Annotated in this window: 50 protein-coding genes and 3 pseudogenes (2 of these 53 cut by a window edge); 25 read left to right on the top strand and 28 right to left on the bottom strand. The window is 70.8% G+C overall.

The annotated features are described in order from the left end of the window. The 3 genes from AQI94_RS29865 to AQI94_RS29855 form a co-directional block, all read left to right on the top strand. On the top strand, positions 1-199 hold the 3' end of the coding sequence (locus AQI94_RS29865) for an HAD family hydrolase (protein WP_031040525.1). Its footprint begins 449 nt before the window's first position; 199 of the gene's 648 nt are visible here — the last part of the coding sequence; its start codon lies beyond the left edge, outside the window; the stop codon is at positions 197-199. Between the two features lie 67 nt (positions 200-266). Then, positions 267-1,178 carry an NAD-dependent protein deacetylase gene (locus AQI94_RS29860; protein ID WP_031040528.1) on the top strand — a complete coding sequence of 304 codons (912 nt, stop codon included), beginning with the start codon at positions 267-269 and terminating at the stop codon, positions 1,176-1,178. Positions 1,179-1,268: 90 nt separating this feature from the next. Beyond that, positions 1,269-1,964 (top strand): phosphotransferase, encoded by a 696-nt coding sequence (locus tag AQI94_RS29855; RefSeq protein ID WP_031040531.1) that lies wholly within the window; start codon positions 1,269-1,271, stop codon positions 1,962-1,964. A gap of 121 nt (positions 1,965-2,085) precedes the next feature. On the opposite strand, the gene AQI94_RS29850 is transcribed toward AQI94_RS29855, so the two are convergent. Further along, positions 2,086-3,540: an amino acid permease gene (locus AQI94_RS29850; protein WP_031040533.1), complete on the bottom strand. Its 1,455-nt coding sequence runs from the start codon at positions 3,538-3,540 to the stop codon at positions 2,086-2,088. 627 nt (positions 3,541-4,167) lie between these two features. On the opposite strand from AQI94_RS29850, the gene AQI94_RS29845 reads away from it, so the two are divergent. Then, a complete protein-coding gene (locus AQI94_RS29845; RefSeq protein WP_031040536.1) occupies positions 4,168-4,902 on the top strand; it encodes a FadR/GntR family transcriptional regulator in 735 nt (244 codons plus the stop codon). A gap of 75 nt (positions 4,903-4,977) precedes the next feature. Next, complete coding sequence (locus tag AQI94_RS29840) at positions 4,978-6,444, top strand: APC family permease (RefSeq protein WP_031040539.1); 1,467 nt, start codon at positions 4,978-4,980, stop codon at positions 6,442-6,444. Between the two features lie 28 nt (positions 6,445-6,472). On the opposite strand, the gene AQI94_RS45160 is transcribed toward AQI94_RS29840, so the two are convergent. From AQI94_RS45160 to AQI94_RS29775, 14 genes are all read right to left on the bottom strand, one after another. After that, positions 6,473-6,646, bottom strand: coding sequence for a hypothetical protein (locus AQI94_RS45160; RefSeq protein WP_167364527.1), 174 nt, complete (start codon positions 6,644-6,646; stop codon positions 6,473-6,475). A 105-nt stretch (positions 6,647-6,751) separates the two neighbouring features. Next, positions 6,752-7,423, bottom strand: coding sequence for a hypothetical protein (locus tag AQI94_RS29835; RefSeq protein WP_031040540.1), 672 nt, complete (start codon positions 7,421-7,423; stop codon positions 6,752-6,754). Next, on the bottom strand, positions 7,420-8,043 hold the full coding sequence (locus AQI94_RS29830; protein ID WP_031040542.1) for an RNA polymerase sigma factor: 624 nt from the start codon (positions 8,041-8,043) through the stop codon (positions 7,420-7,422). The genes AQI94_RS29835 and AQI94_RS29830 overlap by 4 nt, the downstream gene beginning before the upstream one ends. A gap of 641 nt (positions 8,044-8,684) precedes the next feature. Beyond that, positions 8,685-9,476 carry an ABC transporter permease gene (locus AQI94_RS29825; protein WP_031040546.1) on the bottom strand — a complete coding sequence of 264 codons (792 nt, stop codon included), beginning with the start codon at positions 9,474-9,476 and terminating at the stop codon, positions 8,685-8,687. After that, positions 9,473-10,468, bottom strand: a complete 996-nt coding sequence (locus AQI94_RS29820; protein WP_107119436.1) for an ATP-binding cassette domain-containing protein — start codon at positions 10,466-10,468, stop codon at positions 9,473-9,475. The genes AQI94_RS29825 and AQI94_RS29820 overlap by 4 nt, the downstream gene beginning before the upstream one ends. A 61-nt stretch (positions 10,469-10,529) precedes the next feature. Next, positions 10,530-11,372: a DUF4097 family beta strand repeat-containing protein gene (locus AQI94_RS29815; protein WP_031048246.1), complete on the bottom strand. Its 843-nt coding sequence runs from the start codon at positions 11,370-11,372 to the stop codon at positions 10,530-10,532. Between the two features lie 87 nt (positions 11,373-11,459). After that, positions 11,460-11,972, bottom strand: a complete 513-nt coding sequence (locus AQI94_RS29810; RefSeq protein ID WP_031048243.1) for a toxin-antitoxin system HicB family antitoxin — start codon at positions 11,970-11,972, stop codon at positions 11,460-11,462. Positions 11,973-12,380: 408 nt separating this feature from the next. Continuing rightward, positions 12,381-14,924 carry a sensor histidine kinase gene (locus AQI94_RS29805; RefSeq protein ID WP_031048241.1) on the bottom strand — a complete coding sequence of 848 codons (2,544 nt, stop codon included), beginning with the start codon at positions 14,922-14,924 and terminating at the stop codon, positions 12,381-12,383. Positions 14,925-14,942: 18 nt separating this feature from the next. After that, positions 14,943-15,626 carry a response regulator gene (locus AQI94_RS29800; RefSeq protein WP_031048239.1) on the bottom strand — a complete coding sequence of 228 codons (684 nt, stop codon included), beginning with the start codon at positions 15,624-15,626 and terminating at the stop codon, positions 14,943-14,945. Between the two features lie 113 nt (positions 15,627-15,739). After that, positions 15,740-16,372, bottom strand: coding sequence for a potassium-transporting ATPase subunit C (locus AQI94_RS29795; protein WP_031048236.1), 633 nt, complete (start codon positions 16,370-16,372; stop codon positions 15,740-15,742). Between the two features lie 5 nt (positions 16,373-16,377). Then, positions 16,378-18,477, bottom strand: coding sequence for a potassium-transporting ATPase subunit KdpB (gene kdpB, locus AQI94_RS29790; protein ID WP_031048233.1), 2,100 nt, complete (start codon positions 18,475-18,477; stop codon positions 16,378-16,380). 23 nt (positions 18,478-18,500) lie between these two features. Further along, positions 18,501-20,165, bottom strand: a complete 1,665-nt coding sequence (gene kdpA / locus AQI94_RS29785) for a potassium-transporting ATPase subunit KdpA (RefSeq protein ID WP_031048231.1) — start codon at positions 20,163-20,165, stop codon at positions 18,501-18,503. Between the two features lie 7 nt (positions 20,166-20,172). Continuing rightward, entirely contained in the window at positions 20,173-20,262 is a 90-nt protein-coding gene (gene kdpF / locus AQI94_RS29780) for a K(+)-transporting ATPase subunit F (protein WP_037659531.1), read from the bottom strand. A 225-nt stretch (positions 20,263-20,487) separates the two neighbouring features. Further along, positions 20,488-22,353 (bottom strand): APC family permease, encoded by a 1,866-nt coding sequence (locus AQI94_RS29775; RefSeq protein ID WP_031048227.1) that lies wholly within the window; start codon positions 22,351-22,353, stop codon positions 20,488-20,490. Between the two features lie 227 nt (positions 22,354-22,580). Here AQI94_RS29775 and AQI94_RS29770 point away from each other — a divergent pair, with 227 nt between their 5' ends. Both AQI94_RS29770 and AQI94_RS29765 read left to right on the top strand, forming a co-directional pair. After that, complete coding sequence (locus AQI94_RS29770) at positions 22,581-23,111, top strand: hypothetical protein (protein ID WP_031048224.1); 531 nt, start codon at positions 22,581-22,583, stop codon at positions 23,109-23,111. A 240-nt stretch (positions 23,112-23,351) separates the two neighbouring features. Continuing rightward, positions 23,352-24,917 (top strand): Na+/H+ antiporter, encoded by a 1,566-nt coding sequence (locus tag AQI94_RS29765; protein WP_062230029.1) that lies wholly within the window; start codon positions 23,352-23,354, stop codon positions 24,915-24,917. Between the two features lie 90 nt (positions 24,918-25,007). Here the strand turns inward: AQI94_RS29765 and AQI94_RS44710 are convergent, their stop codons facing one another. After that, on the bottom strand, positions 25,008-25,463 hold the full coding sequence (locus AQI94_RS44710) for a hypothetical protein (RefSeq protein WP_037945179.1): 456 nt from the start codon (positions 25,461-25,463) through the stop codon (positions 25,008-25,010). A gap of 326 nt (positions 25,464-25,789) precedes the next feature. Between AQI94_RS44710 and AQI94_RS29755 the strand changes: the two genes are divergently transcribed. Both AQI94_RS29755 and AQI94_RS29750 read left to right on the top strand, forming a co-directional pair. Then, a complete protein-coding gene (locus AQI94_RS29755; RefSeq protein ID WP_031058021.1) occupies positions 25,790-26,311 on the top strand; it encodes a hypothetical protein in 522 nt (173 codons plus the stop codon). A 63-nt stretch (positions 26,312-26,374) separates the two neighbouring features. After that, a complete protein-coding gene (locus AQI94_RS29750) occupies positions 26,375-26,719 on the top strand; it encodes a hypothetical protein (RefSeq protein ID WP_199814395.1) in 345 nt (114 codons plus the stop codon). 65 nt (positions 26,720-26,784) lie between these two features. On the opposite strand, the gene AQI94_RS29745 is transcribed toward AQI94_RS29750, so the two are convergent. Beyond that, complete coding sequence (locus tag AQI94_RS29745; RefSeq protein ID WP_078902936.1) at positions 26,785-27,696, bottom strand: alpha/beta fold hydrolase; 912 nt, start codon at positions 27,694-27,696, stop codon at positions 26,785-26,787. A gap of 117 nt (positions 27,697-27,813) precedes the next feature. On the opposite strand from AQI94_RS29745, the gene AQI94_RS29740 reads away from it, so the two are divergent. The 4 genes from AQI94_RS29740 to AQI94_RS29725 all read left to right on the top strand — a co-directional run bounded on the left by AQI94_RS29740 (position 27,814) and on the right by AQI94_RS29725 (position 31,866). Then, a complete protein-coding gene (locus AQI94_RS29740) occupies positions 27,814-28,413 on the top strand; it encodes a TetR/AcrR family transcriptional regulator (RefSeq protein WP_031058029.1) in 600 nt (199 codons plus the stop codon). An 80-nt stretch (positions 28,414-28,493) separates the two neighbouring features. Next, the gene (locus AQI94_RS29735; RefSeq protein WP_031058031.1) at positions 28,494-29,684 is read left to right on the top strand and encodes an NAD(P)/FAD-dependent oxidoreductase; all 1,191 of its coding nucleotides are present in this window, start codon (positions 28,494-28,496) and stop codon (positions 29,682-29,684) included. 10 nt (positions 29,685-29,694) lie between these two features. Then, positions 29,695-30,633, top strand: a complete 939-nt coding sequence (locus AQI94_RS29730; RefSeq protein ID WP_031058034.1) for a sigma-70 family RNA polymerase sigma factor — start codon at positions 29,695-29,697, stop codon at positions 30,631-30,633. Between the two features lie 399 nt (positions 30,634-31,032). Further along, positions 31,033-31,866: a PIG-L family deacetylase gene (locus AQI94_RS29725; protein ID WP_031058038.1), complete on the top strand. Its 834-nt coding sequence runs from the start codon at positions 31,033-31,035 to the stop codon at positions 31,864-31,866. A gap of 87 nt (positions 31,867-31,953) precedes the next feature. On the opposite strand, the gene AQI94_RS29720 is transcribed toward AQI94_RS29725, so the two are convergent. The 3 genes and pseudogenes from AQI94_RS29720 to AQI94_RS29710 form a co-directional block, all read right to left on the bottom strand. After that, positions 31,954-32,955 carry a VOC family protein gene (locus AQI94_RS29720; protein ID WP_031058042.1) on the bottom strand — a complete coding sequence of 334 codons (1,002 nt, stop codon included), beginning with the start codon at positions 32,953-32,955 and terminating at the stop codon, positions 31,954-31,956. After that, a pseudogene (locus AQI94_RS29715) lies at positions 32,952-33,458 on the bottom strand (alpha/beta fold hydrolase); the annotation flags it as partial. The pseudogene AQI94_RS29715 and the gene AQI94_RS29720, both read right to left, overlap by 4 nt. 40 nt (positions 33,459-33,498) lie before the next feature. Further along, positions 33,499-35,088 (bottom strand): annotated as a pseudogene (locus tag AQI94_RS29710) (bifunctional 3-(3-hydroxy-phenyl)propionate/3-hydroxycinnamic acid hydroxylase). A 558-nt stretch (positions 35,089-35,646) separates the two neighbouring features. Between AQI94_RS29710 and AQI94_RS29705 the strand changes: the two are divergent. Next, complete coding sequence (locus AQI94_RS29705; RefSeq protein ID WP_031058048.1) at positions 35,647-36,681, top strand: amidohydrolase family protein; 1,035 nt, start codon at positions 35,647-35,649, stop codon at positions 36,679-36,681. 75 nt (positions 36,682-36,756) lie between these two features. Here AQI94_RS29705 and AQI94_RS29700 read toward each other — a convergent pair whose 3' ends face one another. Then, positions 36,757-37,479, bottom strand: coding sequence for an IclR family transcriptional regulator (locus AQI94_RS29700; protein ID WP_031058050.1), 723 nt, complete (start codon positions 37,477-37,479; stop codon positions 36,757-36,759). Positions 37,480-37,585: 106 nt separating this feature from the next. Here AQI94_RS29700 and AQI94_RS29695 point away from each other — a divergent pair, with 106 nt between their 5' ends. From AQI94_RS29695 to dmpG, 3 genes and pseudogenes are all read left to right on the top strand, one after another. Continuing rightward, complete coding sequence (locus tag AQI94_RS29695) at positions 37,586-38,422, top strand: 2-keto-4-pentenoate hydratase (protein ID WP_225890288.1); 837 nt, start codon at positions 37,586-37,588, stop codon at positions 38,420-38,422. A 31-nt stretch (positions 38,423-38,453) separates the two neighbouring features. Next, a complete protein-coding gene (locus AQI94_RS29690; RefSeq protein WP_031058056.1) occupies positions 38,454-39,392 on the top strand; it encodes an acetaldehyde dehydrogenase (acetylating) in 939 nt (312 codons plus the stop codon). Further along, positions 39,389-40,407, top strand: a pseudogene (dmpG, locus tag AQI94_RS29685) (4-hydroxy-2-oxovalerate aldolase). Before AQI94_RS29690 ends, dmpG begins: the two are co-directional and overlap by 4 nt. 158 nt (positions 40,408-40,565) lie before the next feature. On the opposite strand, the gene AQI94_RS29680 reads toward dmpG, so the two are convergent. Continuing rightward, on the bottom strand, positions 40,566-41,195 hold the full coding sequence (locus AQI94_RS29680; protein WP_031058058.1) for a TetR/AcrR family transcriptional regulator: 630 nt from the start codon (positions 41,193-41,195) through the stop codon (positions 40,566-40,568). 293 nt (positions 41,196-41,488) lie between these two features. On the opposite strand from AQI94_RS29680, the gene AQI94_RS29675 reads away from it, so the two are divergent. The 3 genes from AQI94_RS29675 (at position 41,489) to AQI94_RS29665 (ending at position 45,859) form a co-directional block, all read left to right on the top strand. Then, positions 41,489-43,063 carry an FAD-dependent oxidoreductase gene (locus AQI94_RS29675; protein WP_031058061.1) on the top strand — a complete coding sequence of 525 codons (1,575 nt, stop codon included), beginning with the start codon at positions 41,489-41,491 and terminating at the stop codon, positions 43,061-43,063. A 143-nt stretch (positions 43,064-43,206) separates the two neighbouring features. Next, positions 43,207-43,587: a winged helix-turn-helix transcriptional regulator gene (locus AQI94_RS29670; RefSeq protein WP_031058064.1), complete on the top strand. Its 381-nt coding sequence runs from the start codon at positions 43,207-43,209 to the stop codon at positions 43,585-43,587. Between the two features lie 139 nt (positions 43,588-43,726). Further along, positions 43,727-45,859: a SpoIIE family protein phosphatase gene (locus tag AQI94_RS29665; RefSeq protein WP_031058067.1), complete on the top strand. Its 2,133-nt coding sequence runs from the start codon at positions 43,727-43,729 to the stop codon at positions 45,857-45,859. 29 nt (positions 45,860-45,888) lie between these two features. Here AQI94_RS29665 and AQI94_RS29660 read toward each other — a convergent pair whose 3' ends face one another. Next, positions 45,889-46,740 (bottom strand): LysR family transcriptional regulator, encoded by an 852-nt coding sequence (locus tag AQI94_RS29660; protein ID WP_225890287.1) that lies wholly within the window; start codon positions 46,738-46,740, stop codon positions 45,889-45,891. A gap of 81 nt (positions 46,741-46,821) precedes the next feature. On the opposite strand from AQI94_RS29660, the gene AQI94_RS29655 reads away from it, so the two are divergent. Both AQI94_RS29655 and AQI94_RS29650 read left to right on the top strand, forming a co-directional pair. Further along, on the top strand, positions 46,822-47,181 hold the full coding sequence (locus AQI94_RS29655) for a DoxX family protein (protein WP_031058072.1): 360 nt from the start codon (positions 46,822-46,824) through the stop codon (positions 47,179-47,181). A gap of 180 nt (positions 47,182-47,361) precedes the next feature. Then, positions 47,362-48,861: an FG-GAP and VCBS repeat-containing protein gene (locus tag AQI94_RS29650; RefSeq protein WP_031058075.1), complete on the top strand. Its 1,500-nt coding sequence runs from the start codon at positions 47,362-47,364 to the stop codon at positions 48,859-48,861. 119 nt (positions 48,862-48,980) lie between these two features. Here AQI94_RS29650 and AQI94_RS29645 read toward each other — a convergent pair whose 3' ends face one another. The 5 genes from AQI94_RS29645 to AQI94_RS45345 all read right to left on the bottom strand — a co-directional run bounded on the left by AQI94_RS29645 (position 48,981) and on the right by AQI94_RS45345 (position 53,942). After that, positions 48,981-49,343, bottom strand: coding sequence for a nuclear transport factor 2 family protein (locus AQI94_RS29645; protein WP_031058078.1), 363 nt, complete (start codon positions 49,341-49,343; stop codon positions 48,981-48,983). A 185-nt stretch (positions 49,344-49,528) separates the two neighbouring features. Then, the gene (locus tag AQI94_RS29640) at positions 49,529-49,981 is read right to left on the bottom strand and encodes a MarR family winged helix-turn-helix transcriptional regulator (RefSeq protein ID WP_051832861.1); all 453 of its coding nucleotides are present in this window, start codon (positions 49,979-49,981) and stop codon (positions 49,529-49,531) included. 176 nt (positions 49,982-50,157) lie between these two features. Next, positions 50,158-50,709 (bottom strand): class I SAM-dependent methyltransferase, encoded by a 552-nt coding sequence (locus AQI94_RS29635; RefSeq protein WP_031058091.1) that lies wholly within the window; start codon positions 50,707-50,709, stop codon positions 50,158-50,160. A 414-nt stretch (positions 50,710-51,123) separates the two neighbouring features. Further along, complete coding sequence (locus tag AQI94_RS29630) at positions 51,124-52,365, bottom strand: 3-deoxy-7-phosphoheptulonate synthase (RefSeq protein WP_062230028.1); 1,242 nt, start codon at positions 52,363-52,365, stop codon at positions 51,124-51,126. 71 nt (positions 52,366-52,436) lie between these two features. Continuing rightward, complete coding sequence (locus tag AQI94_RS45345) at positions 52,437-53,942, bottom strand: class I adenylate-forming enzyme family protein (protein ID WP_031051748.1); 1,506 nt, start codon at positions 53,940-53,942, stop codon at positions 52,437-52,439. Between the two features lie 218 nt (positions 53,943-54,160). Between AQI94_RS45345 and AQI94_RS29620 the strand changes: the two genes are divergently transcribed. From AQI94_RS29620 to AQI94_RS29610, 3 genes are all read left to right on the top strand, one after another. Then, positions 54,161-55,072 carry an AurF N-oxygenase family protein gene (locus AQI94_RS29620; protein ID WP_051832511.1) on the top strand — a complete coding sequence of 304 codons (912 nt, stop codon included), beginning with the start codon at positions 54,161-54,163 and terminating at the stop codon, positions 55,070-55,072. 90 nt (positions 55,073-55,162) lie between these two features. Beyond that, positions 55,163-57,307, top strand: a complete 2,145-nt coding sequence (pabB, locus tag AQI94_RS29615; protein ID WP_051832534.1) for an aminodeoxychorismate synthase component I — start codon at positions 55,163-55,165, stop codon at positions 57,305-57,307. Between the two features lie 68 nt (positions 57,308-57,375). Beyond that, positions 57,376-57,388, top strand: partial view of a hypothetical protein gene (locus AQI94_RS29610; RefSeq protein ID WP_158806321.1) — the 5' portion only. 695 nt of this gene lie beyond the right edge of the window; 13 of the gene's 708 nt are visible here — the first part of the coding sequence; it begins with the start codon at positions 57,376-57,378; its stop codon lies beyond the right edge, outside the window.

The following is a 57,388-nucleotide window of genomic DNA, read 5'->3' as shown; positions in this document are numbered from 1 at the left end:
GTGCGGAACGCAGCTCACGCGCGGGGACTGGATGACCGGCGACAACCCCGAGACCGACATCGTCGGCGGCCACGACGCCGGACTGCGCACCATCTGGGTCACCGGCCGCCCCTGGCCCGAGGGACTGGTGACACCGCACCACACGGTCGATGACGTCGTCGAGGCAGTCGGCTATCTGCTCGACCAGGACGCGGCATGACACTGGCGGCGGGCTCCGGCGATCCACCCGACGGGCGAGGCGGGCCGGGTTTCGTACCCTGGCACGCATGCGGACCCGTCCCACACTTCACTGGACTCCTCCCCCGGACCTGCCGCCGGGCACCACCGACCTCCGGCCGGTGGTCGACGCGCTGAGCGCCGGCGGTGTGCTGGTGCTGACCGGGGCGGGCATCTCCACGGAGTCGGGCATCCCCGCCTACCGGGGCGAGGGCGGAAGTCTGACTCGGCACACCCCGATGACGTACCAGGACTTCACCGCCGGCCCGCAGGCGCGGCGCCGGTACTGGGCACGCAGCCATCTCGGATGGCGCACCTTCGGCCGCGCGCGCCCCAATGCCGGACACCGAGCCGTCGCGACGTTCGCCCGGCACGGTCTGCTCTCGGGCGTGATCACCCAGAACGTCGACGGCCTGCACCAGGCCGGCGGAGCCGAGGGGGTCGTGGAACTGCACGGGAGTCTGGCGAGAGTGCGGTGTCTGGCCTGCGGCGCCCTCACTTCACGCCGTGACCTCGCCGTACGGCTGGAGGAGGCCAATGCGGCCTTCGCACCGGTGGCCGCGGGCATCAACCCCGACGGTGACGCCGACCTCTCCGACGAACAGGTCGCCGACTTCCGTGTGCTGCCCTGCGTGGACTGCGGCGGCGTCCTCAAGCCCGACGTGGTGTTCTTCGGCGAGACAGTGCCCGCGGCACGCATCGAGCACTGCCGCCAACTGGTCCGTACGGCGAGATCCGTGCTGGTGCTGGGGTCCTCGCTCACGGTGATGTCCGGACTCAGGTTCGTCCGCCAGGCGGCTCAGGCGGACAAGCAGGTCCTCATCGTCAACCGGGACCCCACCCGAGGTGACCAGCTCGCCCACACCCGCGTCAGCCTGCCGCTGGGTCCCGCCCTGTCCGCTGTCGCAGACGCGTTGAACCTTCCCGCCGACGGGCAGATGACCCCCTGGCCCGGGACGTGACAATGCGCGTGCGACGGCAGCAACGTCGGCTGGTGCGCATACGGGCCGTCCTCGACCCGTCCAGTCCTTCTCGACCATTGGAGTCCGGTCATGCAGACGGGTGAGTTACTCGGTTCCGGCCGCACCGCCGACGTGTTCGCCATCGATGACCAGTGGGTCCTTCGCCGGTACCGGGACGGCGGCGACGCCACCGCCGAAGCCGCCGTACTGACCTACCTCGCGGAGCGCGGCTACCCCGTGCCACGAGCCCGGGACCCCATGGGCACGGTGCCCCGCACCGACCTCGTGATGCAGCGGCTGCACGGCCCGTCCATGCTGCGGGCACTCCTGCTGGGCACGATCACGGCCGAGGAAGCAGGATCGGTGCTCGCCGGCCTGCTGCACCGCCTGCACTCCGTACCCGCACGGGCCTCCGCCGAGCCCACCCACCGGATCCTCCACCTCGACCTGCACCCGGACAACGTGATGCTCACAGCGGGCGGTCCCATGGTGATCGACTGGTGCAACAGCGAGGAAGGGGCACCCGGACTGGACTGGGCAATGTCGTCCCTGATCCTGGCCCAGGTCGCCGTCGACACCACCGCCCTGGCCGCACCGGCCCGCGCGGTGCTCGCCTCGCTGCTCACCCACCGCGGTCCCGCGGTCGCCGTACGGAACACCGGTCGCGGACCCCTCACGGAAGCCAGGAAGAGGCGGGCAGCCGATCCGTCCATGAGCGAGAGCGAGACCTCTCTCCTCGATGAGGCCACGAGACTGGTGCTCGAACTGACGCCCGGCCGGCCTTGACCGGCCGAACCCCGTGGCAGCTCCCCCCCGCCGACGACGTAGCGCAGCCACAAAGCCGGTGACGCGGCGGGAGAGCCGCGTCACCGGCGAGCAGGAGACGGCCGTGGAACGGCCCTGGCTGCTACGAGGGGATGACCTCGTCCTGCCGGACCTTCCGTTCCAGGCGTCCTCGGACCAGCGCGAAGGCCACCACGGCCAGAGCCACCAGGGTGGACAGGACCACCTGGTCACGGCCGCCGCCGTCGGCGGTGTCGGTCAGCATGTAGCCCAGTACGAACGTGATCAGGGCGATGGTGGCCCAGGTCAGGTAGGGGTACAGCCACATCCTGACGACCAGCTTCTCCGGCGACTCCCGCTGGATGATCTTGCGCATCCGCAGCTGGGAGAAGCAGATCACCAGCCAGACGAACAGAGCGATCGCGCCGGAGGCGTTGAGCAGGAACTGGAAGACTGTGTCCGGCCACAGGTAGTTGAAGGCGACCGCGACGAAGCCGAAGACCACGGAGGCGAGGATGGCCGACTGCGGCACTCCGCGGGATGTGGTCCTGCCGAACGCGGCCGGCGCGTCGCTGCGGCGGCCCAGCGAGAAGGCCATGCGGGACGCCGTGTACAGACCGGAGTTGAGGCAGGACAACACGGAGGTCAGCACGATGGCGTTCATGATCTGGGCGGCGTGCGGGATGCCGACGGAGCTCAGTGCGGCAACGTACGAGCCGTCCTTGAGGATCGCCGGGTCGTCCCAGCGCAGCAGCGACACCACGATCAGGATCGAGCCCAGGTAGAACACCGCGATCCGCCAGATCACGCTGTTGGTGGCCTTGGTGACCGCGGCCCGCGGGTTCGCGGTCTCACCGGCCGCCAGGGTGACGATCTCGCTGCCCATGAAGGAGAAGACCACCATCAGCACACCCGTGAGGATCGCTCCGGGGCCGTTCGGCAGGAAGCCGCCGTGAGCGGTCAGGTTGGAGAAGCCGGATGCCGGGTGGTCCGAGCCGGGGAGCAGACCGAAGATGGCGAGCGCGCCGATCACGATGAACGCGGCAATGGCGACGACCTTGATGCCCGCGAACCAGAACTCGAACTCGCCGTAGGAGCTGACCGAGACCAGGTTGGTGGCGGTCAGGACGACCATGACGATCAGGGCCCAGCCCCACTGCGGGACCGCCGGGATCCATCCGGCCAGGATCTTGGCCCCGGCGGTCGCCTCCACGGCGAGCACCACGACCCAGAAGAACCAGTACAGCCAGCCGATGGTGAAGCCCGCCCAGCGGCCAAGGGCACGGTCGGCGTAGGCGGAGAACGAGCCGGAGGTCGGGTTGGCCGCGGCCATCTCGCCGAGCATCCGCATCACGAGGACGACGAGGACGCCGACGAGGGCGTAGGAGACGAGAATGCCGGGGCCGGCGGCGGCGATGCCGGATCCGGAGCCGACGAACAGCCCGGCACCGATGACACCGCCGATGGCGATCATCGACAGGTGACGGTTCTTCAGGCCGGCCTGCAGGCCTGAACCTTCCGGGTCGTTCTTGGTGGTGGTGACCGGATCGGGGGTGGAGACAGGGGGACGTGTGGTCATCTCGACATCCAAGGACAGGTGGGGACGAGGGACGGGGCCTGCGGGCTCCGGCGGCTGGGTGGCCGCGTGGATCGCGCAGGAGGGAGCATCGGGGTGCCGGAGCAGGGGTGGGTGGCGATCACGGTCACGGAGCGGGCATGGTGGACCGCGGCCTCCGAGCGGGTCCGGTGGGACCGGTCCTGCCGGTGGCGCTCAGGAAAATAGTTCAAGGCGATCTAAAAAAACAAGGGGTCCGGCGGGTCGCCCACCGCCCCGCACCTCCCGGCCCACGCCTCGCGCGCCCTCTGCCGCAGCCCACCGCCGGGACCTCGCCGGCGGCGCTACGGAGATGCGAATCCCCTGCTCAGAGCCGTGTCGGAGGACTGTAGCCCCGGCGCCCACCCGCTGCCCGCGAACCGGTAGAGGCGAGGTCTTGTTTAACTGTTCACCTTGCTCTAATTTTTCCTGCATCCCGACATGCCCCTCCCCCTGGGAGCCCCGATGCACCACCCCGAGACCTCGTCGCGGGAACCGCCTGCCGCCCTGGGCACCCGCTACGAGCCCGCCCTCGGCGCGGAGCACGGCGGAAGGCCGACGCGCTCGCAGCGAGGGCCACGACCGCGAACAGCAGGCCGTTAAGGTGACGTCGTGGTGAATGCAGCGGGCAAGTTCGGGCCTTACAACCAGCCGGGCTCGGCTCCCACGACCTCGGTCATCGGCGTGGGTCACGCCCGCGCGCTGCCGCTGGGCGGCCAGAGCGGATCCGATCTCGTCCGATCACGGATCGCCCTGCGGGTACGCCTGCAGTCCGTGCGGCCGGGGGACCGACTGCCGGACGCCGGTGTCCTCGCGGAGGAGCTGGGGATCGGTGAGATCACCGTGCGCCGCGCGCTGGAAGGCATGTGTCAGGACGGCCTGCTCGACCGCCGACGCGGCCGGGCCGGCGGAACCTTCGTCGCGCAGGGCTGGGACACCGTCGTGGCCCTGATGCACGACGCGGAGGAGGCCGCGTCCCTGGACGCCTTCCATCTGCTGCTCGAATGCGGTCTCGTGGCGCACAGTGCGGGAGAGGTCCCGGCCGAGCGACTGGACCAACTGCGCGCCCTGGTCGAGGACCTGGAGCGAACCGACGACCCGGCACACATGGCGGAGCTGGAGACCCGCTTCCACCTGGCCCTCGCCGAGGCGCTCGGCGGCGCCGGAATCCGCGAGTTCGCCGCCGATCTGCTCGGCCGGCTGTGCCTGCTGCTGCCCGCACCGCGGCCCGAGGCGCTACGGGCACAGAACCGCTGTCACGCCGAACTGCTCACCGAGCTGGGGCGGGGTGCGACCGAACCGGCCGTGCGGGCGGTCAAGGCACACCAGAGTTCCCGGCACCGCTGACGCCGGGCCCGCCCCGCCGACCCCCGACAGCCCGCGCACCCACCACGCCGCCACCCCGCACGAGGAGTTGCCGCCATGCCCCATCCCGGAGCAGATCCGCTGTCGCCCCCGGGCCCCGTCGGCGCGCCGCAGCGGCTGCGCGGTGGCGTCCTCGGCATGGCGGACATCGCCGCCGCCACGATGGCCAACGTCGGGCCGGCCATGAGCTTCTTCTTCGGTTTCGCCTTCCTCGCCACCACCGCGGGTGTCGCCTCGCCCCTGACCATCGCGGCCGCGGGTGTCGCGGTGGCGCTCCTCGGCAACACGCTCGCCGAGTTCTCCCGGGCCCACCCCTCGGCGGGCAGCTTCATCACCTTCGTCGGCAAGACGTTCGGACCGGTCAGCGCGGTGACCACGGCGCTGTTGGCGGCCCTGGGCTACATCATCGCGATGGCCGGCGTCATCTCGATCTCCGGCGGCTTCGTGCAGATCACCCTGGAGCACTACACCGGCATCGACCTGCCGTGGATCATCTGGACGCTGCTGCTCACCGGGCTGGCCGTCGTACTGATGCTGCGCGGGGTGGTCGTCTCCACCAAATGGGCCGGCTACTTCTTCGGCGCGGAGATGCTGGTGCTGATCGTGGTCTCGGTCGCCGCACTGGTGGAACACCACGGCCGGTTGTCCTTCGACCCGTTCCTGCCCGACCACATCAGCGGCGGCTTCAAGGGACTGGCGGCCGGCTTCCCGCTGGCGGTGTACCTGTTCATCGGATGGGAGAACTCGGCGGCACTCGCCGAGGAGACGGAGAATCCGCGCCGCAACGTCGGCCGCGCCGTGTTCTCCTCCATCGCGATCATGACGGTGAGCTACATCCTCTTCGCGTACGCCACGGTGACCGGCTTCGGCTACGACGTGGACAGACTCGGGGCCACCCGGATCCCCTTCATCGAGGTGGCCCAGGACACTCTCGGCGTGCTGGCGTTCCTCGCCTACCTCGGCGGCCTCACCTCCACCCTCGGCGTGCTGATCGCCGGCATCAACTCACAGGCACGTCTGGTCTTCAACGCCGGACGCGAGGGTCTGCTGCCCGCCTTCTTCGGCTACGTCCACCCCGTCCGCCGCACCCCGAACAACGCGATCGTCACCTTCACGGCCATCGCCCTGCTGATCATCGGCGGCTGGGGCCTGGGCCACCTGCTGGGCTCCGACGGCGGCCGGATGAACCCGGTGGTCTTCTTCACCGAGTCCTCGACCCTCGGCGCCATCCTGATCCTGCTGGTCTACCTCGCCTCCAACATCGCTCTGCCGCTGTACTACCGCAAGTACCGTCCGCAGGAGTTCCGGGTCGTCCGGCACCTCCTCCTGCCCGCGCTCGGCACGGTGGCCATCCTGGTTCCGCTGTACTACCTCGCCAAACCCGGACAGCCCGCGCCGTACAACTGGTTCCCCTACGCGGCCATCGGCACCCTGCTCCTCGCCGTCGGCTACGCGACCCTCCTGGTCCGCCGCGACCCGGTCCTGGCCGAACGCGTCGGCTCCATCGTCGCCGACGCGGACTGAGCCCCCACCGGGCCGAGGCGGAGCTTGATCACATGCGGTGTTCGACCCACAGGAAGAACAGGCCTACGGCTCCGGTGCCCGCGCCGTAGCAGGCGCCGCGCAGCAGCTGCGCGAGGGCGGTACGTCGCCCCCGCACGATCCACTCCCGGACGGCGAGGAGCCGTTCCCGGCCCGTGCGGGGTGGGGGGAGGCTGGGATCCATGGCAGGCGTTCCTTTCTGGATGGCGTCCTGACGGGGAGTCCACCGGGCCGTGGCCTGGGAACGGTGACCGGTGGACTCCCCTGCTCGGTGTGGTACCGGGCGCGGTCAGCGGCCTCGGCTGAACTCCTGGAGCCGGGCCACTAGTTGGCGGTCGGGCCGGGCGACGATGACGGAGGAGTGCGGAGTGCGGGCGGCCAGCCGGTCGACCTCGCTCTCCAGGCGGCCGGTGGGAGCGTGGGCGCCGGAACCGTTGGCGCGCACGTACCGGGCGAAGATCTCCAGGCCGTCGAGAAAGGCGGCATCCGGCGGGGCCGTGTCGGCCATGGAGTGGGTGAGTTGGTGGAACCAGTGCCGCGCCCGCCTGGACTCCCCCACGCAGAGGTGGTGCAGGTGCAGGCAGTAGGCCGCGGCGCGGCTGCCGGCGCCGGCGGCCAACTGCCACCAGAACTGCGCGGATTCGGGGTGCCCCGTCAGTGACAGCAGGCAGGCGTAGACGAGAGCGCCGTCGACATCGAGTTCCTCCTCGGTCAGCGGCCCCCGGTCCGGGCCTTCGGCGATCTTCGCGACGTGGGCGGCGGCGTCGGGTTCGTTGAGGACCCACCGGCACACCACGGCGAGGCGCTGTCCGGCCTGCGCGGCGCGGGTGACCTCGGTGGTGGGGGTACGGCGGGAGGCTTCCGCGGCCAGCCGGCGCAGCCCCGCGGCGACGTCGGCTCCGCTGCGCGGGGCGACCGGCAGGCGGGCGCTCTCCAGGAGGTCGCTGACGGTGGTGCTCACGCTCCCACTCCCTTGTGCTTGGGCTTCTTCGGCGTCTCGGGCAGGCCGAGCTTGAGGCGCAGTCGTTCCTTGGCGCGGCGCAGGTGGTGGCCCACGGTGCGGTCGTCGATGCCGATGTACCAGGCGACCTTGGCGGTGGGGTAGCCGAGCACGTAGCGCAGCACGATCACCTCGAACTGCCGGTCCGGCAGATCCGCTATCGCCTCGTACAGACCGCTGGCGGACTCCATCTTCTGGAGCTTGTCGCGGGCCGTGACGAGCGCGGTGTCGAGGGCCTGGGCGATGGGGCCGTTGATGACGAACGCCGGCCCCCGCCCCTCCGCGTCGAGGCGGTTGTGCACGATCCGTCGCACGATCGCCCACGCGCCCTGTTCGAGGTTGCCCGCGCTCAGCAGTTGCGACCAGCCGGCGTGGATCTCCAGGAAGACCTCGTGGATGACCTCTTCCGCGGTCTCGCGGTTACCGAAGTGGACCTCCGCGTACGCATGGAAGACCTCGTGGTGACCGAGGTAGAAGGCCTCGAAGTCCACTTCCAGGTCCAGGGGGACGAACATGGACTGCGAGAGCCCGGTACGGTGCTCCACCGGCGAGGCGCCCTCCGGGGCGTCGTCGTACCTCACGACCGGCTCCTGTCGGCAGGGGACATGAGCAGAGATCCTCTCCATCGAGGTCAATCAGGGACCCGGCGCCAACTCACTCGCGCCGAAAGGCCGTTGGGCCTGTGACCTAGCTAAGTGATTTGCCCGGCGGAACACTCACGCCCGTTTGAAAAAGCCTCGGCGCGGGCCCCCGTACGGGCGCCGTGCAACCTTCAACAAGCACCGCTAGTCACCCTGCGTAGTCCTCTGACCAGGCCTAACCCTCCCGAACCGCGCACCGAACACACCTGCGCACACGCACCGTGTTCTGCATCACACCCCTCCCCCGCCACCGCACACGGCCACGACCTGCCCGTTCCACCGCCTCAAGGGCGGTACTGGATCAGCGGCCTGCACACGAACCGGCCCCGCCGCTCGGAGGGAAAGCGGGGGGCCGTCGAACAACCGTCGGCGCGTGCGCCTGTCAGCTAGGTTCGGTCCCGCTCGGGGGAAGGACAGGCGCATCCGATCCTCCCCTGTGATCACCGCTCCGGTGAAGTGCGGCTTCCTCGGACACCTGCTCCCCGGCTGGTCGTGGCAGTACGTCGTAATGACGCTGATCTCCTGATCGCGCCCGCTTCGGAGCGTCAGTCGGATGCAGCGAGCTTGAGACCGGTCGCCCACTACTTCGGATCGCGGTCGAACAGGGACTTCGACCATGCGTAGCCGAGCACGGTCAGCCCCAGGCACCAGGCGACGGCGAGCCAGCCGTTGTTGCCGATCCCGGTGCCGAGGAGCAGGCCGCGCAGGGTCTCGATGGCCGGGGTGAAGGGCTGGTACTCGGCGATCGGCCGGAACCAGCCCGGCATCGCGTCCACCGGCACGAAGGCGCTGGACAGGAGGGGCAGGATCATCAGCGGCATCGCGTTGTTGCTGGCGGCCTCGGGGTTCGGGCTGGACAGGCCCATGCCCACCGCGATCCAGGTCAGGGACAGCGAGACGAGGGACAACAGCCCGAGCGCGAGGATCCACTCCAGGGCGGTGGCGTTCGTCGACCGGAACCCGATCGCCACGGCGACGGCCCCGACGAGGACCACACTCGCCACGCACTGGAGCACGCTGCCGATGACGTGACCGATGAGCACCGAGCCTCGATGGATCGCCAGCGTGCGGAAGCGCGCGATGATGCCCTCGGTCATGTCCATGGAGACGGACACCGCGGTGCCGATGGTGGTGCCGCCGATGGTCAGCGTCAGGATGCCCGGGACGAGGTAGGCGAGGTACTCGGAGCGGCCACCACCGCCGTCCCCGAGACCCGCGCTCATGGTGTCCCCGAAGATGTAGACGAACAGCAGCAACAACATGACCGGCGTGAGCAGCAGGTTCAGCGTCATGGACGGATAGCGCCGGGCGTGCAGGAGGTTGCGGCGCAGCATGGTGGACGAGTCGCGCACGGCAAGGGAGAGGGTGCTCATCGGGCAGACTCCTTGGTCTGGTCGGTGCCGCCGGTGAGGGCGAAGAAGACGTCGTCGAGGTCGGGGGTGTGCACGGTCAGCTCGTCGGCCTCGACGCCGGCGGCGTCCAGCCAGTCGAGGATCGAGCGCAGCTCGCGCTGGCTGCCGTCGCTGGGGAGTTGGAGGGTGAGCGCCTCGTCGTCGTGGGACGCTTCACCCAGGGTGGAGGCGGCGCTGCGGTAGGTGTCCGGGTCGGTGAAGCCGAGCCGGACATGACCGCCGGGAATCAGCCGCTTGAGCTCCTCGGCCGTGCCCTCGGCGACGATCCGGCCGTCGTTCAGCACCGCGATGCGGTCGGCGAGTTCGTCGGCCTCGTCCAGGTACTGGGTGGTGAGGAAGACGGTGACACCGTCGGAGACCAAGTCGCGGATGATCTGCCACATGGTGTGGCGGGCGCGGGGGTCGAGGCCGGTGGTCGGTTCGTCGAGGAAGATGATCCGGGCGCTGCCGACCAGGGTCATGGCGATGTCGAGGCGGCGCTTCATGCCGCCGGAGTAGGTGGAGGCGGGCTTATTGGCCGCCTCGGTGAGGTCGAAGCGCTCCAGCAGTTCGCCGGCGATCCCGCGGCCGTCCCTCCTGGAAAGGTGGTGCAGATCGGCCATGAGCAGCATGTTCTCCTCACCGGTGATCAGCCCGTCCACGGCGGAGAACTGCCCGGTGACCCCGATCGCGGCCCGCACGCCCTGCGGGTCGGCGGCCAGGTCGTGCCCTCCGACCAGAGCCTGCCCGTCGTCGGCGGACACCAGAGTGGAGAGGATCTTCACGACGGTCGTCTTGCCGGCGCCGTTCGGCCCGAGCAGTGCGAACACCGACCCGGTGGGGATGCGCAGATCGATGCCGTCAAGAACGACTTTGTCGCCGTACGACTTGCGCAGGCCGACGGCGGAGACGGCCACCGTGGAACCGTTCGGGTCGGATGTGGATGTGGATGTGGACATGACATAAGAAGGCATGAGGCTCTCCCGTTCGCGGGCTGAAGTGGGCGGAAATCCGAGCTGGTCGAGAGTGCGGCGCTCAGACCTTGGCGCGGAAGACGTCGATGTTGCCCCAGTTGGTGCGGGCGCGGATCTTGACCGTGTCCTCGGACTGCTCCGGGGCCTCGGATGCGGTGAGCGTGTTGCGCACCAGGCCGCGGGTGGAGCTGACGTCGAGCCAGGCGGCGGTGCCCTCGCGGATGCCGATCTCGATGGAGCCGTTGGAGGTCTCCAACCGGACCTCACCGCGGGCGACTTCGGCGACACGCAGGACGCCGTTGGTCGCGGTGCCGGTGACGGACGCCTCGGCGCACGCGATGTCGATGGCACCGTTGGCACCGCTCACGCGCAGCTCGCCGGAGACGGCGCCGACGTTCGTGTTGCCGTTCGCGTTCTTCAGGACGGCGGGGCCGTCGACGGTGCCGACGCGCAGATTGCCGGAGCTGGTGGTGATCTCGGCCTTGCCTACGATCCGGTCGACGACGATCGAGCCGTGGGAGGCGGTCAGCTCGACCGGACCGGTGGTGTCGAGGCGGACGTCGCCGACCGAGGTCTTCACGCGGACCGCGCCGAGCCGGCCCTCGCCGAGGACCTGGGCCCAGGCGCCGGTCACCTCGATGCGTGACCCCGCCGGCAGGTCGACCGTCACGTCGGCGACGCCGGAGGGCCCGATCATGCGGCGCTCCTTCGTCCTGACGGTCAGGATGCCGCCCGCGTAGCTGACCTCGGTCTGCTCGGCGGCCCGTACGTCCTTGTCCCGCTCCGGGTCGCGGGGCCGTACCTCGACGACGGTGTCGGGGCGGTCGCCCGCGGTGAGCCGGAGGGAACCGGCGGCCACGTGGGCGTTGACCGAGATGGGTTCGGGGGTGTCGAAAGAAGGCATGGCTGTCCCGTCCTCGTGAGTCCTTGGGGCGTCCCCGCTGGTGGGACGTGGTGGGGGTGAAGCGCCTTTCCGTGGGGGCGGGTGCGGCTAGCGCACCCAGCCCGTGAAGCTCTGTCCGACGTTCTGGGCCTTGCCCTGCGGACGCGGCCGGGTTCCGCCGTCCACGGCGGCGGACACCGCCCGCACCAACCACGCGTTGACCGACACACCCTCGCGGGTCGCCGCCTCTTCGGCGCGCGCCTTGAGGTGGGCCGGCAGCCGCAGGTTGATGCGGGCGGTGCCGCCCTCGTCGCCGTCGGCCGGCGCCCTGAACGGTTCGAGGGGCGCGGCCGGTACCACGGAGGCGTCAGCCTCGGCGGGCGGCAGCGTCACCACGAAGTCGGGGTCGAGTCCGCGCAGCCGTACGTCGACCGAGCCCGGGGCGAGTTCGCGGGTGATCTCGTCCATCGCGGCGGAGAGCACATTGAGCATGACCAGGCGGGTCGCCGACTCCAGGGGAGCGGTCAGCCTCTCGGCCAGCTCACGGGCTTCGTCGCCTCCGGCTTCGGCAGCCACCGCGAGTTCGCGGCGGAGGTTGTCGACATACGGGGTGAGGTCCATGGGTGCCAGCATGGCACCACTATGGCGCCACACGCAAGCCTGAACGGCACCACATCCGAGCGGAAGCACTAGCCGACCGCTCTCACCTGCACAGACGCGAAAGGAGAGAGTCGAACCACCGTGACACCACACCCCTTCGCGCCCCCTTGCGAGCACAGAATGGCGCCGGGTGGCGCCAAGTGGTGCCACCCGGCACCATGTGGCACCGCCCCGGTGAACTTCAGTGAGCCGTCGAACGGGCCTGGCGGATGCAGGTGTCGAGGGGGCCGATCGCCGTGTCGACGTCCTCGTCGGTGTGATCCGCCATGGCCTGCATACGGAAGCGGGCCCGACTGCTTTTCGCAGACGCACTTTTGACGCGCCATGAGCCATCTCTGACGCCCCGCTGACGCCTGACGCCTACGACCCTCAGAACGTGGCCGCGGCCGGCAGATCCGGTTGCTCGGGTCGGCGCTGCGGAGCCGTCCGTAGGACCAGCACCATGGTGAGGCCGCCGCCCGGGGTGTCCTCGGCGTGGATCGTGCCGCCGACGGCCTCGGCGAAGCCGCGGGCGACAGCGAGGCCGAGTCCGACGCCGGAGCCGCGCGGGGAGTCGCCGTAGCGCTGGAAGGGTTCGAAGATGCGGTCCTTGGCCTCGTCCGGGACCCCCGGGCCGCGGTCGACCACCCGGACCTCGACGCGGTCGGCGAGGGCGCTCGCGGAGACCAGGACCCTCTCGCCCGGTGGGCTGTGCTTGACGGCGTTCTCCACGATGTTGGCCACGGCCCGCTCCAGCAGTCCCCGGTCGACGTCGACCATCGGCAGGGTCTCCGGGACGTCCAGCTCGACGCTGTCCTCGGGAACGCCGCCGAGCGCCATCGGGATCACCTCGTCGAGGTCGGTCTCGCGGACGATCGGGGTGACGGTGCCGGTCTGGAGGCGGGACATGTCCAGGAGGTTGCCGACGAGGTGGTCGAGGCGGTCGGCGGCCTCCTCGATGGCTTCGAGGAGTTCCGCCCGGTCCTCCTGCGACCACTCGACGTCGTCGGAGCGCAGCGAGGTCACCGCGGCCTTGATGCCGGCCAGCGGGGTGCGCAGATCATGCGACACGGCGGCCAGGAGCGCCGTACGGATGCGGTTGCCCTCGGCCAGCGCGCGGGCCCGGTCGGCCTCCTCCTGGAGTCGTCGTCGGTCCAGGACCACGACGGCCTGCGCGGCGAAGGCCTCCAGCACCCTCCGGTCCTCGGCCGGCAGCACCCGTCCGGTCAGCGCGAGCGCCATGTGGTCGCCGACCGGTACGTCGACGTCCGCGTCGTCGGGAACGGCGCAGGGACGCGGGCCCACGCTTCCGGCGCAGGTCCAGGGCAGCATCTCGCCCTCGCGTTCCAGCAGGGCCACGGACTCCATGCCGAAGGTCTCACGGACCCGGTCGAGCAGTTCTTCCAGGCCCGTCTCGCCGCGCAGGACGTTGCCCGCCAGGAAGGAGAGGATCTCCGACTCGGCGCGCAGCCGGGCGGCCTGGTGGGTGCGGCGGGCGGCCAGGTCGACCACGGAGGCGACGGACACGGCCACCCCCACGAAGATCGCGATGGCGACGATGTTCTTCGGGTCGGCGATCGTGAAGGTGTGGACGGGCGGGGTGAAGTACCAGTTCAGCAGCAGGGAACCGGCCGCCGCCGAGGCCAGGGCGGGGAAGAGTCCGCCGAGCAGGGCTGCGGCCACCGTCAGCGTCAGGTACAGCAGCATGTCGTTGGCGAGCCCGACGTCCGGGGCCACGCCGCCCAGCAGCCAGGTCAGCAGCACGGGACCGGCGAGGCCGACCAGCCAGCCCCACACCACACGGGAACGCCCCAGCCGTGCGCCCCGGTTGACCGGGAGCCCGCGGCCCTTGCCAGCCTCGTCGTGGGTGATGAGGTGGACGTCGAGGTCGGGGCCGGAGTCGCGGGCCACCGTGGCACCGACGCCCGGGCCGAAGACGTACTGCCAGCCCTTGCGGCGGGAGACGCCGAGCACGATCTGGGTGGCGTTGACCCCGCGCGAGAAGTCGAGGAGGGCGACGGGTATGTCCTCGCCGACGACGTGGTGGAAGGTCCCGCCGAGATCTTCGACGAGAGTGCGCTGGTCGGCCAGTTCCTTCGGGGAGGCGGAGGTCAGTCCGTCGCTGCGGGAGATGTAGACGGCCAGGACCTCCCCGCCCGCGCCCTTCTCGGCCAGCCGTGCGGCCCGTCGTATCAGCGTCCGGCCCTCCGGTCCCCCGGTCAGTCCGACCACGATCCGCTCACGCGAACCCCAGATCGTCGAGACCCGGTGCTCGCTGCGGTACTCCGTGAGGTACGCGTCGACCCGGTCGGCCACCCACAGCAGCGCCAACTCCCTGAGCGCGGTGAGGTTTCCGGGGCGGAAGTAGTTGGAGAGGGCCGCGTCGACCTTGTCCGGCTTGTAGATGTTCCCGTGGGCCATACGGCGTCTCAGCGCCTGCGGGGACATGTCGACCAGCTCGATCTGGTCGGCCCGCCGGACGACCTCGTCGGGGACGGTCTCGCGCTGCCGTACGCCCGTGATCGCCTCGACGACGTCACCGAGGGACTCCAGGTGCTGGATGTTCACCGTGGAGACGACGTCGATCCCGGCCGCCAGCAGGTCCTCGACGTCCTGCCAGCGCTTGGTGTTGCGGGAGCCGGGGACGTTGGTGTGGGCGAGTTCGTCGACGAGGGCGACGGCGGGGGCCCGGCGCAGGACGGCGTCCACGTCCATCTCGGTGAAGACGGTGTCCCGGTACTCCAGTTGCCTGCGCGGGATCTCCTCCAGGCCGTGCAGCATCACCTCGGTGCGGGGCCTGCGGTGGTGTTCCACGAAGGCGACCACGCAGTCGGTGCCCCGTTCGACACGACGGTGTGCCTCGGAGAGCATGGCGTAGGTCTTGCCGACGCCGGGTGCCGCACCGAGGTAGATCCGGAGCTTGCCGCGTGCCATGTGGTCCCAGTCCCCCGGTCAGGCTTCGAACCGGTAGCCCATGCCGGGCTCGGTGATGAGGTAGCGGGGGTGGGACGGGTCCGCCTCCAGCTTGCGGCGGAGCTGGGCCATGTACACCCGCAGGTAGTTGGTCTTGTTGCTCTGGGGCACGCCCCAGACCTCCTGGAGCAGATGCTTCTGCGTGATCAGCCGGCCGGGGTTGGTGATCAGGATCTCCAGCAGGTGCCACTCGGTGGGTGTGAGGCGTACGTCGCGGCCGTCCCGGTGCACCTTCCTGGCCAGCAGGTCGATGGTGAACTCCGCCGTCTCGACGAGCGTCGCACCGGTGGCGAGGGGCGTCTCCCCGGTACGGCGTACGGCGGCCCGCAGCCGGGCGAGCAGCTCGTCCATGCCGAACGGCTTGGTGACGTAGTCGTCGGCCCCGGCGTCCAGCGCCGCCACCTTCTCGTCGGACCCCTGGCGGGCGGAGAGCACCAGGATCGGCACTCGGGTCCAGCCGCGCAGGCCCCTGATGACCTCGACGCCGTCCATGTCGGGAAGGCCCAGGTCGAGCATCACGACATCGGGCCGTCTGGCGGCCGCGAGCCGCAGCGCGGTGGCGCCGTCGGGGGCCGCGTCGACCCCGTACTGGCGTGCCTGGAGATTGATGATGAGCGCCCGTACGAGCTGCGGGTCGTCCTCCACCACCAGCACCCGTGTCATCGGCGTGCGCCTTCCTGTCGTACGTCCCGGGGACGTACCTGCTTCATGACCGCGGGAGTCGGCGGACCCGGTCGTCCCGGACCGCCGACTCCCCTGGGGGACGGGTAACGCCATCAGCTCTTGGCCGCGAGGGCCTTGAGCGCGATGTTGAGTTCCAGGACGTTGACGCGGGGCTCGCCGATGAAGCCGAGCGTGCGGCCGTCGGTGTGCTCCTCGACCAGCTTCTCGACCTGCGCGACCGACAGGCCGTTGCGTTCGGCGACGCGGTGCACCTGGAGTTCGGCGTAGGCCGGGGAGATGTCCGGGTCGAGACCGGAGCCCGAGGAGGTGACCGCGTCCGCGGGGACCTGGGAGGGCTCGACCTTGTAGTCGGCCGTGGAGTTGTCCTTGACGACCTTGGCCCTGGCCGCCTTCACCCAGGTGACGAGTTCGGGGTTGTCGGCGGAGCGGTTGGTGGCGCCGGACAGGATCAGCTTGTACTGCGTGTTGACCGAGTTCTCGCCGAGCCCCTTCGCCGGGCGGGGCTGGAAGTAGGCGAGGCCGTAGTCCTGTTGGCCGATCAGCGAGGAGCCGACGACCTTGCCGTCCGCCTTGACCTCGGAGCCGTTCGCCTTGTCGTGGAAGAGGGCCTGGGCGACGCCGGTGACGGCCAGCGGGTAGATCACACCGGTCACCAGGGTCAGCACCAGCAGGGCCCGTAGCCCCGCCCACAGCAACCGGCCTGTGTTCGATACGGAGTTGTTCATGGCTGTCAGCCGATCCCGGGGATGAGGGAAATGAGCAGGTCGATGAGCTTGATGCCGACGAAGGGGGCGATCAGTCCGCCGATGCCGTAGATGGTGAGGTTGCGGCGCAGCATCTTGTCGGCGCTGACCGGCCGGTACTGCACGCCCTTCAGGGAGAGCGGCACCAGCGCGATGATGATGAGCGCGTTGAAGACGACGGCCGAAAGGATCGCCGAGTCGGGCGAGGACAGGCCCATGATGTTGAGCTTGTCCAGGCCCGGGTAGACCGCCGCGAACAGCGCCGGGATGATCGCGAAGTACTTCGCCACGTCGTTGGCGATGGAGAACGTCGTGAGCGCGCCCCGGGTGATGAGGAGTTGCTTGCCGATCTCGACGATCTCGATGAGCTTGGTCGGGTTGGAGTCGAGGTCGACCATGTTGCCGGCCTCCTTGGCGGCCGACGTACCGGTGTTCATGGCCACACCGACGTCCGCCTGCGCGAGCGCGGGCGCGTCGTTGGTGCCGTCGCCGGTCATGGCGACGAGCTTGCCGCCGGCCTGCTCCCGCTTGATGAGCGCCATCTTGTCCTCGGGGGTGGCCTCCGCGAGGAAGTCGTCGACGCCCGCCTCCTCGGCGATCGCCCTGGCCGTCAGGGGGTTGTCACCCGTGATCATGACGGTCTTGATGCCCATGCGGCGCAGTTCGTCGAACCGCTCGCGCATGCCCTGCTTGACGACGTCCTTGAGGTGGATGACGCCCAGCACCCGTGCGCCCTGGGGGTCTTCGACCGCGACCAGCAGGGGCGTGCCGCCCGCCTCGGAGATCCGGTCGGTGGCCGCGTCGGCGTCCTCGGCGACCGTGCCGCCGCGCTCCTCGACCCACTTGACGACCGAACCGGCCGCGCCCTTGCGGATCCTGCGCCCGTCGACGTCCACCCCCGACATACGGGTCTGGGCGGTGAACTCGATCCACTCGGCGCCGGTGAGTTCGCCCTGGTGACGCTCGCGCAGGCCGTACGTCTCCTTCGCCAGTACGACGATGGAGCGGCCCTCGGGTGTCTCGTCGGCCAGCGACGACAGCTGGGCGGCGTCGGCGAGTTCGGCCTCCGTCACACCGCTCACCGGCACGAACTCGGCGGCCTGGCGGTTGCCGAGGGTGATGGTGCCGGTCTTGTCGAGCAGCAGGGTGGAGACGTCACCGGCGGCCTCGACGGCCCTGCCGGACATGGCCAGCACGTTGCGCTGGACGAGGCGGTCCATGCCCGCGATGCCGATCGCGGAGAGCAGCGCGCCGATGGTGGTCGGGATGAGGCAGACCAGCAGGGCGACCAGGACGACCATCGTCAGGTGGGTGCCCGCGTAGTCCGCGAAGGGCGGCAGGGTCGCCACCGCGAGCAGGAAGACGATGGTCAGCGAGGCGAGCAGGATGTTCAGCGCGATCTCGTTGGGCGTCTTCTGCCGGGCCGCGCCTTCGACGAGGCTGATCATCCGGTCGATGAAGGTCTCGCCCGGCTTGGTCGTGATCTTGATGACGATCCGGTCGGAGAGGACCTTGGTGCCGCCGGTGACGGCGGAGCGGTCGCCGCCGGACTCCCGGATGACCGGCGCCGACTCACCGGTGATCGCCGACTCGTCGACGGAGGCGACTCCTTCGACGACATCGCCGTCACCGGGGATGATGTCGCCGGACTCGCAGACCACCAGATCGCCGATCCTCAGCCCGGTGCCGGGGACCTGTTCCTCGACGGCCCCGGTGAGCCTGCGGGCGACCGTGTCGGTCTTGGCCTTGCGCAGAGTGTCGGCCTGCGCCTTGCCCCGCCCCTCCGCGACCGCCTCCGCCAGGTTGGCGAAGACGACCGTCAGCCAGAGCCAGGCGCTGATGGTCCAGCCGAACCAGTCGCCGGGGTCCTTGAAGGAGAACACCGTGGTCAGCACGGACCCGATCCACACCACGAACATCACGGGCGACTTGACCATCACCCGCGGGTCGAGCTTGCGGCAGGCGTCCGGCAGCGACTTCAGCAGCTGCTGGGGATCGAACAGGCCCGCGCCGACACGGCCCTCGGGGGACTTGTGCCCGGTGGGTACGTCGCTGTGCGGCGCCCGGGTCGGTGTGGCTGTGGACATCTCTTCGCTTTCGGTACGGGTGGTCATGACGCCAGCCCCTCGGCCAGCGGTCCCAGCGCGAGGGCCGGAAAGTACGTCAGACCGGTGATGATGAGGATCGCCCCCACCAACAGGCCCACGAACAAAGGCTTGTTGGTGCGCAGGGTGCCCGCGGTCTCAGGAACGGGCCGCTGCTCGGCCAGCGAGCCGGCCAGTGCCAGCACGAACACCATGGGCAGGAAGCGGCCGAGGGCCATGGCCAGGCCCAGAGTGGTGTTGAACCACTGGGTGTCCGCGTTCAGTCCGGCGAAGGCCGAGCCGTTGTTGTTGGCGGCCGAGGTGTAGGCGTAGAGGATCTCGGAGAACCCGTGCGCCCCGCTGTTCGTCATCGAGTGGACCGGCGTCGGCAGCGCCATCGCCACGCCCGCGAAGACGAGCACCAGCGCCGGCGTGACCAGGATGTAGCAGGCGGCGAGCTTGATCTCGCGGGTGCCGATCTTCTTGCCCAGGTACTCGGGCGTGCGGCCGACCATGAGACCGGCGATGAACACCGCGATGATCGCCATGATCAGCATGCCGTAGAGCCCGGAGCCGGTGCCGCCCGGCGCGATCTCGCCCAGCATCATGCCGAGCATGGTGATGCCACCGCCGAGCCCGGTGAAGGAGGAGTGGAAGGAGTCCACGGCACCGGTCGACGTCAGCGTGGTCGACACCGCGAAGATCGACGAGGAACCGACGCCGAACCGGACCTCCTTGCCTTCCATCGCCCCGCCGGCGATCTGCAACGCCGGTCCGTGGTGGGCGAATTCGGTCCACATCATCAGGGCGACGAAGCCGACCCAGATGGTGGCCATGGTCGCGAGGATGGCGTACCCCTGCTTCACCGAGCCGACCATCACCCCGAAGGTGCGGGTCAGGGAGAACGGGATCACCAGGAGCAGGAAGATCTCGAACAGGTTCGTGAACGGGGTCGGGTTCTCGAAGGGATGCGCGGAGTTTGCGTTGAAGTAACCGCCGCCGTTGGTGCCGAACTCCTTGATGGCTTCCTGCGAGGCGACCGCGCCGCCGTTCCACTGCTGCGAGCCCCCCATGAACTGCCCGACCTCGTGAATGCCGGAGAAGTTCTGGATGGCACCACAGGCGACCAGCACGATCGCCGCGATGAAGGCACCGGGCAGCAGGATGCGCGTGACACCGCGCACCATGTCGGACCAGAAGTTGCCCAGCTCACCGGTGCGGGACCGGGCGAATCCCCGTACCAGCGCCACGGCCACGGCGATACCGACGGCCGCCGACACGAAGTTCTGCACGGCCAGACCGGCGGTCTGCACGACATGGCCCATGGCCTGTTCGCCGTAGTACGACTGCCAGTTGGTGTTGGTCACGAAGGAGACCGCGGTGTTGAACGCCTGGTCCGGGTCGATGGCCTGGAAGCCCAGCGAGCCCGGCAGCACGCCCTGGAGCCGCTGCAGCAGGTAGAGGAAGAGCACGCCGACCGCGGAGAAGGCGAGGACACCGCGCAGGTACGCGGTCCAGCGCATCTCGGTGTCGGGGTTGGCACCGATGCCCTTGTAGATCCACTTCTCGACGCGCCAGTGCTTGTCGGTGGAGTAGACCTTGGCCATGTAGGTGCCGAGGGGGATGTAGGCGAGGGCCAGTGCGCCCATGAGGGCGAGCAGCTGGAGGACGCCTGCGAGGACGGGACCCATCTGTGTCTCAGAACCTCTCCGGGAAGATCAGGGCGAGGACGAGATAGCCCAGCAGGGCGACGGCCACGATCAGGCCGACGATGTTCTCGGCGGTCACAGCTTCGTCACCCCCTTGGCGACGAGAGCCACCAGCGCGAACACCGCGACAGTGGTGACGACGAAGGCCAGGTCGGCCATCGCGAACTCCTAGAAGAGGGTCGGAAGAGATTCGGACAGTTAGAGCAAACATCGGGCCTGGCCGGAATCGGTCGTCCGTTGACGAGTCCCTTACGGCGGGCCCCGCACCTTTGACGGGCCCCTTACGGCCGGCCGTCCACAGCCCTCACAGCAGGCGGAAGCGCAGCCGGCAGATCACGGCGTCCGTCTCCCGGCGCACCGCGTGGGCGACGACCGCGCCCCGCTGGTTCTGCAGCAGCCGCTGCCACAGCCGCTCCGGCTCCGTCTCCGGGATCAGCACCGTCACCCGGGTGGCGGGCTCGGCCGCGGCGACCTCACGGACGTAGGCGGCGATGGGACGGCCCAGGCTGCGCCGCTCCCACGACAGCCGCACCAGGGGCACCCCGGGGTCCCACTCGGCCCAGGCCCGCTCCAGGGCGTGCAGGGCCGTCCGGTCCTCGGGGTCGGGGTGGCAGACGGTGACCGCGCGGACCTCGTCACCGAGCGAGGAGGCGGCGGTGAGGGCCTCCGAGGTCAGCCGGGACAGCGAGGACACCGGCACGATCACCAGCGAGCGCTCGCGGTGCGGGGGCTCGGGGACCCGGCCGAGACCGAGCCGCTCGCCGATCCGGCCGTAGGCCCGATGGACCGCGACGAAGGCGGCGACCAGCAGCGGCAGCGCGACCACGACCAGCCAGGCACCCGCCTCGAACTTCTCCACGGTGACCACCACCGTCGCCACGCCGGTGAGCCCGGCACCGCACCCGTTGAGGAGCGCCTTCCCACGCCACCCCGGGCTGCCGTTCTCCCGCGCACCCGCCCGGCGTTCGAGCAGCCAGTGCCGGACCATGCCGACCTGCGCGATCGTGAACCCGACGAAGACACCTATGGCGAACAGCGGCACGAGGGTGTTGGTGTCGCCGCCGGAGAACACCAGGAGCGCGGCGGAGACGGCGGCCAGGGCGAGGACCCCGTGCCGGTGGACCTGCCGGTCGGCCTTCAGAGCGAAGACGTGCGGCAGGTAGTTGTCCCGGGCGAGCAGCTTCAGCAGGACCGGCAGCCCGCCGAAGGAGGTGTTCGCGGACAGGGCGAGCAGGATCATCGTCGCGAACTGGATGACGTAGAAGGCCCAGTTGTGGCCGAGTGAGGCGTCCGCGAGCTGGGCGAGGACGGTGACGCCCTGGACCGGCTGGAGGTGGAAGCGGGAGATCAGCACCGACAGGCCGATCAGCATCACGCCGAGCACGGCTCCGAGCGCGACCTCCGCGCGCTGGGCCCGCCTGACCCGGGGGACGCGGAAGGACGGGACGCCGTTGGCGATGGCCTCGACGCCCGTGAGCGCGGCACACCCGGAGGCGAAGGCTTTCAGCAACAGCAGGGCGCCCACGCCGGTGGCGTTGTCGGCGAGCGCGGAGGCATGCCCGTCGACGGTGGCCGTGCTCACCGGACCGGACCGGAACAGGCCGACGGCTATGAGCACGAGGACGGAGCCGACGAACACCACGGTCGGCACGATGAACATCCTGGCCGACTCGACGATGCCCCGCAGATTCACCGCGGTGATCAACACGAGCACGCCGAGGCACAGCCACAGCCGGTCGTCGTAGAGGACGGGGAAGGCGGAGGTCAGGGCGGCCACCCCGGCGGTGACGGCGACGGCCACGTTCAGGACGTAGTCCAGGACCAGCGAGGCGGCCGCGACCAGGCTCGTGCGCGCCCCGAGGTGCGTCCTGGCGACGGCGTACGAACCCCCGCCGTCCGGAAAGGCCGCGATCACCTGCCGGTACGAGGCCACGAGCACCGCGAGCAGCGCGGCGATGGCCAGCGTGACCGGCAGCGTGAAGCCCAGGCCGTGCGCGCCCGCGGCGGCCAGTACGAGGACGATCGCCTCGGGGCCGTACGCCACCGACGCCATCGCGTCCAGGGACAGGGCGGCCAGGCCCGTCAAAGCGGTGAGGCGATGCCGCTCGCCGGTGTCGGACAGTTCTTCGTCGACGGGGGTCGCGCCCGGATCGCTGGTCAGGACGGGCATCGGTGCGTGCTCCTTCTTCCTTCGTCCGCGCGTGAGGTCACAGGCGTGCGCGGTGCACTCAGAGTGGGCGCGTTTCCGGCCGGATCCGACCGTCCTTGGCGTGTTCTTCGCGGCGGACGGGCCGACTTTGACGGGTCCTTGACGGGTAGGTGACTCACGTGACAGCGGCATCAGAGTCGCGTCAAAAGGGGGGCGGTCGAGCCTTCCGCGTCCCTACGGTCGCCGTCATGGGATGCCGCGACAGTGCGCGCGAACTCGCCGACACCACGCACGACCTGCGCTGGGCGCGGGACGTGCGGGACTCGGTGCGTTGCGCCGGAATGCTGCTGGTCCTGCTGCTTCTGCTCGACTGGGGGACGGAGCGACTCACACTCCGACGCGGTGCCCTGTGGGTCGGCCTGTCCCTGCTGCTCTTCCTCGTGCTGTATCCGGCCCGCGTCCGGGCCGGTGCGAACTGGCTCTCGTCCCGTCGGCTGCTGCCCGAACGCCGGGTCCGTACGGATCTGCTGGTGTCCGTGCGCTGCCTCGACGGCGTCTCGCGGCGGCTGTTGCTACGGGACGCGCTCGGCGGACGCGTGGAGATCGACCCCGACGTACTCGTGCGGAACCCCCGGTTGTGGCTCCGGCTGGAGGCCGGGGCCCGGAAGTCGGCGGCGAACGGCACGCTGCGGTGCGGGGCGACCGCGTTGCGCCGTCTCTCCCTGCACATCGACCGCGAGACCGCGCGCGAGGTGTTCAGGGCGTCGGGGCTGGAGTGAGGCACGTGAGGCATGGGTCGGTACGGCGGTTTCGGCACCGCGGTTCAGGACGCCTCGGGCTGGAGGTTCAACGGGGGGCTGCAGGTGCCGGATGTCCAGCACGGCGACGGCGTCGATCCCTCGGCGATCGCGACCTGCGGGCGGCTAAGGTGATGGCGGTGTGCCGGGAAGTCTGGTCGGCGGAGGAGCCATGGCGGCTTCCCTCGGTCCGAAAGGGCCTGTAGCCCCCAGGGGGACGGCATGCGCGGCGTGGCAACGGTTCTGGCTCTGGTCGTCCTGGCCACCCTCGTGGCGACCTTCGCCCGCCGGTGGCGCATCCCGGCACCGTCCCTGCTGGTCGTGGCCGGTCTGACCGTGGCGCTGCTGCCGGGCACCCCCGATATCGAGATCAGCCCTGAGGTCATCGGCCTGGTCGTGCTGCCGCCCCTGCTGTACGCGAGCGCCGAAGACATGTCCTGGCGTGAGCTGAAGGCCGTGTGGAGGCCGGTCGGCGTCCTGTCCATCGGCCTGGTGCTGGCATCGGCGGCGGCCGTCGGCTGGGTGGCGTCCCGGGTCACGCCCCTGTCGTGGCAGATGGCGCTGGTGCTGGGCGCGGTGCTGGCGAGCACCGACCCGGTGGCCGTGACGGCGCTGGGCCGGCGCCTCTCGCTGCCGCCGAAGGTGCAGGTCCTGGTCCAGGCGGAGAGCTTGTTCAACGACGCGACCTCGCTGGTGCTGTACCGGGTCGCCGTGAGCGTGGCGGTGGCGTCGGCGGCGGCCGGCTGGGGCCCGGCGGGCGGCGAGTTCGTCGTGCTCGCGGGTGGCGGCACGGTCATCGGCGGCGCGGTCGCCGGGGTGGTCGCACTGATCCGCCGCCGCACCGAGGACCCGGTCCTGGAGACGGTGATCGCCCTGGTCACGCCCTACGCCGCGTATGTCCTGGCGGAGGCCGCCCACACCTCCGGGGTCACCTCGGTCGTGGTCGCCGGGGTCGTCCTGGGCGGACGCGGCGACCGGCTCACCAACGCCCGGATCCGGCTCCAGCTGCACGCCGTCTACGGCACGGTGGTCTTCCTGCTGGAGAGCGTTGTCTTCTCCCTCATCGGGCTGGCCCTGCCCGCACAGGTCAGGGCTCTGGACGACGGCGACCGGGCCTGGCCCCTCTACGCCCTCGCCGTGGCCGCCACCCTGATCGCCGTCCGGCTGCTGTGGCTGGCGCCGCTGTCGGCCGTGGTCCAGCGCAAGGGCGGCATCCAGCGGCTGAACTGGCGGATCCCGCTGGTGCTGACCTGGGCCGGCACCCGGGGAGTCGTGCCGCTGGCGGCGGCCCTGTCCATCCCGAAGACCACGAAGGCGGGCGCGGCACTGGCCGACCGCCCCCTCGTCCTGGTCCTGACCACGTCCGTCGTGGTCGTCACCCTCGTCGTCCAGGGCTTCACCCTCGCCCCCGTCGTCCGCCGCTCCGGGATCGCCCTGGAACCCGACCACACCGAGCGCGAGGAGGCCTCCGCCCGCTGCCACCTGGCCAATGCGGGCATTCGCCGCCTGGACGAACTCGCCGAACTGGAGGCCGTACCGGAGGTGGTCCTCGACCGCCTCCGCCGAGGCCTGGCCGCCCGCCTCGACGACGCCCGCGACCGCCTGAACGACGACACCGGCACGTCCGGGTCCGGCGACCTCGTCTACCGGCAGCTGCGACGGGACCTGATCGCCGTCGAGGCGGTGGAACTGCAGCGGCTCTACGACGACCACGCGATCAGTGACACGACCCGCAGGAGGCTCCAGCGGTCGCTGGACCTGGAGGAGGCACGGTTGGCCGATGCGTGAGCGCTGCGCCGGCTGGGCCGTTCATCGGCTGCGGCGCCATGGGGGCTGGTCGCGCAGTTCCCCGCGCCCCTGAGGGGCGCTGCCGCGCCCTCAACGGAACTCGGCCAGCCTGGGCTCCGAGCGTCCCTCCCGTACGGACGTCGAGAAGTGGGTTTCGTTGATGGCCGTCACCTTGTCCAGGGCGGTCATCCAGGACCCGAAGTGCGCGTTGGACGTGCCGGGCTCCCAGCCCGTGCAGAACTCCACGGCCTCCTGCTCCCGCACGGTCCGCTCCGCCGCAGCCTGTTCCCCGGGGAAGGTGATGCTGTCGAGTTCGCGCCGGAACTCGCCGGTGAAGTGCGGGTCCTGGGGGTCGGACCGGTACGCGTTCCCGGTGGCGGCGAGTGCGGAGTCGTACGTCGGGAGTCCGTCGTCGCGCTGTTCCGCGCCCGCGCGATCGGTCGAAGGCGTCGCGGCGCGCGCCCCGCAGGGGCTCGGCGGACGCGGAGAGCGTCTGCGCGCCGAGGAGCACGGCGAGCAGGGTGCAGACGGTGGCGGCGAGGACACCGGGGTTGAGGACCCGCCGGAAGCGACGAGCCAGGTGGCACTGGAGGGTGCCGAGCGCGGCGAGCAGCAGGATCCCGAGGACCAGCACCGCGGCCGGCTGCCCGGTGAGGGTGGAGCGGGCGGCCGTGTACTCGGCGTCGAAGCGGTGGTCGTTGCGCGGCCGCCTTGCCGCCGGTGTGGCCCTCGGGCGACGGACCTCCTCCAGCACCGTCTCCTGCCCGCCGCGCGCACCCTGTGTATGGATCCCGTCAGGATTCGCCCGTGCGGCGTCAGGACCCCGTCAGTGGCAGCCGCCGGTCCCCGCGAGGCGGCCTAGCGTCAACGCCATGGGACGTTCCGACGACCGTTGGGCGCGGGCCGGTGACCGCCACTGGCGTGGCAGTGCCGGGCTCGCGGTGAGCTGCGCCGCGCTGTTCGCCGCCATGTCCCTGCTGGTCGACTGGGACGCGGGCAGCCTGTCGCCCTCGCGCGTCCTGCTGTGGCTCGGCATGTCCGGTGCCCTCTTCGTCGTCCTGCTCCCGCCCCGGGTGACGGCGGGCGCCGGCTGGCTGGCGGTGCGGGGCCCGTGGCGTCGGCGGACGGTACGCACGGACGCGCTGACGGCCGTATGGCGACACGGCGACGTCACATCCCACCTGGTCCTGCGGGACACCTACGGGCACCGCCTGGAACTGGACCCGCGCGTCCTCACCGCCAACCCCCTGATCTGGCACGAACTCGACACCGGGGTACGCCGCTCCGTCGAACGCGGCACACTGCTGCAGGGCGAGGACGTCCTGGCCCGGCTCGGCCACAGCATCGACGACGAGACCGTGCGGGGGGTTCTCAGGGCGTCGGGGCTCTCCTGACCGAGACCAGCAGGATCGCGGACCGGGCGTCCGGGATCCCCCACCACGGAAAGGTGTCCGATCATGTCCGAACGCGAGCTGTCCGCCCTGCGGGAACGCGCCGAGAGCGGTGACCGCGAAGCGGTCGACGAGCTCATCCAACTCGCCGCCGAACTCGGCGACCTGGACGAACTTCGCCGTCTCGCGGCGGGGGGCCATTCCGCCGCGGCGGACGAGCTCATCCAACTCGCCTCGGAGCAGGGCGACTTCGAAGAACTTCGACGTCTCTCCGACGGCGGGAACACCACGGCCACCGACGAGCTGATCCAACTGGCCACCGAGCACGAGGATCTGGACGAGTTACGGCGGCTGGCCGCCCGGGGCAGCAGCACCGCGGCCGAGCAGCTCGCGGAACTCACCTCCCACTGAGCTGACCGGATCCGCGGCACCACACGGTCAGGCCCGGCGAGCCGACTTTCCGCCGTTCGCGGCCTTCAGTCGACGGAGGCCATGAAGCTCAGTATCCGGCCGTTCATCTCGTCCGCGAGGTCGATCTGGGGCCCGTGGCCGGTCCCGGAAATGATCTCGGCCCGGGCACTCGGGATCAGGCGCGGGACGCGCTCGACCTGCCTGTGCGGGTGCACGAGGAGGCTTCGCTTGCCGAGCGCCAGGTAGAGGGGCGTGCGGATGGTGGACAGTTCGGCCTCGGACAGGGGCAGTGGGGCGGGCCGGCGTATCCGGTAGGCGCGAACACCCGTCCTGATCATGGTGCGCAGCTCCGGCTCGACGAGAACCGGCTGTTCCAGCCACGCTGCCAGTCGTGGGCGCAGCGCCTTGGGCGCGAACGTGGCGAACAGACTGACGAAGATCCACGCGAAGAAGCGCAGTCCGACTTTCTCCAGACCGCCGGGGTCGAGGAGGGTGACCGAGGCGAGGCGGTCGGGCCTGCGGTGCGCTTGGTTCAGAACCAGCCATCCGCCGTAGGAGGAGCCCACCAGGTGGACTCGATCGAGTCCCAGCTCGGCAAGCGTCTCGTCCAGCCACTGTGCGGCGCGCTCGGGTTGACAGATGGGTTCACGCTGGAGGCTGCGGCCGGGGTCGCCCGGCGTGTCGATCGCGTAGACCGGGCGGTCGGCGCTGAGGGCATGGGTGTTCGGGTACCACATGGCGGAGCAGGTGCCCGCTCCGTGCACCAGGACGACGGGGGTGCGGGACCGGGCGGCCGGATCCGTGGGGCCGTACCGGTAGACGTGCGTGGTGCCGAACGACGTCTCCACGTCCGTCTCCTCCCGAGCGGGAGCTCCCAGCGCATAGACCGCGTCGCAGGCCGCGAAGTAGCGGTCGCGCCAGGCATCACTCACAAAACGGCCGACATCGGCTCGGGTACGGGTCGCGGTCTGGGGCACGTCCACCTCCGGGATTCGACTCTTTGTGATACGAACGTACCACGTTGGTGGTACAGCTGTATCATCAAATTCGATGGGGCGGACCCATCCGGAGAACGGTGAGCGGAGGGGCGGCCGATGCCCAAGCGCGTGGACCACACAGAGCGGCGCACCGAGATCGCCGAGGCACTGCTTCGCGTGGCGGCACGACGCGGGCTGCATGCCGTGGGGATGCGCGATGTGGCGGCGGAGGCGGGCGTATCGCTCCGGCTGGTGCAGTACTACTTCGAGACCAAGGAGAAGCTGCTGCTCTTCGGGCTGCAGCAGCTCGCCGACAGGTTCGGTGAGCGGGTCGCCGCCCGGGTTCGGGCCGCCGGTGACCATCCGGGACCGCGCGCGATGATCGAGGCGATGTTGACGGCGGCGTTGCCGACCGACGAGGACAGCCGCACGTTCCATCTCGTCTACACCTCGTACGCCGTTCTGTCCGTCACCGACGAGGTGCTGGCCGCCCAGCCCTTCATCGCGAATCCCGATGCCGCGGAGGGCACCCTCGTCGCTCTCTTCCGGCAGGCAGAGGAGAGCGGTCTGATACGGCCGGGCCTCGACGCACATCTGGAAGCCGTCGGCCTGCTCGCCATGTCCGCGGGTCTCGGCACCAGCATCCTCGTCGGACAGCGCAGCCCGGAGTCGGCCGCGGCAGTTCTGAAGCACCAGCTGGACCGGATCTTCCAGTGACGCCCATCACACCCGACTCCTGTCAGCAATCGCGGCGCTGTCTCGTTCAGGGGGCACCCGAACGAGACAGGAGCAACGCCATGAAGCACCGCATCGTCGTCCTCGGCGCCGGATACGCCGGGGCCTTCGCCGCCGGAAACCTGGCCCGTCGGCTCTCCCCCGCCGACACCGAGATCACCGTCGTCAACGCCGCGCCGGACTTCGTCGAGCGCATGCGGCTCCACCAGCTCGCGATCGGCCAGGACCTCGCGGTCCGCAGCCTCGCCGACATATTCGCGGGCACCGGGGTGCGGCTGCGCCTGGCGCGCGTCACCGGTATCGACACCGAGCGCAGGACGGTCGCCACGACCGGTGAGGACGGCGAGGACGGGCTCGCGTACGACACGCTTCTCTACGCGCTCGGCAGCTCCGCCGCCCACCATGGCGTCCCGGGCGTCGCCGAGCACGCCTTCGATGTGACCGGCCGGTCCTCGGCACTGCGCCTGCGTGAACGCCTGGCCGGACTGGGCGCGGGCGGCACGGTGCTGGTCGTCGGTGAAGGGCTGACCGGCATCGAGACCGCCACCGAGTTCGCCGAGTCCCGGCCCGACCTCTCGGTCGCACTCGTCGCCCGCGGCGAGCTGGGCGCCTGGCTCTCCCCGAAGGCCCGCCGCCACCTGCGCCAGGCCTTCGACCGGCTCGGCATCACCGTCCACGAGCACACCAGCATCGAAGCCGTCGAGCCGACCCGGGCCGTCGCCGCCGACGGTACGTCCGTCCCGGCCGACGTGACCGTCTGGTCGGCCGGGTTCGCCGTACACCCGCTCGCGGCCGCCGCGGGACTGGAGGTCGCCGAGACCGGGCAGATCGTCGTCGACCGCACCATGCGCTCGGTCTCGCACCCGGACGTCTACGCCGCCGGTGACTGCGCCTACGCGATCGGCGACAACGGCCGCCCGCTGCCGATGTCCTGCGGCTCGGCCGGATACACCAACATGCAGGCGACCGCCGCGATCATCGCGCGTCTGACGGGCGGCGAGGTCCCCACCACCGGGCTGAAGTACTACGGCAACCACATCAGCCTCGGGAAGCGGGACGCGATCTTCCAGATGGTGGACGGGGACGTCCGGGCCAGGTCCTGGTACCTGGGCGGCCGGAGCGCCGCGCGGCTCAAGTCCGGCGTGCTCAAGGGGGCGGCGTGGAGCATCGCCCACCCGACCTTCGGCATGCCGACGCGCAAGCGCCGCCTGGCCACCGCGCCCGACCGTCCCGGTGTGAGGGTCACCGCCTAGGCTCTTGCGCATGGACAGCGCGGCCGTCGATCGCTTCGAGGCCGGCCGGGGTCGGCTGGCCTCTCTGGCGTACCGTCTGCTCGGTTCGGCTGCCGACGCCGAGGACGTCGTACAGGACGCGTTCCTCCGCTGGCAGGCGGCGGAGCGCGAGCGGATCGAGGTACCTGAGGCGTGGCTGGTGAAGGTCGTCACCAATCTCTGCCTGGACAGGCTTCGTTCGGCGCGGGCGCGCCACGAGCGTGCGGCCGGTGCCTGGCTGCCCGAGCCGCTCCTCGCGGGTGACCCGATGCTCGGCCCGGCCGACACCGTCGAGCAGCGGGAATCGGTGTCCGTGGCCGTACTGCTCCTCATGGAACGCCTCTCGCCGGTCGAGCGGGCCGCGTACGTCCTGCGTGAGGCGTTCTCGTACCCTCACGCCGAGATCGCGGGGATCCTCGACATCACCGAGTCGGCGAGCCAGCAGCATGTCCACCGGGCCTGGCGCCGGGTCACCGCCGAGCGTCGCGGCGGTGACGAGGTGGACCCCGCGTCCGCGCGCCGGATCGTCGAGGAGTTCCTCGCCGCGGCCGCGTCGGGGCGCACCGAACGGCTGGTGGCGATGCTCACCGCCGACGCGACCGCGGTCTCGGACGGCGCCGGACTGGCCAGGCGGCTGCTGCGGTACGACACGCGCGAACGCGTCGCCGTCTACGTGCGGGCCGGTTTCAAGGCCACGCCGGCGAAGCGGCGGCTGGCCGGCGGCTCCCCCGCGATTCACCTCGCGATGGTCAACGGCTCCCCGGCTGCCGTCGCCGTGATCGAGGACCGGGTCGTCGGCGCCGTGGTGTTCCGCCTCCGCGACGGCAAGGTCGCGTCCCTGCACGGCATCGCCGCCGCGGACCGGCTGGCGCGCCTCAACGAGGCCTGGGAGCGGCACGAGCCCGATGCGCCGGTCATCACCGCGTGGTGACCGTGGCCACCGGAATCCGGTGGCTCGCCGCCCGGCACCGCACCGACCCGCGCGGCGATCTGAGCGGGTAGCCGCTCCCCACTCTCGGGTCCGTCGGCTCCGCATGCGGCCCGGCCGTGGTGATGCTCGCTACGGCGGGTGTCGCCACCGCAGGCCCGGCCGTCCCTCACGCCTCACCTCGTTCACGGCGAAACTCCGACATCCGCGAGGCCAAAACGGCAGCACCGGGAACACCCGGTCCGTCCGGTGAGGTTGCATCGACCGAGGGACCGGCGCCGTACGGGCGGGGAACACGGCGGCCGCCAGGTCGTCCGCCCCACCAGGATCCGGCCCCGGGATCGTGGCACGCCATGCCGCGCACTCTCGGACCAGGACATATTTATGCAGGAGGACTGTTTGATGACTGATCGACCCTTGACCCTGATGGCAGTGCACGCCCACCCCGATGACGAGGCCACCGGAACGGGAGGGGTGCTCGCGCGATACGCGGCCGAAGGCGTGCGTACGGTTCTCGTGACGTGTACCGACGGCGGATGCGGTGACGGGCCAGGAGGCGTCAAGCCGGGCGATCCCGGGCACGATCCGGCGGCGGTCGCCTTGATGCGCCGTCAGGAACTCGAGGCGAGCTGTGAGGTCCTGAAGATCAGCGACCTGGAGATGCTGGACTACTCCGACTCCGGGATGGCGGGCTGGCCGAGCAACGACGCCCCCGGCTCCTTCTGGAACACCCCCGTGGAGGAAGGCGCGGCCCGCCTCGCGGAACTGATGCGGCACTACCGGCCTGATGTGGTCGTCACCTACGACGAGAATGGTTTCTACGGCCATCCCGACCACATCCAGGCCCATCGCATCACGATGGCGGCGCTGGAGATGACCGACCTGGATCCCAAGGTGTACTGGACCACGATGCCCCGCTCGATGATGCAGCGGTTCGGCGAGGTCATGCGCGAGTTTCAAGAGGACATGCCGGAGCCCGATCCTGCCGAGGCCGCCGCGCTGGCCGAGATCGGCCTCCCCGACGAGGAGATCACCACCTGGGTGGACACCACCGCGTTCAGCGGTCAGAAGTTCGACGCGCTGGCCGCGCACGCCAGTCAGGGCGAGAACATCTTCTTCCTCAAGATGGGCAAGGAGCGGTTCGGCGAACTGATGGGCCTGGAGACCTTCGTACGTGTCCGGGACACCACCGGCGCGGCGGTACCCGAGACCGACCTCTTCGCCGGACTGCGCTGACCGGCATGCCTTCCGCCGGGGCAGCGGTACGAAGCTGAGTTCTGAGGTCCGGGCGCGCCGGTGGGAGTCCGGTGCGCCCGGCTGCGGTCAGTCGTCCGGGATGCCGGCTCCGCTGAGTGCGGGGACGGTCTCCTCCCGCCGGGCCAGGGAGAGCGCGCCGACGCGGAACTGGTCGAGTTTGTCGAGGATGGTCTGCCCGACGGGCGTATGGCCCCACTCGCTGATGCCCTGGTGGGTGGAGGGCTGCCAGGTGGACTCGTCGACGAGGACGGGATTCCAGCCGACCTCCCACTCGAAGCCGGAAGGGGTGCGGGCGTAGTAGGACAACTCTTTGTCGTTGGTGTGCCGGCCCACGGTCAGCGCCATCTCGAAACCCAGCTCGTGCACGCGCTGGTAGCTGCGGGCGACGTCGTCGAGGCTCGCCGCCTCGATGTTGAGGTGTTGCACCCGGGTGCGGACGGGGCCGAGGGGCAGGCCTCGGACGGCGGCGACGGCGATGGTGTGGTGGCGTTCGTTGACCCGCAGGAAGCGGATCTTCAGCTTGACACCGCTGATCGTCTCGTCGATGTAGTCCGTCAGACGGGCGTCGAAGACGGTGGCGAAGTAGCCGCGCAACTGAGCCGGCTTGGCCGTGGTGATGGCCAGATGCCCGATGCCGGAGTCGCCGGTGACCCAGCCCGAGGCCAGCATGTGCAGGGGCTCCGTCGCCTGCACGGGGGCCGTGTAGATCTCCTGGGTGATGCCCTTGGGGCCGGGGAAGCGCAACAGGCGCTCCACTCCCCGCAGTTGGGCTTCCTCGACGCTGCCGACGGACGACGGCACGCCATGGGCGCGTAGGCGCGCTTCGACGTGTTCGAAGGTGGCGTGGTCGTCTATGTGCCAGCCGGCCGCGACGACGTCCTCGGCCGGCCCGCGCCGCAGCAGGAAGCGGCACTCCTGGTCGTCGAGGCGGGACCGCATCAGGTCGCGGGAGACGGAGTCGTGGTGCATGCCGATGGCGTCCGCACCGAAGCGGCGCCAGTCGGTGAAGCGGTCGGTCTCGATGACGACGTAGCCCAGGTGGACCGCGCCGAAGATATTGGTGGTCATCGGCGGCCGGCCAGGAAGTCGGCGCAGAGGCGGTTGAACAGCTCGGCGCGTTCGAACTGCACCCAGTGGCCGGTGTTGGCCACCTCGTACAGGTCGCAGTGGGGCATGCGCTCGGCCAGCATCCGGCCTCCGGAGGGCCGGTTGACCTGGTCCGCGGCACCCCACAGCACCAGGGTCGGCACGCCCAGCCGTGACAGTCGCGAGTCGCGGGTGAAGTCCGTCCTCCACAGGGCGCCCAGCGACTTCGGGCGCCGCAGAGGCGGGGCCGCGACGACCTCCGGGCCGATGCTGTCCTTGTAGCGCGCGTCGATGACGCTGTCCGGTACGTCGGCGGCGTTGAAGACGAGGTACTGCCGGATGAACTTCTCCAGCTTCGCCCGCGACGGCCCGTCGCCCTTGTAGTAGTCGAGCAGGCAGGTGAGACCCGGCGTGGGCAGCGCCCGGGTGGTGCCGATGCCGCCGGGGCCCATCAGGACCATGCGGTCGACGCGGTCGGGTCCGTCTGCATCGACGGCAGTTCGGCATGGGTGGTCATGGTGGTCCTCACGGGGTCGTCGAGGGGGCTTTGCGCGCGGCCGGGGCGAATCCTCCGGGCGGCGGCGGGAGGGCGGAACCAGTGGGGGCGGCGGCGTAGACGTAGCCGTCGGGGCGCAGGACGACGGTGGCCGCCCGGTGCTCGGCGAGCCAGCGCAGCAGGACGCCGTCGCTGTCGACGAGCGTTCCCTGCGCCGGGCCGGAACCGGCGGGCGTCAGAGTGAGCGAGGGGACGTCGAGGCGTTCCCAGGCGGGCTGGGGTGTTGTGGTCCTGGCGTGCAGGAGCAGCCAGCGGCCGCCGAGGGCGTCGTCCAGCGGCAGCCGTGCCCCGTCCGGTGCGGTCACCCGGGGCTGGGGGATCTGACGGCCGGAGGCCTTGGTGCGGGGGCGGGCCTGCAGACCGTCGGCGTAGTGCGCGACGGGGATCCAGTGGGAGTCCTGCAACCACTGGCTGAGGGGCCTGATCCGGTTCAGGACCGGCATGACGCAGTCACGGACGCGGGTGACCGCGAGGCGCCGCTCGGTGATGAGCCGCCCGACGAACACCGCACGCCTGGTGACCTCTTTGACGTGGGGTTTTCGCTCGGCCTCGTAACTGTCGAGGATCGACTTCGGAAGTTCGCCGCGCAGTACGGACTCCAGCTTCCAGCACAGGTTGGCCGCGTCCCGGACCCCGGCGGCCATGCCCTGTCCGATCCACGGTGGCATGGCGTGCGCGGCGTCGCCCGCCAGGAAGACCCGGCCGACCCGGAAGCGGGCCGCGAAGCGGACGTGATGGCTGTAGACCGTCGCCCGCAGGATCTTGATCTGGTCGCGGCCTATGCCGTACCGGCCGACCATCTGATGGACGGCCTCGTCGGTGGTCAGGTACGCCTCGTCGTCGCCCGGCAGGATCGGGAACTCCCACCGGTGGTGGCCGAGCGGGGTCGGGCAGTCCACCGCGGGCCGGTCCGGGTCGCAGCGGAAGCGCAGCCGGTCGTGGTCCGGCCAGGGCTTGAGCATCTCGGTGTCGACGACCACCCAGCGGTCCTCGTACGTCCGTCCCTCGTAGCCGACGTTGAGCTGGGCGCGGGTGAGGCTGGATCCGCCGTCGGCCGCGATGACCTAGGACGCGCGGAGCCGTCGCAGCGAGTCGCCGGCGATGTCCACCAGGGTCAACTCAACGCCGTCCAAGTCCTGTTGGACACGCAGGCACTCGTGGCGCAGCAGCACCTCGACATTCGGGTAGCGGTCCGTGCCCGCGCGCAGCACCTGCTCCAGGGCCGGCTGATAGAGGAACATCTGCGGCGGATGGCCATGGCCGCGCGGGGTGGGGCAGGCGCTGACGAAGGCGCGGCCGCGCGCGTCGACGAAGTCCAGCGGGCGCTCGGCCAGCATGTCCCGCTTCAGCCTCTCGGCCAGGCCGGTGCGCTGCCAGATCCGTACGACCTCCTCGTCCGTGGAGATCGCCCGGGCCCGGGAGAAGACCTCGGCGTCGCGCTCCACGACGACCACCCGCAGGCCCGCCGCACCGAGCAGATTCGCGGCGGTCACACCGGTCGGCCCGTACCCGATCACCGCCACGTCGTACGCGCCGTCACCGGCTCTGATCCCACTCACCGGACCACCTCACTGTCGTCCTCCGCCACTGCGGCTCTTGCTGTAGCGTCCACTCCAATTGGAACGAACGATACGGTAATCTGGTCGCCGAAGCCGGTCAAGAGGCCGCTACGGCAGGAAGGGCGACCCAGTGACCAGCCCGCAGGACGCACGCGAACGGCGTGCAGTCGGGGCAGCGCACCCTCGACGCCGCGGTCGCGGTAGCGGTGGCGGGCGCGGCTACGCGGGCACGTCGATCGCCGCGGTCCGCGCGCGCAGCTGCGGGACCTGGCCGACGGTCAACGAAGTTGAGGGCCAGGACGCCTGGACGCCTGGACGCCTGGAGGTCACTGGTGCGGGTCACCGCAACGGTCGCCTACGGAGCGAGGGCGCTCACCGGCGCGCCCGACCTCTCGGGGCTCGGGCTCATTCTTCCGCCGGTCCGACCGGAAGAGCAGGGCGTGTTCCGAAGCCCCGACTCGTTGCCGGTGACCTTCGTCCGCCCCGCCCACCCACTCGCAGGCCCCCCGCCCGGGTCGTCGTCGACCTGATCACTCCGGAAAGCACACGAGGCCGCCCATGACCACGCCACCCCGCAGGATCGACGTCCACCAGCACGTCATACCGCCCCTGTACCGCGACGCCCTCGCCAAGGCCGGCATCGTCGAGGCGGGCGGCCGGGCGCTGCCCGACTGGAGTCCCGAGGCGGCCCTGAACACCATGGACCTGCTGGGCACCAGCACGGCCATTCTCTCCGTCTCCACCCCCGGCACCGGCTTCCTCACCGACCCCGCCGAAGCCGCGGACCTGGCCCGGCGGCTCAACGACCACTGCGCCGCCCTCGCCGGCCAACACCCCGACCGCTTCGGCTGGTTCGCCACCCTGCCCATGCCCGACACAGCGGCCTCGGTGAAGGAGGCCCAGCGGGCCCTGACCGAACTGGGCGCCGACGGAGTCACCCTGCTCGCCAACAGCAACGGCACCTACCTCGGCGCCGACGGTCAGGACGCCCTCTGGCAGACCCTCGACGAACTCGGTGCGGTCGTCTTCGTCCACCCGGCCGACCTGCCCGCACCCCCGGTCGACGGCATCCCGCCCTTCGCCGCCGACTTCCTCCTCGACACCACTTGGGCCGCCTACCTGCTGGTCCGGAGCGGCGTCGTCCGTTCCCGTCCCGGCATCCGGTTCATCCTGAGCCACGCCGGCGGCTTCGTCCCCTACGCCTCCCACCGCATGGCCGTCGCCCTCGCGAACGACACCGGCCGCAGCCCCCTCGACGTGCTGGACGACTTCCGCTCCTTCTACTTCGACACCGCCCTCTCCTCCAGCCCCGCCGCCCTGCCCACCCTGCTCGCGTTCGCCCGCCCCGGACACGTCCTGTTCGGCAGCGACTGGCCCTTCGCCCCCGCTCCCGCCGGCCAGTACTTCGCGAGCGGCCTCGACACCGGCGTGGACCCGGGCACCCTGGCCGCCGTCAACCACACCAACGCCGAAGCGCTCTTCCCCCGCCTCGGCGGCACCCCGCTCCCCGCTCCCCCTGCCCGTCTGCGCCACGCGGCCCGCCGAGCTGCCGCCCGTCTCGTGTTCAAGCTCGTCCAGCCCGGCACCTCGTGAGGACTCCCTATGGCCTCCACACCGGCCACCGACACCGACATCGACGCCACCGGTGCAGCGCCCACGCGCCCCGGGTCACCCGCCCCCGCGCAACACCCGCGACAGCCCCAGGGCAGCCGTCCGTACCGCCGGGGCGAGTTGGGCGGGGCTGAATCGGCCGCACGGCACGGCCACCGAGAGGGCGGCGACCGCCGTGCCGCCGTCGAAGACCGGGGCCGCGATGCAGCTCACCCCGAGCGCGGCCTCCTGCTCCTCGTAGGCGAGACCCGAGACCTGGGTCTTCTCCAGGGCCGTGCGCAGTCGCGCCGGGTCGGTGATGGAGTGGGGGGTGAGACTCGGCAGCGGTTGCGAGAGAAGCTCCTCGGTCAGCTCGGGGCCGGAGAAGGCGAGCAGGGCCTTGCCGACTCCGGTGCAGCTCAGGGGCAGACTGCCACCGATGCGGGAGGGCAGTCGCAGGGCCTCGTGGCCGTGGATGCGTTCGAGGTAGACGATCTCCAGCCCCTCGCGCACCCCGAGGTGGACGGTCTCGCGGGTGGCCTCGAACAGGTCCTGGAGGAACGGCAGGGCCGCCTCTCGCAGATCGAGGCGGTGCGGCACCAGCGACCCGAGCTCGAAGAGCTTCGCACCGAGCCGGTAGTGCGGGCCCGAGCGCTCCAGCCAGCCCAGCCGGACGAGGTCGGCGGCGAGCCGGTGCACCGTCGGCTTCGGCAGACCACTGCGCACCGAAAGTTCCGACAGACGGAATGCCTCACCACTCGGAATGAAGCAATCGAGGATGCCGGCGGCCCTGTCCAGCATGCTGCCGCCCGTCCTGTTCCGTGACATGGAACAAAGTTTGTCGCTCTGCGCGAAGCCTGTCTATATCGAGAGCAGCCCACCGCTCCCCCTGCCCCGGAGGTACCCCGTGTCGCCCGTACCCGAGACCGTCCACCCGGACGCCGGCCCACCGGCCGTGGTCAAGGCAGCCAACCTGCTGGCCGAGGCGGCCCGCACCGGAGACGCCTGCCGCCCGGTGCGTGAGCTGTTCGACGACGGCGGCGATCTGGAGACCGCCTACGCCGTGCAGCAGCTCAACGTCCGGCGCGGCCTGGACGCCGGCCGCCGGATCGTCGGCCGCAAGATCGGCCTCACCTCCCGGGCCGTGCAGCGCCAACTCGGCTTCGAACAGCCGGACTTCGGTGCCCTGTTCGCCGACATGACGGTACCGGACGGCGGCGAGGTGGCTGCCGGGCGGCTGCTCCAGCCGAAGGTCGAGGCCGAGGTCGCGCTCGTCCTCGGGCGGGATCTGCCGCACCGCGCGTGCACGGTCGTCGACGTACTGCGCGCGGTCGACTTCACGCTGCCCGCCCTGGAGATCGTGGACAGCCGGATCGCCGGCTGGGACATCTCACTCGTCGACACCGTCGCCGACAACGCCTCCTGCGGCCTGTACGCCCTCGGCGCCACCCCCGTACCGCTCACGGCCGTCGATCTGCGAGCCGTGACCATGACCATGACGCGGGGCGGCGAGACCGTCTCCGAGGGCACCGGCACCGACTGCCTCGGCGGCCCCCTCAACGCCGCCGTCTGGCTGGCCTCCGCCCTCGCCGAGCGCGGCGATCCACTGCGCGCCGGAGATCTGGTGCTGACCGGCGCCCTGGGCCCGATGGCCCCCGCCTCCCCGGGTGACGTGTTCGAGGCGCGTATCTCCGGGCTGGGTTCCGTGCGGGTCGGCTTCGCGACGGAAGGAAGTGCGCTGTGAGCCACCTGGTCTCCGTCAAAGGAAGTGCGCTGTGAGCACCAAAGTCGCCGTCATCGGATCCGGCAACATCGGCACCGACCTCATGATCAAGATCCTGCGGCTCTCGGAGGGTCTGGAGGTCGCCGCGATGGCCGGCATCGACCCGGCCTCCGACGGCCTGGCCCGCGCCCGCCGCCTCAAGGTCGCCACCACGCACGAGGGCGTCGAAGGGCTCGTCTCCCTGGACGAGTTCGCCGAGGTCGACATCGTCTTCGACGCCACCTCGGCCGGCGCCCACCGCCACCACGACGCGGTCCTGCGCCCGCTGGGCCGCACCCTCGTGGACCTCACCCCGGCCGCCCTCGGCCCCTACGTCGTCCCCCCGGTCAACGGCGACGCCCACCTCGACGCGCCGAACGTCAACATGGTCACCTGCGGCGGCCAGGCCACGATCCCGGTCGTCGCGGCCGTCGGCTCCGTGACCCCGGTGCACTACGGCGAGATCGTCGCCTCCCTCGCCTCCCGTTCGGCGGGCCCCGGTACCCGGGCCAACATCGACGAGTTCACCGAGACCACCTCCTCGGCCATCGAGCAGGTCGGCGGCGCCGCCCGCGGCAAGGCGATCATCATCCTCAACCCGGCCGATCCCCCGCTGATCATGCGGGACACCGTGCACTGCCTGGTCTCCGACTGCGCCACCGAGGCCGTCACCGCCTCCGTGGAGGAGATGGTCGGCCGGGTGCAGGCATACGTCCCCGGCTACCGCCTCAAGCAGAAGGTGCAGTACGAGAAGGTGGCCGCCGACGACCCGCTGCGCACCCTCGCCCCCGCCGCGCAGGAGGTCCTCAGGATCTCCGTCTTCCTGGAGGTCGAGGGCGCCGCCCACTACCTCCCGGCCTACGCGGGAAACCTCGACATCATGACCTCGGCCGCGCTGCGCACAGCGGAACGCATGGCCGCCCGACGCGCCGGAGAGGTGGCCTCGCGATGACCCGGCTCTACGTCCAGGACGTGACCCTGCGGGACGGTATGCACGCCGTCCGCCACCGCTACACCATCGGCCAGGCCCGTACGATCGCCGCCGCGCTGGACGCGGCCGGAGTCGCCGCGATCGAGATCGCCCACGGCGACGGACTGTCCGGCTCCAGCGTCAACTACGGCGTCGGCGCGCACACCGACTGGGAGTGGATCGAGGCGGTGGTGGGCGCCGTGCACCGGGCCGTCCCCACCACCCTTCTGCTGCCCGGCATCGGCACGATCCGCGACCTGAAACAGGCCCACTCCCTCGGCGTCCGTTCCGTCCGCGTCGCCACCCACTGCACCGAGGCCGACATCTCCGCCCAGCACATCACCGCCGCACGCGAGTCGGGCATGGACGTCGCCGGGTTCCTCATGATGTCCCACATGGCCGAACCCGCCGAACTGGCCCGCCAGGCCCAGCTGATGGAGTCCTACGGCGCCCACTGCGTCTACGTCACCGACTCCGGCGGCCGACTCACCATGGACGGCGACCGCGACCGCCTCCGCGCCTACCGCGAAGTCCTCTCCCCCGAGACCGAGTTGGGCATCCACGCCCACCACAACCTCGTCCTCGGCGTCGCCAACACCGTCGTCGCCGTCGAGCACGGCGTCACCCGGTCGACGCCTCCCTCGCCGGGCAGGGCGCGGGCGCGGGCAACTGCCCCCTGGAGGCCTTCGTCGCGGTCGCCGACCTCATGGGCTGGGACCACGGCTGCGACCTGTTCCCCCTCATGGACGCCGCCGACGATCTCGTACGACCGCTGCAGGACCGCGAGGTGCGGGTGGACCGCGAGACCCTCAGCCTCGGCTACGCCGGCGTCTACTCCAGCTTCCTGCGCCACGCCGAGACCGCCGCGGCCCGCCACGGCCTCGACACCCGTTCCCTCCTGGTCGAAGTCGGCCGGCGCCGGATGGTCGGCGGCCAGGAGGACATGATCACCGACGTCGCCCTGGACCTGGCGGCCCGATCGGCGGCCACGGGCTGATCCCGCCCCGGTCCGGCGCCGAGCTTCGGGGGCGGGCGGGGATCGACGGCCGCGAGGGCCGGCACCGGGGACAGCTTCCAGTCGCCGGGGCGGTGGCCGGGGAACGCACCCGTGCCGTCTCCGTCCCGGCGATCGCGGTATCGCGATCCGGTCGTCGGTCAGCCGTCCTCGCGCAACCGGCCGAGCCCGTCGAGGAGGAGCTCCAGGCCGAAGCGGAACTCGTCCTCCAGTGGTACCGGCAACCAGTCGGACACCGCGGCGGTGGCGGGATACCGCGAGGGATCCGCGGCCCGGAAGGCGGTGGACGCCTCGCCGTCGCCGTCGGGGCGGTCCGCGCCGTGGTGCCCCCGGATCTGAATCGCGAAGCCGAGCACGAAGCGGGACAGCGTGGCGTAGGTGTGCGCCGCCACCCGCGGCGGGAAGCCGTCGGCCAGCAGGGCGGCGATGCAGCGCTCCCGTACGGCCATGGCGTTCGGCCCGACGGGGATCCCCTCGACGAGCAGGGGCGCCACGTTCCGGTGCCGGCTCACGGCGTCGAACATGGCCTGCACCGTTGTGCGGCATGCTTCCCGCCAGCCCATGGCGGCGAGCTCGTCGTCCCCGATCCCGATCCCGCCGAACATGCGGTCCACGACATGGGCCACCAGTGCGGCCCGGTTCTCGAAGTGCCGGTAGAGCGTGGCCGTGCCGGAGCCCAGGCGCTGGGCGAGTGTCCGCATCGACAGGGCCTCGGCACCCTCCTCGTCGACGATCTGCACCGCCGCGGCGACGATCCGCTCGAGCGGGATGGGCGGACGGCCGGGAGAGCGCCGTACCGAAGCCTCACTCCCTCGCTTCTGATCTCGTGATGTTGACACCCGGAAAGTATGCCCCGCTTGACAGGAGCCGATTATCGGCAACACTGTAACCGTTATGAATCGCTGGTCTGCCCGCCGATCCGCCTCGCGATTCGCGGTCGTCGACGGTCGGCGGGTGCCCTTCCAACGCGCCGGGCACGGGCCCACGGTCGTGCTCGAACGCTCCCGTGAAGTCGCCGATCAGATCGCGTCGTGCACCGCAACCCGCCCGGAAGGCACACCTCATGAAACCCCACACGCCCCTCGACGTCCTGATCATCGGCGCCGGACCGACCGGAACCGCCCTCGGGGTCGACCTCGCGCGCCGCGGCCTCGACATCCGAATCGTCAACAAGTCGGAGCACGCCTTCGACGGCTCACGGGCCAAGGGCATCCAGCCGCGCACCCTGGAGGTGCTGGAGGATCTCGAAGCGCTCGACGCCGTCCTGGCCGGCGGCTGCACGTATCCGCTCGTCGGGATTCATGTCGGTCCCCTGGCGGCTCCCTGGCGGATGATGCGCAACCGGAAGCCCAGCGCGGACGTTCCCTACCCCAACACCTGGCTGATCCCCCAGTACAGCACCGACCGCGCGCTCCACGACCGCCTCGAACAGCTCGGCCGCCACGTCGAGTTCGGGACCGGACTCACAGAACTGGCCCAGGACACCGACCTCGTCACCGCCACGGTGGCGGGTCCCGACGGGATCGAGGAGATCACCGCTCGCTATGTCGTCGGCGCCGACGGCGGCTCCAGTGCCGTCCGCAAGCAGCTCGGCATCGGCTTCACCGGGTCGACGGACGAACAGGACCGCATGATCATCGTGGATGCCGTCACCACGGGCCTGTCCCGGGACCGATGGCACATGTGGCCCCGCACCGGGGGCAGGTTCACCGGTGCCTGCCCCCTGCCCGGCAGCGACCTGTTCCAGTGGATGATCCGGCTGGAGACCGACGAGGAGCCCATGCTCGACGAGGCGGGGCTCAACGAGCGGATCCGCTCGGCCACCGGCAACCCGCGCATCACCCTCAGCGACACCCGGTGGACGTCCGTGTTCCGGCCCAACATCCGCCTCGCCGAGAGCTACGGCCAGGGACGCGTCTTCATCGCCGGCGACGCCGCCCACGTCCACCCCCCGGCCGGCGCCCAGGGGCTGAACACCGGCATCCAGGACGCCTACAACCTCGGCTGGAAGCTCGCCCAGGTCCTGGCCGGCGCCGACCCCGCGCTCCTGGACACCTACGAGGCCGAACGGATGCCGATCGCGGCCGCGGTACTGGGCCTGTCGACGAAGAAGTACGACGGCATCGCCAAGCTCGACCCGTCGAGTCTCAAGCGCGGCAAGGACGAACAGCAGCTCGCCCTCACCTACTTCGGCGGTCCCCTCGCGCCCGCCGACAGTGGCCGCACCAGGACACTGCGCGTCGGTGACCGGGCTCCGGACGCCGTACTGACCGGCCGCGACGGCGAGCGGATCAGGCTGTTCGACGCCTTCCGCGGACCGCATTTCACCGCCCTCGCCCACGGCCCCCGGGCCGCCGCCGCCCTCGACCGGCTCGAATGGCCCACGGCCGGGGCGCAGTTGAAGCGGATCGCCGTCGGCGCCCCCGCCGAACGCGCCGACCAGCTCCTCACCGACTCCGCCGGGACGCTCGGACGGGTCCACGGCCTCACCGAGGACACCCTGCTGCTCGTCCGCCCCGACGGCTACATCGGGCACATCGCGACGGAGGACATCCTCGCCGACACCCGCGCCGCCGTCGAAGCGCTGACGCCTCCCGTGGAGAGCCGCACCCAAGCCGCTCCCGGGGGCGCCGCCTGAGCCGTCGGCCGAGTCCGCCCGGTCCCAGGGCCGTGGTCTTGACGGTGTTCGCCGCCTCGGCGTGCTCTCTTGTGGTTACTCCGAAACCGTAGGAGAGTCTGCGTCGACCTGGAACAACGCACATGCAGTGACTGGGGAACCAGATGGTGACCAAGCAGTACACGGGCTCGCCCGAAGACGCGGACCTGAGGCGCGCCGACTCCCTGGCGCGAGAGATCTTCTCGGACGTCGCCAACAAGTGGGCGTTCCTGATCATCGAGGCCCTGGGGGAAGGCACCCTGCGCTTCAGCGAGTTGCGCGACGAGGTCGAGGGCGTCAGCCACAAGATGCTCACCCAGAACCTGCGCATGCTGGAGCGCTACGGCCTGGTGAAGCGCGAGGTGCACCCCACCGTGCCGCCGCGGGTCGAGTACACCCTCACCGAGCCGGGCCAGGCCCTGCGCGCCACGGTCGACGGCATGTGCGGCTGGACCCACCGGTACCTCGGCCACATCGAGGCGGCCCGCCGTCGCTTCGACGCCTGAGCCGGATTGCCGTTCCGGACGGGGTGTGGGGTCGGGTGGTCCGGGGGACCATGGAAGGCGCAGCGCCTGCAGACGCCCGCAGGCGCGCTCCGAGGCCGACGGACCCCTGTGAGGTCGGCCGGCGGAAGGAGAGCCGGCGATGGACGAAGCCGAACGGTCTTCCGGGGACGTGGCCCGGGGCCAGGCGGAAGCCCGCCGTCCCGAAGTCGAGTCGCCGCAGCCCAGCGGGCTGCTGGATCTCCTCGGGGTGGCCGCGGTGCTGCTGGACGCCGAGGGGCGGGTCGTCCTGTGGAGTCCGCAGGCCGAGGAGCTGTACGGCTACACCGCGCAGGAGGCGCTCGGGCAGTACGCCGCACACCTGCTGGTCCACACCGGGCAGTGGGAGTGGGTGATCAAGACGTTCACCGAGGTCATGGAGAACGGAAAGAGCTGGGGCGGCACCTTCCCCATCCGCTGCAAGGACGGCGCCACGCGCATGGTGGAACTGCGCAACATGCGGCTCATGGACGACCACGGCGACTTCTACGCCCTCGGGCTCGGCACCGACTCACCCCGGCTGCGCCAGGTGGAGCGGGATCTCGCGCTCTCCACCCGGCTGGTCTCCCAGTCACCCATCGGCATCGCGATCCTCGACACCGACCTCACGTACGTGTCCGTCAACCCCGCTCTCGAACGCATCCACGGCATTCCCCAGGACGAGCACATCGGCCGCCCCTACCGCGCGGTCATGAGCGCCCCGGAGTTCGAGGAGGCCGAGTCCGCGATGCGGCAGGTCCTGCGTACCGGGGTGCCGCTGCTCGACCGGGCTCCCATCGTGGGCCGCACCCGCGCCGGCCCCGAACAGCACGCCTGGGCGATCTCGGTGTACCGGCTGGAGGACACCTGGGGGCATGTGCTCGGGGTGGCCGAGCTGGTGGTGGACGTCACCGACCGCTACGAGTCGGCCAGGGAGGCCACGGAGACGCGGCGTCGCCTGGCGCTGATCGCGGATGGCGCCGCCCGCATCGGCACCACGCTGGAGGCGGACCAGACGGCACGGGAACTGGCGGACGTCATCGTCCCCGAGTTCGCCGACGTGGCCGCCGTGGACGTGCTCGACTCCGTCCTCGACGAGCACCGCCCCGCCACCCGCGACGGCCCCGCCCTGTTCCGCGCCCTCGCCGTCAAGGCGGCCTACCCCACCGAGGCCGCGAAAGCCGCGGACCCTCCTGGCCGGATCACCGCGTACGAGCCCGACCGCCTCGCCACCCGCTGCGTACGCACCGGCCGGCCCATCCTCGTCACGCACACCGGCGGGAACGACCTGTCGCACATCGCGCGCGACGAGCGCGCGGCCGTGCTGCTGGCCCGCGCCGGCGTGCACTCCTACCTGGCCGTTCCGCTCACCGCACGCGGCATGACCCTCGGCTTCCTCGGACTGACCCGGGCGCGGGACCCACGTCCCTTCGACGAGGACGACCTCGCCATCGCCGCCGAACTGGCCTCGCGCGCCGCGGTGTGCATCGACAACGCCCGCACGCACCAGCACATGCGCAACGCCGCCGCGACCCTTCAGCGCAGCCTGCTCCCGACCACCCCGCCCGACCTGCCCGGCCTGCAGGTCGCCTCCCGCTACCGGCCCGCGCAGGCCGCCTACGAGATCGGCGGCGACTGGTACGACGTCCTCCCGCTCAGCGACGACCGAACGGCGCTCGTCGTGGGCGATGTCATGGGCAGCGGCATCGAGGCCGCCGCCGCCATGGGGCGTCTGCGCACGGCCACGACCGCCTTCGCCGGCCTCAGCCTCGGCCCCGCCCAGGTCCTTGAGCAACTCGACTCGATCACCTCGGGGCTGGACCAGTACATCGCCACATGCGTCTACGCGGTCTACGATCCCCACCGCCGCGAGTGCCGCATCGCCAACGCCGGCCATCTGCCCCCCGCGCTCGTCCGCGAGGGCGGGCGCCCGCACCTCCTCGACGTGCCCACCGGAGCCCCACTCGGCGTCGGCGGCGTCCCCTTCGAAACGACCACCCTCGCCTTCGGCCCCGGCGACCGGCTCGTCCTCTACACCGACGGGCTGGTCGAAACCCGCCAGCACTCCATCGACGAACGTCTCGACAGTCTCCTGCGCCTCCTCGACACACCCGCGTCCCCGCTGGAGGAGACCTGCGACCGGCTCCTCACCGAGCTCAGACACCCGGGCGACCACGACGACGTCGCCCTGCTCATCGCCTGCGCCCAGCCCTTCGTCTCACACCACCCGGCCGTACATCGCACGCGATCGGAGTGAGGAGTGCCGGCAGCACCGGTTGCCGCGACTCAGTTGCGGTAGGCGGTGGTCGCGATCTCGACGAAGGACCGGATCAACGGGTTGGTGTCACCCGCGTTCCACACCGCCACCACTCGGCTCGGCGCCATGTCGGTCAGCGGCACGACGGCCAGCTCCGCGGGCAGGTCGTGGCCGAGGGGGGCCAGGCCGACCGTGCCGTTCCACAGCACGGCCTGAAGGCACTCCTGGACGGCGCGCACCACCGGGCCCTCGCGCGGCAGGCCGCCGTTCCAGTACGCCTGCCACACGGGGTCGGTCCCCCGCGGGAACTGGAACCAGCGGCGGTCACTCAGCTCTGTCAGCCGCAGCCCGTCGCGGCGGGCCAGCGGATCATCGGCGCGCAGGACCACGCCGACCGGATCGGACCGCAGCGCACGCACCGTCAGAGCCGTCTCGTCGAACGGCGCCCGAGTCAGGGCAACGTCGACCACTCCGGTGCGCAGCCCGCACGTCGGGTCGGTCAGATCGGCGTCGCGGACGCGGATCTCGATGCCGGGGTGACGCCGCCGGTAGGCGGCGGCCAGCCTGGACACTCCGGGGTCGGTGCCGTCCCCGAGGATGCCGACGGTGATGGTCGTGACACCGGCCGCCGCGCTCACACGGACGCGGACTCGGTCGGCATGGTCGAGCAGCGCCCGCGCCTCGTCGAGCAGCACCGTGCCCACCGGCGTGAGCGTGACACCGGCGGGCGAGCGGACGAACAACAGAGCCCCGACATCGGCCTCCAACTGCTTGATCGCCCGACTCAGCGGCGGCTGGCTCATGTGCAGTCGGGTGGCGGCCCGGCCGAAGTGGAGTTCCTCGGCGACCGCCACGAAGTAGCGCAAGGTCCGTAGCTCCACGCTGCAACCATACCCATCGGGTATCGGAGCCTCGGGACAGGTCTTGGACACCGACGAGGCACCGGCTGTGGACTCCTGGCCATGAGCATCGCCTACTGGATCGTCGCGGGACTTCTCGCCCTCTTCTACTTCTACGCGGGCACGATGAAGGTCATCCGCAGCCGCGATCAGCTCCGCCCCATGATGGCCTGGGTCGACCGCCTGCCGCTGCCCGTCGTACGGGCGCTGGGAACGGTTGAAGTACTCGGCGCGACCGGACTGCTCCTACCCCCGATGACCGGCATCGCTTCCTCGTTGGCGTCGGCCGCGGCCATCGGCTTCGTCCTCCTCCAGACAGGTGCGATCGCCGTCCACCTGACCGGCGAGGACCGCCGGATCGTCCTCAACCTCGGCCTCCTCGCCACCGCTGCCGTGACCCTCTGGCTGGCCACCGCTCTGTGATCCGGCACGGCCCGAAAAAGAACGCGCGACAGCGCGTACAACCCTTGGGCCCCCGCAGAAGTCTCTTGATCGCCAACTGTCCGTGTCCCGAAGGACAACACCCGGCAAACACGGACGGTCCGCACTCCATCGACGCGGATGCCGTCCAGGCATCCCCCGCATGCCGCAGGAGAATTCCGCATGCACCAGATACACCACCCGCGTGTGAGACTCGCCCTCGCGACGGCCGCCGCCGCCGCGATGACGGGCGGTCTGCTCACCGTCTCGGCGACGACGGCCACGGCCGCCGACTCGTTCAAGGTCACCAAGGCCGACTTCAACGGTGACGGCATAGGCGACGTCCTCGCCACCGCCGCCGGCGCCTCCGTCAGCGGCCACGCCAACGCCGGCCAGGTCGTCGCCCTCTACGGCAGCGCCGGCACCGGCGTGACCTCGGCCAAGCGCACGGTCCTCAGCCAGAACTCCGGCAGCGTGCCCGGCAGCGCCGAGGCCGGCGACTGGTTCGGCGGCGCGACGGCGTACGCCGACTTCAACGGCGACGGATACGACGACCTCGCCGTCGCCTCGCCGTACGAGAAGGTCGGCACCGACACCGACGGCGGCGCCCTCGCGATCCTGTGGGGCTCGGCGAGCGGCCTCACCGGCAAGGCGAGCGACGTACCGGACCCGGCGGCCTCCTCGCACGACAACTGGGGCCTGTCCCTTGCCGCCGGCGACTTCGACGGCGACGGCAAGGCCGACCTGGCCGTCGGCAACTCGTCCGCCACCCTCTACGTCTACAAGGGCGGCTTCAGCAGCTCCACCGGCCGGCCCGGCGGCCGCTACACCGTCAAGCCCCCGATCGCGCCCGGCACGTCCGACTTCCCGTACGGCCCGGAGCAGCTCACCGCCGGTGACGTGAACGGCGACGGCCGCACCGACCTCGTGGTCGACGGCTTCGAGACGCAGACGCAGAACGGCTGGAACACCAACTACTGGCTGCCGGGCACCGCCGACGGCCTGAGCGTCACGGGCGTCAAGACCCTCAAGCCGGGCATCGTCACCGGCATCGGTGACATCAACGGCGACGGCTACGGCGACATCGTCACCGGCGCCGACTGGGACGCCACCACCAACGACGGCCAGAGCATCCCGGACGCCGCGACCGGCGGCAAGGTCAGCATCACCTACGGCTCGGCCTCGGGCCCCGCCTCGACCACCGGCATCACCCAGAACACCGGGAACGTACCCGGCAGTTCGGAGAAGGGCGACGGCTTCGGCTGGGACCTGGACCTGGGTGACGTCAACGGCGACGGCTACCAGGACCTCGTGGTCTCCACCCCGGCGGAGGACCTCGGCAGCGTCGCCGACGCCGGCATGGTCACCGTCATGTACGGCTCGGCGAGCGGCCTCAACACCTCCACCGGACTCCAGTCCTTCGCGCAGAACACGACCGGCGTCCCCGGCACCGACGAGAAGGGCGACCTCTTCGGTGAGGACGTCAAGCTCGACGACGTCAACGGCGACGGCAAGGCGGACCTGGTCATCGGCCAGGCGGAGGACGGCGGCGACGGAGCGGTGACCTACCTGCCCTCCACCGGCACGAAGATCGGCACGACCGGCGCCCGCGCACTGTCCGTGACCTCGGTGGGCGTGTCCACCTCGGGCACCGCGCAGTTCGGCGCGCTCTTCGCCGACTAGCCCGCACCACGCTCCTTCCCGCAGGCATGACACGCCCGCCCCGGCAGGAGAGCGGCCAAGCTGCCGCAGGATGTCCCGCGGCAGCTTGGCCGGATCCGATCAGGGTGAAGGGTCGGTATTCAGACGCGCCCCGACGCCGCGGCCTTGCGGAGTTCCTCCGCGTCGTAGATCACCTCGGCCCTGACCAGTACGCCGTCGCGCACTTCGAGGAGTTCGGCGGCGGTGGTGGTGCCGGAGACGGCGGCAAGGTTCCAGGAGACGATGGCGCAGGCCTTGTCCCCGTCGACGAACTGGTGGCGTACGGTGAAATCGGTGGCGGCCGGGCCGAATTGTGCGGCCATCGCGCGGAAACCGTCGGCGGAATCGAAGTTGCCGACCGGGCCGACGAAGACGAAGTCGTCGGCGAGAGGCACGTTGGTCATGTCGCCGTCATGATTGATCCATGCGTCGTAGTACCGCTCGACGACATCTGCCGTGGTCATTCGACCAACTCCCGTAGAAGATGTGCAGGTGGCAATGGGCACGCCCGTGCGGACGACCCATTCACGTCGTTCGGAAATACTAGTGGTGCCGTGTCGAGGTCGCAGAGGATCACGGTTCCAGGGGCATGGAATTCGCCAAAAATGAGCGCCCCGTGTTTTCGCGCCACTGACGTGCGAAAGGCAGATCAACTGCCGATGCGCTGCACCAGTTCCCGCAGGTCCGGATCGGCGTTGGCCCGGTCGAAGGCCGCCGCAAGGGTCTGGAGATAGGTGGGAACGGCAGCGTCGAGGGTCTCGCGACCCGACGCGGTGATGGCCGTGAATACCCCGCGCCGGTCCTTCTCGTAATGAATACGCTCGACGAGGTCCTGTCGCTCCAGACGGGTCACCAGACGGCTGACGGAACTCTGGTTCATACCGACGGCCTCGGCCAGTGCCTGCATCCGCAGTCCCGGTCGGTCACTGCCGGAAACCCTGGCGAGCGCCTCCAGCGCCGTGTACTCGCTCAGCGACAGGCCGAACCTGTCCTGGAGTGTCTTTTCGACCAACTCGGACACCTGGGTATGGAAGGCGACGAGCTTGTTCCACGTGCCCTGCTCGGTCTGGCTGGCCTGTCGTTCCGATGCGCTCTGGCTCATGGCCACTATCCTCCTGACGCCGGAGGAGCAGCTCGCGGCAAGCACCAACACTACAACTGGCTAATGTACTCGTAAAGGTACGCGCAATCATTGCACAGGACCGCAATTGGCCGCCACCCGCTCGGCGCGACACGCCCACGGGTGGTGGCACCGGTTCCGTACGCCTGGAAACCACGCTAAGGAGACGAGCGGGCCGCCTTGGCATGGGCGACTATCTCGAAGCACTCGGCCGACGCCTGCTGGGTGGTGCCGTGCAGTCGCTGGACGTGGGCCAGATACGAATCGGCCATTCCGGGACCGAGGGCGGCACGCAGTCTCTCGCCGCCGAGTCGGGCCATGCCGGCGAGGGCCGCGTAGTGGCCCGAGTCGGCGGGGGCCTTCGCCACCGTCTCGATGGTGAAGCCGGCCGCCGTCAGCGCACTTGTCCACTGGCGTGACGCCCGGTGACCACCGGGCAGATCGGTGCCGGTGACGATCGCGATGCCCGTCTCGGGTTCCAGGACGCGCCGCCAGTCACGCACGGCGACCGGAAGCGGGGTGGAGGGCCAGAAATCGAGGGCCACGACGACATCGAAGGAGGCGGCGGGCAGGTCCAGCTCATCGAGATGTCCCACGGTGAAGTCGAGATCCGCGGCCGCGGGCACCGGTTGCGGCCGCTGCGGACCAGCGCTGCCCATGCCCTCTCTCACTCCGACGACCTGGAACTCCTTCGATTCCTGGTGCGTCATACCACGCCGGCTCAGCAACGCACCGATATCCAGAATGCGTTGGCCGGATCGCACTCCGGCCCTGGCTAATAATCCGCGGGTGTCCGCCGATTCACTGTCGGCCGATCCGCCATCCGGCTGCCGCACCAGATGACGTACACCCTGTTGTTCGATCGACTTTTGATTGGATTCATGACTGACCGGTTTCCGTACAGCCATGCACGCCCCCATCCCCGTTTTGATCAACAACCGTCCCGGTCTGAGCAATTGACGGCCTCGATCTCCGCACAAGCGTACTGCATCAGTCCGGCAACACCGATGGATTCGTCCGGTGTGAACCGTAATAGTGCAGCCTGAAACTGCTCTTGCACATAAAGTGACGAGCGCGTAGGGGACTCGACGGGAGGGGGGAACCACGCTGTGCGCGGGCTGAAGTCAGATCCGCTTCAGCTGATCAACGAAACGCTCGACGGTCTCCTTCGTCTGATCGGCATTCAGCCGGGGGTCGCAGGCCGTGAGATAGGCGCGCGGAAGATCCTTCTCGGAGATCCCGCAGCGGCCGCCGACACATTCGGTGACGTCCTCGGCGGTGCTCTCCAGGTGCAGCCCGCCGGGCCGGCCGCCTGCGCGGCACACCGCCCGGACGAACGCCTCGGTCTCGGCGACCACGGCACCCATCCGCCGGGTCTTGTGGCCACCCGCCGCCCGGACGGTGTTGCCGTGCATCGGATCGCACAGCCAGACCGGCGCGTGTCCGGCGGCGCGGACTGCCTCGACCAGTTGCGGGAGGCGTTCCTCGATCCGGTCGGCACCCATACGGGAGATCAGGACGAGCCGGCCGGGATCCCGGCCGGGATCGAGCGTGCCGGCGAGGCGCACGATCTCCCCCGGGGTCATCGCGGGGCCGACCTTGCAGCCGACCGGGTTCGACAGCCCGGCGAGGAAGCGCACATGGGCGCCGTCGGGGTGACGGGTCCGCTCCCCCGTCCAGGGCAGATGGGTCGAGGTCAGCACCCAGGCGTCCGCCTCGGCATCCCAGCGGGTCAGCGGCTCCTCGTAGTCCAGGACAAGGGCCTCGTGACTGGTCCACAGCGCAGGCAGGCCGTCACCCCAGTGCCCGCGCAGGGGCAGCCCCTCGTCCGCTGCCCGGCGCAACAGGAACAGGGTGCGCGCGGCGTGTTCGTATCCCCAGAGCATCCGGCGCGGTTCGGGACGGCGGGCGATGGCGTCCGGTGGCATGTCATTGACCAGGAAGCCGCGGAAGGCGGGCAGCGGGAGGCCGTCGATCTCCTCGGTCGGCGACGAGCGGGGCTTGGCGAACTGACCGGCGATCCGGCCCACGGCGAGCGCGGGCAGGACGAGCCGTTCCTCGACGGTCCGGGTGACGTCCCGGAACAGTTCCAGGGTGCGGCCGATGCCCGTGGGGGTCGCCGGCGCGAACGTCTCGGCGCAGTCCCCCATCTGGATCACCAGCCCTCTGCCCCAGGCCACGTCGGCCAGTCGGCGCCGCAGGGTCGCCACCTCCCGGGCGGTCACCAGCCCCGGACGCGCGGCGAGTTGGTCGCGTGCCTGGCGCAGTCGGTCGTCCTGCGGCCAGCCGGGCGGCTGACCGGCCGGCCGGCGGCGCCAGGACGCGGGATGCCACGGGGCACGGTCGCGCGGCCAGGATCCCGTCACCTGCACTTCATCACCTGTGTCCCTCGCTGGGTTCCCTGTCGTACGCCTACGGGTCGCGGGCTGCCGCGGGGTCAGTGCTCCTCCGCCATGGTGCGCAGGATCGTCTTGAGGACCTTGCCCGAGCGGTTGCGCGGCAGGCTGTCCAAGAACGTGATCAGGGGGGCGGGTTGGTGGCTCGCCAGTTCGGCGCTGAGCAACCGGGAGAGTTCGTCGGGGGTGGGGCGGGCCGCGGCCGTGACGGGAACCACGTAGGCGATCGGCACCTCGCCGTGGGCGGAGTCGCGCCGGCCCACCACCGCCGTGTCGGCCACCGCGTCGTGCGAGAGGAGCACCCGCTCGATCTCCGCGGGGTGGATGTCGCGCCCGCTGCTCGTGATCACGTCGATCTGCCGGCCGACCAGGGTGAGGTGGCCGGTCTCGTCCGTCCGGCCCAGGTCGCCGGTGTGCAGCCAGCCGTCCCGCATCGCCTCGGCGGTGGCCCGGGGCTCACCCCAGTAGCCCCGCATCAGGCTGTCGCTGCGCACGCAGATCTCGCCGTTCTCCCCGGCGGCCGCCTCCGAGCCGTCGGGGCGCCGGACGCGCACGTCGACGCCCGGCAACGGCCGGCCGGCACCGAGGACGGGCGGCACTTCGGGGGCCGTATCCGCTGACGGGTGCTCGTGCGGGGCGAGCATGGCGAAGTGACCGCCGGCCTCGGCCGCCCCGTACGCCTGGCGGAACGCGCAGCCGAAGACGCGGGCGGCGGCGCGGTAGACCTCCCAGGGAAGGGGAGCCCCGCCGTAGACGATCTCGCGGAGGCTGCCGGTGTCGTGGTCCCCGGCGCGTGCCGCGTCGGCCAGGTGCCGGAGGGATTCCGGATCGAGCCACAGGTGGGTGGCCCGGTGGCGGGCGATGGCCTCCAGCGTGCGCTGCGGAGCGGCGGCGCGCGGCAGGACGATCCGGGCGCCGGCCGCCATGTAGGCGAAGGACATGGCGACGCTGCTGTGGAACAGCGGCGCGCAGTTGACGAGGGTCGCTCCCTCGGCGGGTCCGGCCGCCGCCGACCAGGCGAGACAGACCTGCATCAGGCTCCGGTGGTCCCAGACCACTCCGCGGGCCCGGCCCGTGGTCGCGGACGTGTGCATGACGGCGAGCGGGTCGTCGGGCCGCACCAGCGGCCAAGTCCCTTGGTAGGGCGGTAGTTCCGGGGTGCCACCCCAGGGGCCGACGAGGTCCAGGACGAGGGGGACGCCGAGGTCGTGGGCCCAGCTGGCGGCCGACAGGTCGGCGACCACTGCCGACGCGTTGGTGTGCCGGGCGACCGCGGCCGCCTCCTCCGTGGGGCCCAGCGGGTCCAGGGGGACGGCCACGGCACCGATCCGGGCCAGGGCGAAGTAGGCCTCGAACACCTCGACGCGCTCCGGTGCCAGAAGCAGCACCCGGTCGCCCGGTCCCAGGCCGAGCGCGAGCAGCGCACCGGCGCGGGCGTGCACGCGCTCGTCGAGTTCGGCCCAGGTGACGGTGCCCCGGCCGTCCACCAGAGCCGTTTCCTCACCGCGCCATCGGCGGTTGCGGTCCAGGATCTGCGTCAGCCACATGCCGGGCCATCCGTTGGGCGGTCGGTCATCGAGTTCTCCCAGATCGGCTCTTCGGGCCCGAAGGGGCTTCCCCGCAAAGTATAGACCCGTACAATGTATGTATGAGTATTGATTCTTCAGAGGATCGGTCGGGGGGCGGGGCGGACAACAGCTGGGGTCAGGGGGGCGCTCCACCGGGATTACCGGCCCACGACCCGGCCCACCCCGTCGAAAGCGCCGTGATCAGCCGGTTGTCGGCCAACTGGTACCGGCGGGCGGCGGTCAAACGGCGGGAGCCGGATCTGGACGACCTGTTCGAGCCGGACCGGCCCGACTGTCCCGAGAGCCTGCTGCCCTTCCGGGACCACCCCACCTATCTCGCGCTGGACGAGGACACGAAGGCGAGGCTGCGCGCCTGGGGCTGGATCGCGTTCAACAAGAACATCCAGGACATCGAACAGCGGGTGGTCAACCCCGGTTTCGCGCTGATGGCCACGGACGCCTTCGAGACCGGTCTGGGCGAGTCGATGACCATCGCCGTGACCCAGGCGATGGTCGACGAGCAGTACCACACCCTGATGCATCTCAACGCGAGCGCGGTGACCCGCCGTCGGCGCGGCTGGGCGATGCCGGACGCCGAACTGCCGCTCGGCCACAAGGCCCGCCGCCACCAGGAGCGCCTGGCCGCCGCGGCCACACCGGCCCTGCGCGAGCTGGACACACTCGCCTACACCACGGTCGCCGAGATCTCCATCAACGCCTATCTCGACCTCGTCGCCGACGACACCGAGGTCCAGCCGATCAACCGCGTGACCGCCGACCTCCACAACCGTGACGAGTACTGCCACTCCTCCATCGCCGCCGAGATCGCCAAGGCCGCGTACACCCGGCTGGGCCCCGAGCACCGGCGCGTCTTCCTCGCCGCGCTCGCCGACGGCATGGAGGCGTTCGCCGCCAACGACTACACGACCTGGCACCGGATCGTGGAACTCACCGGCGTACCGGGCGGGCGCCGGATGCTGCAGGACGTGGCCGCGTCGGCGGCACGCCGGCGGCTGCTCCAGGACTTCAGCGGACTGCACCGGCTGTGCCAGGAGATGGAGGTCCTCGACGACGTGCCGTTCGACTGGTCGACGGTCTCCGTCGGCTGACGAGCCACCCGTCCCTCCCCTGACCCGAGTCCGACCGTCGGCGGTACCCGCAGCCGCCACCGGCGACCGTTCCGACCCTCTGAAGGGGCCATGCGCACACTGCTGATCGACAACTACGACTCCTACACCTACAACCTCTTCCAGCTCCTCGCGCAGACCTACGGCTGCGAGCCGACCGTCGTGGCCAACGACGACCCGGACTTCGACCGGCTGGACCTCGACTCCTTCGACGCGGCGGTCATCTCACCGGGCCCCGGACATCCGTCGGAGCAGCGCGACTTCGGCCACTCCCGCTCCCTGCTGCACCGCACCGACCTGCCCGTCCTCGGTGTCTGCCTGGGGCACCAGGGCATCGGGCTGCTGGCCGGCGCACAGGTGATCGGCGCCCCGGAGCCCCGCCACGGCCACCTGACCACCGTCGAGCACACCGGCCGGGACGTCTTCGCCGGTCTCCCCGACCACTTCACCGCCGTCCGCTACCACTCCCTGTGCGTCGCGGAACCGCTGCCGCCGCAGCTGGAGGTGATAGCCCGGGCGGAGGACGGCGTGATCATGGGCCTGCGCCATCGCGAACTGCCGCGCTGGGGCGTCCAGTTCCACCCCGAGTCGATCAGCACCGAGTACGGCACCGAACTGGTCGCCAACTTCAGGAGGTTGGCCCTGTCGGCGCGACCTGCACGATCCGGCCCACCCGCCCCGGCACCGCGCACCACCGCCCCTCCCCGACCTGCGGCAGCACCCCCGAACCACCCGTCGGCACCCGCCCTGCACGCCCATGTGCGGCGCCTGGAGCGGGCCGTGGACGCGGAAGCCGCGTTCACCGCCCTGCACGGCACCAGCAGCCGGGCGTTCTGGCTCGACAGCGCCCACGTGGAACCGGGCCTGTCCCGGTTCTCCTTCCTGGGCGACGCCGACGGACCCGGCGGGGAGGTGCTCACCTATCGCGTCGGCGACCCCTCGGTGATCGTGGAACCCCCGGGCGGCATCCCCTACTTGGAGAGCGGCTCCATATTCGACGTCCTGGCCGACCGCCTCGACCGCCGGGTCACCGGAACCGAGGACCTGCCGTTCGACCTCACCGGTGGCTATGTCGGCTATTTCGGCTACGAGTTGAAGGCCGACACCGGCGCGAGCAACCTCCACCGCGCACCGACACCGGACGCCATGTGGCTGCGGGCCCACCGCTTCCTGGCCGTCGACCACCTTGAGGACCGCACCTACCTGGTCGGGCTCGCCGAGCCCGAGGACGCCGCCGACACCCGCCAGTGGCTGGACCGCACGAGCGCCGTGCTCGGCACGCTTCCGGACGCCCCGGCCGCGCGTGCCCTGCCGGCTCCCGCCGACACCGACGTCACCCGCTGGCTCGCCCGGCCCCGTGAGCAGTACCTGGCCGACATCGCCGCCTCCCAACGGCAGCTGCACGCCGGCGAGAGCTACGAGATCTGCCTGACCAACAGCCTGCATCTGCCCGCGCCGGACGACGACCTGGCCTACTACCGCAGGCTGCGACGGCTCAACCCGGCACCGTACGCGGCCCTGTTGCGGCTGGGGGAGCTCTCCGTCTTCTGCTCCTCACCGGAGCGCTTCCTGCGCATCGACCGGGACCGGTCGGTCGAGAGCAAGCCGATCAAGGGAACGACCCGGCGCAGCCCGGACCCCGCCGTCGACGAGGCCCTGCGCGCCTCCCTCCAGGACGACCCCAAGACCCGCGCCGAGAACCTGATGATCGTCGACCTGCTCCGCAACGACCTGGGCCGCATCTGCACGGTCGGCAGCGTGGGTGTGCCGGCCTTCATGGCGACCGAGTCCTACACGACCGTGCACCAGCTGGTGTCCACCGTGCGGGGCACCCTGCGCCCGGAGGCGAGCGCCGTCGACTGCGTCAGGGCGTGCTTCCCCGGAGGGTCGATGACCGGCGCGCCGAAGCTGCGCACCATGGAGATCATCGATTCCCTGGAGGACCAGGCCCGCGGCATCTACTCGGGGGCCCTGGGCTTCCTCGGCTACTCCGGCACGGCGGATCTCAACATCGTCATCCGTACGGCCGTACGGTGGCGCGAGCAGCTGAGCGTGGGCGCGGGCGGCGCGATCGTACTCGACTCGCAGCCGCTGGCCGAGTACGACGAGATGCTGGTCAAGGCGGAGGCCACGCTGCGCGCCCTGCCGCTGCCGGCCGCCGACGCGCCCCGCCCCGTGGCTCCCGCCTCCCGCCCCCTGGGCGATCGCATCGGCTAGCTTGGAGCGCGAGTCCGATCCCGCCGCGCGCGGCCGCGGCACCCGTGACACTCCGACCGGAGGTGGCCTTGTCCGCCAGCG

It is taken from the genome of Streptomyces pseudovenezuelae (assembly GCF_001513955.1).
GTDB lineage: Bacteria > Actinomycetota > Actinomycetes > Streptomycetales > Streptomycetaceae > Streptomyces > Streptomyces pseudovenezuelae.
This window is presented reverse-complemented; position numbering and strand designations above follow the sequence as displayed.

Bases quoted from the DNA above. Each gene is read 5' to 3' on its own strand.
- AQI94_RS29860 (WP_031040528.1), top strand. From the start codon at position 267: ATGCGGACCCGTCCCACACTTCACTGGACTCCTCCCCCGGACCTGCCG.
- AQI94_RS29855 (WP_031040531.1), top strand. From the start codon at position 1,269: ATGCAGACGGGTGAGTTACTCGGTTCCGGCCGCACCGCCGACGTGTTC.
- AQI94_RS29850 (WP_031040533.1), bottom strand. From the start codon at position 3,540: ATGACCACACGTCCCCCTGTCTCCACCCCCGATCCGGTCACCACCACC.
- AQI94_RS29840 (WP_031040539.1), top strand. From the start codon at position 4,978: ATGCCCCATCCCGGAGCAGATCCGCTGTCGCCCCCGGGCCCCGTCGGC.
- AQI94_RS45160 (WP_167364527.1), bottom strand. From the start codon at position 6,646: ATGGATCCCAGCCTCCCCCCACCCCGCACGGGCCGGGAACGGCTCCTC.
- AQI94_RS29825 (WP_031040546.1), bottom strand. From the start codon at position 9,476: ATGAGCACCCTCTCCCTTGCCGTGCGCGACTCGTCCACCATGCTGCGC.
- AQI94_RS29820 (WP_107119436.1), bottom strand. From the start codon at position 10,468: ATGCCTTCTTATGTCATGTCCACATCCACATCCACATCCGACCCGAAC.
- AQI94_RS29815 (WP_031048246.1), bottom strand. From the start codon at position 11,372: ATGCCTTCTTTCGACACCCCCGAACCCATCTCGGTCAACGCCCACGTG.
- AQI94_RS29810 (WP_031048243.1), bottom strand. From the start codon at position 11,972: ATGGACCTCACCCCGTATGTCGACAACCTCCGCCGCGAACTCGCGGTG.
- AQI94_RS29805 (WP_031048241.1), bottom strand. From the start codon at position 14,924: ATGGCACGCGGCAAGCTCCGGATCTACCTCGGTGCGGCACCCGGCGTC.
- AQI94_RS29800 (WP_031048239.1), bottom strand. From the start codon at position 15,626: ATGACACGGGTGCTGGTGGTGGAGGACGACCCGCAGCTCGTACGGGCG.
- AQI94_RS29795 (WP_031048236.1), bottom strand. From the start codon at position 16,372: ATGAACAACTCCGTATCGAACACAGGCCGGTTGCTGTGGGCGGGGCTA.
- kdpB (WP_031048233.1), bottom strand. From the start codon at position 18,477: ATGTCCACAGCCACACCGACCCGGGCGCCGCACAGCGACGTACCCACC.
- kdpA (WP_031048231.1), bottom strand. From the start codon at position 20,165: ATGGGTCCCGTCCTCGCAGGCGTCCTCCAGCTGCTCGCCCTCATGGGC.
- AQI94_RS29775 (WP_031048227.1), bottom strand. From the start codon at position 22,353: ATGCCCGTCCTGACCAGCGATCCGGGCGCGACCCCCGTCGACGAAGAA.
- AQI94_RS29770 (WP_031048224.1), top strand. From the start codon at position 22,581: ATGGGATGCCGCGACAGTGCGCGCGAACTCGCCGACACCACGCACGAC.
- AQI94_RS29765 (WP_062230029.1), top strand. From the start codon at position 23,352: ATGCGCGGCGTGGCAACGGTTCTGGCTCTGGTCGTCCTGGCCACCCTC.
- AQI94_RS29755 (WP_031058021.1), top strand. From the start codon at position 25,790: ATGGGACGTTCCGACGACCGTTGGGCGCGGGCCGGTGACCGCCACTGG.
- AQI94_RS29750 (WP_199814395.1), top strand. From the start codon at position 26,375: ATGTCCGAACGCGAGCTGTCCGCCCTGCGGGAACGCGCCGAGAGCGGT.
- AQI94_RS29740 (WP_031058029.1), top strand. From the start codon at position 27,814: ATGCCCAAGCGCGTGGACCACACAGAGCGGCGCACCGAGATCGCCGAG.
- AQI94_RS29735 (WP_031058031.1), top strand. From the start codon at position 28,494: ATGAAGCACCGCATCGTCGTCCTCGGCGCCGGATACGCCGGGGCCTTC.
- AQI94_RS29730 (WP_031058034.1), top strand. From the start codon at position 29,695: ATGGACAGCGCGGCCGTCGATCGCTTCGAGGCCGGCCGGGGTCGGCTG.
- AQI94_RS29725 (WP_031058038.1), top strand. From the start codon at position 31,033: ATGACTGATCGACCCTTGACCCTGATGGCAGTGCACGCCCACCCCGAT.
- AQI94_RS29720 (WP_031058042.1), bottom strand. From the start codon at position 32,955: ATGACCACCAATATCTTCGGCGCGGTCCACCTGGGCTACGTCGTCATC.
- AQI94_RS29705 (WP_031058048.1), top strand. From the start codon at position 35,647: ATGACCACGCCACCCCGCAGGATCGACGTCCACCAGCACGTCATACCG.
- AQI94_RS29700 (WP_031058050.1), bottom strand. From the start codon at position 37,479: ATGCTGGACAGGGCCGCCGGCATCCTCGATTGCTTCATTCCGAGTGGT.
- AQI94_RS29675 (WP_031058061.1), top strand. From the start codon at position 41,489: ATGAAACCCCACACGCCCCTCGACGTCCTGATCATCGGCGCCGGACCG.
- AQI94_RS29670 (WP_031058064.1), top strand. From the start codon at position 43,207: ATGGTGACCAAGCAGTACACGGGCTCGCCCGAAGACGCGGACCTGAGG.
- AQI94_RS29665 (WP_031058067.1), top strand. From the start codon at position 43,727: ATGGACGAAGCCGAACGGTCTTCCGGGGACGTGGCCCGGGGCCAGGCG.
- AQI94_RS29655 (WP_031058072.1), top strand. From the start codon at position 46,822: ATGAGCATCGCCTACTGGATCGTCGCGGGACTTCTCGCCCTCTTCTAC.
- AQI94_RS29650 (WP_031058075.1), top strand. From the start codon at position 47,362: ATGCACCAGATACACCACCCGCGTGTGAGACTCGCCCTCGCGACGGCC.
- AQI94_RS29645 (WP_031058078.1), bottom strand. From the start codon at position 49,343: ATGACCACGGCAGATGTCGTCGAGCGGTACTACGACGCATGGATCAAT.
- AQI94_RS29640 (WP_051832861.1), bottom strand. From the start codon at position 49,981: ATGAGCCAGAGCGCATCGGAACGACAGGCCAGCCAGACCGAGCAGGGC.
- AQI94_RS29635 (WP_031058091.1), bottom strand. From the start codon at position 50,709: ATGACGCACCAGGAATCGAAGGAGTTCCAGGTCGTCGGAGTGAGAGAG.
- AQI94_RS45345 (WP_031051748.1), bottom strand. From the start codon at position 53,942: ATGTGGCTGACGCAGATCCTGGACCGCAACCGCCGATGGCGCGGTGAG.
- pabB (WP_051832534.1), top strand. From the start codon at position 55,163: ATGCGCACACTGCTGATCGACAACTACGACTCCTACACCTACAACCTC.